Annotated in this window: 43 protein-coding genes and 7 pseudogenes; 14 read left to right on the plus strand and 36 right to left on the minus strand. The window is 62.0% G+C overall.

Annotation, left to right across the window (positions count from 1 at the left end; genetic code table 11):
* Nucleotides 1-17 precede the first annotated feature (17 nt).
* Nucleotides 18-278: pseudogene (locus K408_RS0136735) on the minus strand (transposase); the annotation flags it as partial.
* Nucleotides 279-635: 357 nt separating this feature from the next.
* Here K408_RS0136735 and K408_RS40050 point away from each other — a divergent pair.
* Complete coding sequence (locus K408_RS40050) at nt 636-992, plus strand: hypothetical protein (protein WP_024343250.1); 357 nt, start codon at nt 636-638, stop codon at nt 990-992.
* A gap of 247 nt (nt 993-1,239) precedes the next feature.
* Here the strand turns inward: K408_RS40050 and K408_RS0136745 are convergent, their stop codons facing one another.
* Entirely contained in the window at nt 1,240-1,524 is a 285-nt protein-coding gene (locus tag K408_RS0136745) for a phasin family protein (protein ID WP_024343249.1), read from the minus strand.
* A complete protein-coding gene (locus K408_RS0136750; protein WP_024343248.1) occupies nt 1,525-1,716 on the minus strand; it encodes a hypothetical protein in 192 nt (63 codons plus the stop codon).
* A 176-nt stretch (nt 1,717-1,892) separates the two neighbouring features.
* Between K408_RS0136750 and K408_RS44530 the strand changes: the two are divergent.
* A pseudogene (locus tag K408_RS44530) lies at nt 1,893-1,943 on the plus strand ((2Fe-2S)-binding protein); the annotation flags it as partial.
* A 56-nt stretch (nt 1,944-1,999) separates the two neighbouring features.
* Here the strand turns inward: K408_RS44530 and K408_RS0136755 are convergent.
* Genes K408_RS0136755 through K408_RS40055 form a run of 3 tightly spaced genes read right to left on the minus strand, consistent with a single transcriptional unit; the run spans nt 2,000 to nt 5,194 of the window.
* Nucleotides 2,000-2,773, minus strand: coding sequence for an SDR family NAD(P)-dependent oxidoreductase (locus tag K408_RS0136755; RefSeq protein ID WP_024343247.1), 774 nt, complete (start codon nt 2,771-2,773; stop codon nt 2,000-2,002).
* A gap of 28 nt (nt 2,774-2,801) precedes the next feature.
* Nucleotides 2,802-4,040: a thiolase family protein gene (locus K408_RS0136760; protein ID WP_024343246.1), complete on the minus strand. Its 1,239-nt coding sequence runs from the start codon at nt 4,038-4,040 to the stop codon at nt 2,802-2,804.
* 44 nt (nt 4,041-4,084) lie between these two features.
* Entirely contained in the window at nt 4,085-5,194 is a 1,110-nt protein-coding gene (locus tag K408_RS40055) for a CaiB/BaiF CoA transferase family protein (protein ID WP_024343245.1), read from the minus strand.
* A gap of 108 nt (nt 5,195-5,302) precedes the next feature.
* Here K408_RS40055 and K408_RS0136770 point away from each other — a divergent pair, with 108 nt between their 5' ends.
* Complete coding sequence (locus tag K408_RS0136770; protein WP_024343244.1) at nt 5,303-6,082, plus strand: enoyl-CoA hydratase/isomerase family protein; 780 nt, start codon at nt 5,303-5,305, stop codon at nt 6,080-6,082.
* A gap of 35 nt (nt 6,083-6,117) precedes the next feature.
* Nucleotides 6,118-7,338, plus strand: a complete 1,221-nt coding sequence (locus tag K408_RS0136775; protein WP_024343243.1) for a phenylacetate--CoA ligase family protein — start codon at nt 6,118-6,120, stop codon at nt 7,336-7,338.
* Between the two features lie 22 nt (nt 7,339-7,360).
* On the opposite strand, the gene K408_RS0136780 is transcribed toward K408_RS0136775, so the two are convergent.
* The 6 genes from K408_RS0136780 to K408_RS40060 are packed head-to-tail and all read right to left on the minus strand — an operon-like array spanning nt 7,361 to nt 14,213.
* The gene (locus K408_RS0136780; RefSeq protein WP_024343242.1) at nt 7,361-8,152 is read right to left on the minus strand and encodes an ABC transporter ATP-binding protein; all 792 of its coding nucleotides are present in this window, start codon (nt 8,150-8,152) and stop codon (nt 7,361-7,363) included.
* A gap of 60 nt (nt 8,153-8,212) precedes the next feature.
* Nucleotides 8,213-9,442 carry an ABC transporter substrate-binding protein gene (locus K408_RS0136785; protein WP_024343241.1) on the minus strand — a complete coding sequence of 410 codons (1,230 nt, stop codon included), beginning with the start codon at nt 9,440-9,442 and terminating at the stop codon, nt 8,213-8,215.
* Between the two features lie 48 nt (nt 9,443-9,490).
* Nucleotides 9,491-10,543 carry a branched-chain amino acid ABC transporter permease gene (locus tag K408_RS0136790; RefSeq protein ID WP_024343240.1) on the minus strand — a complete coding sequence of 351 codons (1,053 nt, stop codon included), beginning with the start codon at nt 10,541-10,543 and terminating at the stop codon, nt 9,491-9,493.
* 3 nt (nt 10,544-10,546) lie between these two features.
* Nucleotides 10,547-11,431, minus strand: coding sequence for a branched-chain amino acid ABC transporter permease (locus K408_RS0136795; protein ID WP_024343239.1), 885 nt, complete (start codon nt 11,429-11,431; stop codon nt 10,547-10,549).
* Complete coding sequence (locus K408_RS0136800) at nt 11,428-13,392, minus strand: AMP-dependent synthetase/ligase (protein ID WP_024343238.1); 1,965 nt, start codon at nt 13,390-13,392, stop codon at nt 11,428-11,430. The genes K408_RS0136795 and K408_RS0136800 overlap by 4 nt, the downstream gene beginning before the upstream one ends.
* Nucleotides 13,392-14,213 (minus strand): ABC transporter ATP-binding protein, encoded by an 822-nt coding sequence (locus K408_RS40060; protein WP_024343237.1) that lies wholly within the window; start codon nt 14,211-14,213, stop codon nt 13,392-13,394. Before K408_RS40060 ends, K408_RS0136800 begins: the two co-directional genes overlap by 1 nt.
* Nucleotides 14,214-14,752: 539 nt before the next feature.
* On the opposite strand from K408_RS40060, the gene K408_RS0136810 reads away from it, so the two are divergent.
* Together K408_RS0136810 and K408_RS0136815 are read left to right on the plus strand one after the other, a co-directional pair.
* Nucleotides 14,753-15,910: an acyl-CoA dehydrogenase family protein gene (locus K408_RS0136810; RefSeq protein ID WP_024343236.1), complete on the plus strand. Its 1,158-nt coding sequence runs from the start codon at nt 14,753-14,755 to the stop codon at nt 15,908-15,910.
* Nucleotides 15,911-15,990: 80 nt separating this feature from the next.
* Nucleotides 15,991-16,635: a TetR/AcrR family transcriptional regulator gene (locus tag K408_RS0136815; RefSeq protein WP_049820487.1), complete on the plus strand. Its 645-nt coding sequence runs from the start codon at nt 15,991-15,993 to the stop codon at nt 16,633-16,635.
* 96 nt (nt 16,636-16,731) lie between these two features.
* Here K408_RS0136815 and K408_RS0136820 read toward each other — a convergent pair whose 3' ends face one another.
* From K408_RS0136820 to K408_RS0136870, 11 genes and pseudogenes are all read right to left on the minus strand, one after another.
* A complete protein-coding gene (locus K408_RS0136820) occupies nt 16,732-17,613 on the minus strand; it encodes an enoyl-CoA hydratase (protein WP_245269095.1) in 882 nt (293 codons plus the stop codon).
* A pseudogene (locus tag K408_RS40065) lies at nt 17,546-18,339 on the minus strand (SDR family NAD(P)-dependent oxidoreductase). Before K408_RS40065 ends, K408_RS0136820 begins: the two are co-directional and overlap by 68 nt.
* 24 nt (nt 18,340-18,363) lie before the next feature.
* Complete coding sequence (locus tag K408_RS0136830; protein WP_024343233.1) at nt 18,364-19,542, minus strand: lipid-transfer protein; 1,179 nt, start codon at nt 19,540-19,542, stop codon at nt 18,364-18,366.
* A gap of 23 nt (nt 19,543-19,565) precedes the next feature.
* Nucleotides 19,566-21,074, minus strand: a complete 1,509-nt coding sequence (locus K408_RS0136835) for an AMP-binding protein (protein WP_024343232.1) — start codon at nt 21,072-21,074, stop codon at nt 19,566-19,568.
* A gap of 15 nt (nt 21,075-21,089) precedes the next feature.
* Nucleotides 21,090-22,640 (minus strand): AMP-binding protein, encoded by a 1,551-nt coding sequence (locus K408_RS0136840; protein WP_024343231.1) that lies wholly within the window; start codon nt 22,638-22,640, stop codon nt 21,090-21,092.
* Nucleotides 22,641-22,649: 9 nt separating this feature from the next.
* Nucleotides 22,650-23,885, minus strand: a complete 1,236-nt coding sequence (locus tag K408_RS0136845; RefSeq protein ID WP_024343230.1) for a thiolase family protein — start codon at nt 23,883-23,885, stop codon at nt 22,650-22,652.
* A gap of 9 nt (nt 23,886-23,894) precedes the next feature.
* Nucleotides 23,895-24,596 (minus strand): ABC transporter ATP-binding protein, encoded by a 702-nt coding sequence (locus K408_RS0136850; protein ID WP_024343229.1) that lies wholly within the window; start codon nt 24,594-24,596, stop codon nt 23,895-23,897.
* A complete protein-coding gene (locus K408_RS0136855; protein ID WP_024343228.1) occupies nt 24,593-25,348 on the minus strand; it encodes an ABC transporter ATP-binding protein in 756 nt (251 codons plus the stop codon). The genes K408_RS0136850 and K408_RS0136855 overlap by 4 nt, the downstream gene beginning before the upstream one ends.
* Nucleotides 25,345-26,295 carry a branched-chain amino acid ABC transporter permease gene (locus K408_RS0136860; RefSeq protein ID WP_024343227.1) on the minus strand — a complete coding sequence of 317 codons (951 nt, stop codon included), beginning with the start codon at nt 26,293-26,295 and terminating at the stop codon, nt 25,345-25,347. Before K408_RS0136860 ends, K408_RS0136855 begins: the two co-directional genes overlap by 4 nt.
* Nucleotides 26,292-27,149 (minus strand): branched-chain amino acid ABC transporter permease, encoded by an 858-nt coding sequence (locus K408_RS0136865; RefSeq protein WP_024343226.1) that lies wholly within the window; start codon nt 27,147-27,149, stop codon nt 26,292-26,294. Before K408_RS0136865 ends, K408_RS0136860 begins: the two co-directional genes overlap by 4 nt.
* Before the next feature lie 66 nt (nt 27,150-27,215).
* Complete coding sequence (locus tag K408_RS0136870) at nt 27,216-28,403, minus strand: ABC transporter substrate-binding protein (RefSeq protein ID WP_024343225.1); 1,188 nt, start codon at nt 28,401-28,403, stop codon at nt 27,216-27,218.
* 193 nt (nt 28,404-28,596) lie between these two features.
* Between K408_RS0136870 and K408_RS40070 the strand changes: the two genes are divergently transcribed.
* Entirely contained in the window at nt 28,597-29,229 is a 633-nt protein-coding gene (locus K408_RS40070) for a TetR/AcrR family transcriptional regulator (RefSeq protein ID WP_024343224.1), read from the plus strand.
* Nucleotides 29,230-29,356: 127 nt separating this feature from the next.
* On the plus strand, nt 29,357-30,145 hold the full coding sequence (locus K408_RS44055; protein WP_283805303.1) for an ABC transporter substrate-binding protein: 789 nt from the start codon (nt 29,357-29,359) through the stop codon (nt 30,143-30,145).
* Between the two features lie 7 nt (nt 30,146-30,152).
* Here K408_RS44055 and K408_RS0136885 read toward each other — a convergent pair whose 3' ends face one another.
* The 3 genes from K408_RS0136885 to K408_RS0136895 all read right to left on the minus strand — a co-directional run bounded on the left by K408_RS0136885 (nt 30,153) and on the right by K408_RS0136895 (nt 33,500).
* On the minus strand, nt 30,153-31,349 hold the full coding sequence (locus K408_RS0136885) for an iron-containing alcohol dehydrogenase (protein ID WP_024343222.1): 1,197 nt from the start codon (nt 31,347-31,349) through the stop codon (nt 30,153-30,155).
* A 56-nt stretch (nt 31,350-31,405) separates the two neighbouring features.
* On the minus strand, nt 31,406-32,215 hold the full coding sequence (locus K408_RS0136890; RefSeq protein WP_024343221.1) for an alpha/beta fold hydrolase: 810 nt from the start codon (nt 32,213-32,215) through the stop codon (nt 31,406-31,408).
* Nucleotides 32,216-32,288: 73 nt separating this feature from the next.
* Nucleotides 32,289-33,500 (minus strand): ABC transporter substrate-binding protein, encoded by a 1,212-nt coding sequence (locus tag K408_RS0136895; RefSeq protein WP_029674752.1) that lies wholly within the window; start codon nt 33,498-33,500, stop codon nt 32,289-32,291.
* Nucleotides 33,501-33,682: 182 nt separating this feature from the next.
* On the opposite strand from K408_RS0136895, the gene K408_RS40080 reads away from it, so the two are divergent.
* On the plus strand, nt 33,683-34,726 hold the full coding sequence (locus K408_RS40080) for an acyl-CoA dehydrogenase family protein (protein ID WP_024343219.1): 1,044 nt from the start codon (nt 33,683-33,685) through the stop codon (nt 34,724-34,726).
* 38 nt (nt 34,727-34,764) lie between these two features.
* Here K408_RS40080 and K408_RS0136905 read toward each other — a convergent pair whose 3' ends face one another.
* From K408_RS0136905 to K408_RS0136920, 4 genes are read right to left on the minus strand one after another with little or no spacing between them, the layout of a single operon-like run.
* Nucleotides 34,765-35,901: an acyl-CoA dehydrogenase family protein gene (locus tag K408_RS0136905; protein ID WP_024343218.1), complete on the minus strand. Its 1,137-nt coding sequence runs from the start codon at nt 35,899-35,901 to the stop codon at nt 34,765-34,767.
* Between the two features lie 25 nt (nt 35,902-35,926).
* Complete coding sequence (locus tag K408_RS0136910) at nt 35,927-36,838, minus strand: SMP-30/gluconolactonase/LRE family protein (RefSeq protein WP_024343217.1); 912 nt, start codon at nt 36,836-36,838, stop codon at nt 35,927-35,929.
* A gap of 30 nt (nt 36,839-36,868) precedes the next feature.
* The gene (locus K408_RS0136915) at nt 36,869-37,666 is read right to left on the minus strand and encodes a crotonase/enoyl-CoA hydratase family protein (RefSeq protein ID WP_024343216.1); all 798 of its coding nucleotides are present in this window, start codon (nt 37,664-37,666) and stop codon (nt 36,869-36,871) included.
* Nucleotides 37,663-38,835: a CaiB/BaiF CoA transferase family protein gene (locus K408_RS0136920; protein WP_024343215.1), complete on the minus strand. Its 1,173-nt coding sequence runs from the start codon at nt 38,833-38,835 to the stop codon at nt 37,663-37,665. Before K408_RS0136920 ends, K408_RS0136915 begins: the two co-directional genes overlap by 4 nt.
* A gap of 318 nt (nt 38,836-39,153) precedes the next feature.
* Here K408_RS0136920 and K408_RS40085 point away from each other — a divergent pair, with 318 nt between their 5' ends.
* Genes K408_RS40085 through K408_RS0136940 form a run of 4 tightly spaced genes read left to right on the plus strand, consistent with a single transcriptional unit; the run spans nt 39,154 to nt 44,743 of the window.
* The gene (locus tag K408_RS40085; protein ID WP_024343214.1) at nt 39,154-40,785 is read left to right on the plus strand and encodes an AMP-binding protein; all 1,632 of its coding nucleotides are present in this window, start codon (nt 39,154-39,156) and stop codon (nt 40,783-40,785) included.
* The gene (locus K408_RS0136930; RefSeq protein WP_024343213.1) at nt 40,782-41,858 is read left to right on the plus strand and encodes a phosphotransferase family protein; all 1,077 of its coding nucleotides are present in this window, start codon (nt 40,782-40,784) and stop codon (nt 41,856-41,858) included. Before K408_RS40085 ends, K408_RS0136930 begins: the two co-directional genes overlap by 4 nt.
* On the plus strand, nt 41,855-43,054 hold the full coding sequence (locus tag K408_RS0136935; RefSeq protein WP_245265987.1) for an acyl-CoA dehydrogenase family protein: 1,200 nt from the start codon (nt 41,855-41,857) through the stop codon (nt 43,052-43,054). Before K408_RS0136930 ends, K408_RS0136935 begins: the two co-directional genes overlap by 4 nt.
* A 45-nt stretch (nt 43,055-43,099) precedes the next feature.
* On the plus strand, nt 43,100-44,743 hold the full coding sequence (locus K408_RS0136940; protein WP_024343211.1) for an acetate--CoA ligase: 1,644 nt from the start codon (nt 43,100-43,102) through the stop codon (nt 44,741-44,743).
* Nucleotides 44,744-44,784: 41 nt separating this feature from the next.
* On the opposite strand, the pseudogene K408_RS40090 reads toward K408_RS0136940, so the two are convergent.
* Nucleotides 44,785-45,520: pseudogene (locus K408_RS40090) on the minus strand (SDR family NAD(P)-dependent oxidoreductase).
* A gap of 173 nt (nt 45,521-45,693) precedes the next feature.
* Here K408_RS40090 and K408_RS0136950 point away from each other — a divergent pair.
* Nucleotides 45,694-46,461 (plus strand): FadR/GntR family transcriptional regulator, encoded by a 768-nt coding sequence (locus tag K408_RS0136950; protein ID WP_024343210.1) that lies wholly within the window; start codon nt 45,694-45,696, stop codon nt 46,459-46,461.
* Nucleotides 46,462-46,558: 97 nt separating this feature from the next.
* Here K408_RS0136950 and K408_RS40095 read toward each other — a convergent pair.
* The 5 genes and pseudogenes from K408_RS40095 to K408_RS40105 all read right to left on the minus strand — a co-directional run.
* Nucleotides 46,559-47,905 (minus strand): annotated as a pseudogene (locus K408_RS40095) (IS5 family transposase).
* Between the two features lie 974 nt (nt 47,906-48,879).
* Entirely contained in the window at nt 48,880-50,424 is a 1,545-nt protein-coding gene (locus K408_RS0136960) for a DHA2 family efflux MFS transporter permease subunit (protein WP_024343493.1), read from the minus strand.
* Nucleotides 50,417-51,627: pseudogene (locus K408_RS40100) on the minus strand (HlyD family secretion protein). Before K408_RS40100 ends, K408_RS0136960 begins: the two are co-directional and overlap by 8 nt.
* Before the next feature lie 53 nt (nt 51,628-51,680).
* A pseudogene (locus tag K408_RS0136970) lies at nt 51,681-51,974 on the minus strand (IS110 family transposase); the annotation flags it as partial.
* Between the two features lie 73 nt (nt 51,975-52,047).
* The coding region (locus K408_RS40105) for an IS110 family RNA-guided transposase (RefSeq protein WP_029674850.1) at nt 52,048-52,992 on the minus strand (945 nt) is incomplete at its 5' end.

Genomic DNA, 52,992 nt, shown 5'->3' on the forward strand with positions numbered 1-52,992 from the left:
GGCGGCGGGCCCTACCATTTTTTTGAAAGAAGCTCGCGTAGCGCGGCCGCATCGAGCATCTGCTCGGCCAACAGCTTCTTCAGCTTCGCGTTCTCCTCCTCGAGCGCTTTCAACCGCCTGGCCTCGGAGACATCCATGCCGCCGAATTTGGCCTTCCAGTTGTAGATCGTCGCCTCGGAAATCCCGTGCTTGCGAGCCAGGTCGGCCGTCTTCGCCCCGGCCTCATGCTCCTTCAACACGGCGATAATCTGCTCTTCCGTGAACCTTGCTCGCTTCATCTGTCCGTCCTTTTCAGGCCGGACTCTAACTCCATCTGGAGGAAATACTCAGGGGCAGGTCAATTACCACATTTTCCCCTTCGGGCGAGGAACTTGTATCGGGGAGATTTATTGAATCGGCCGCCGATGAGGAGTGTTGCGTGATGACAGATGTTGAATCTGTTTGGATGCAGTGCGACAAGCACGCGTCGAGCTTAGCCGATACATCAATCCGCTCGATCTTCTTGGCGCCGTCGAAGCTCTTGATAGGCTGATCGATTTGCTCGATAGCGACAACGTGGATGCAGCGTTATCGCGCATCGACATTCGCAAGCATTTTAGGGTTATGGAATTCAGGTGCCCCGAAGAAGCTCCGCAATGACCGGGTCAGTTTGGCTCTATGTCAGCGTCGCTACGGAAACCGTCAAGGTGTTCGCCTCTTACGACACAGCGATAGAATGGCTGAATCGCAACGATCCTGAAGGCGCCGCCGTCGAATATCCCATTGAAGAGGAGCAGGCGCCGTCCATCGTGCCGAACCGTACCGATGTGCAAAAGCTTGTTGACGCATTCCTAGAGGCACGCGGTATCTTGAGTGATTACCTAGTGCCAGGACCGCGCAACTCGACCACCACAGTCGAAAAACTAATGGACGCGCTGACTAATGACGACGTGATCGCTGCACTTTCGCGGATCGAAGGGCGACAAAGGTTCGGGTTGGTTCACATCGAGTGATACAATCTTTGTGTGGTTTTATAGGTAGCAGCGGCGGCTAAGATGATCGACATTGCTTCGATCATTGCCAAGCCCTGCCGATGCATCAACATTCAGAACAGCGCTGTACGGCTTGCGATAAGCCGCGAGAGTTCATCAGTCGCGAACCGGTACAAGACCGTTACGAGGTACGTTCGTACAAGTGCCCCGCTTGCAAGAGTATTTTGAAGATGGTCGAGCGCACCGAACCCACTATGTTTCCAAGACGCTAAGACTTCGGCGAGAACTCGCGCATGAACTGGCTTGCGTGTTCGATCTGCGCCCTAAGATATTCGGCCTGAAGTGACACGACTTCTTGAAAATTCTGGGCGGCGGCAAGCTTGCGCGCATATTCCAAAGACGTAGCGACGTTCTGTTGCGCGAAATTGAAGGCTAGGTCACCAGGCAATTTTGCTTGCTGAAAGAAAATGGAAAATGCCTTCTCAGTTTGATCTATGGTTTTTTGGACAAGCTCCCGCACCTCGCGTGGCACGTCAACCAATTGGTTTCGCATTCAGTGCCACCTGATAAGCGTGTACCGAAGCTTGCGGGCTTCAAGCTCGGATTCAAGCTGCGCCGCATAGGCACGCACGGTCGGCCCCACGAATCTGTATCGGCCACCATTGGCTTCGTCGGCCGCCACTTGCCGATGGATGCTCTGCCACATGGCGAGCAAGCTTTGGTCAGTAGAGTTTTTGAAGTTCATGTTCGCCCCGTCATCGCTTCCTGCCAGATCGTAGCAAAGGGATGCGCAAGACCGAAGAGCGAACAAAAGCATGGCTAACCCACTCGTCCGGTTAGCCAGACGCGACTGCCAAGCCTTTGCGAATTCTGGATTTCGCTTGACTAATGGCGCACCACTCGGAATAAAACTGCGAACTCTTACGTTATCGAAATCGCGGCTTTGAATTCTGCACATCCTGCCCAAAGTAATCGGCGGCGGTCATTGAACCCCTGTTGAAATTTCGGAGGGCCAGAAGCGGCATCATCTAGCGCGGCTGCATTCGCGCGCCTGCGTCAATGCTGATAGTTGTGGCGTTAAGATAGGCATTCTCGGCGATGTGCTTGACCAAACTGGCGAACTCGTGGGGTTGCCCCATCCTGTTCGGATAAAGGATCATACGGTCGACGATCGACTGCGAAACCTTCGGCGGTATGCCGGCGACCATCCCGGTGTCGAACAACCCCGGTGCAATGGAGACGACGCGAATGCCATGTTCAGCGAGGTCACGCGCGACAGGCAAGGTGAGGCCGACCACGCCGGCCTTGCTGGCGCTGTAGGCCGCCTGGCCCACCTGCCCTTGCGAGGCTGCGCCGGATGCGGTGTTGATGATGACGCCACGTTCGCCGCTCGGGCCCTCCGGTTGGTTGCAGGTCATAGCGAGCGCCGCAAAGCGGATGATGTTGAAGGTGCCGGTGAGATTGATGCCGATGACCTTGTTCCAGGTCGCCAGCGGAAACGGCTGCCCCTTCGATACGGTCTTGGCCGCATCGGCGACGCCCGCACAATTGACGGCGATATGAACCGCCTGGAATGCTTCGAGCACAGCCTCGATCGCGGAGCTAACGCTGGTCTCGTCGGCAACGTCGACAACACGCCCGAATGCCGCGCTCCCCAGTTCCCGGCAAAGATCGGCGAGCCGCGACTCGTCACGATCGAAGGCGGCGACACGCACGCCCGCCTTCGCCAGTGTGACGCACGATGCCCGCCCGAGCCCCGACGCCGCGCCGGTCACGATTGCAACTTTTCCATTCAACTGCATGAGAGCCCCTCTTGCTCGATCTTCTGTATCAGCGGCCAAGGATGGTGATGCAGGCTACCGCCTCTTCGATGCCCTGAAGGCCGCCGCCGTTTTCGGCGAGCGCGATGCGCGCCCCCTCGACCTGCCGCGGTCCCGCCTCGCCGCGCAGTTGCGCCACCAGTTCATGTACCTGCCCGATGCCGGTGGCGCCGACGGGATGTCCCTTGGATTCAAGTCCGCCGGACGGATTGACCGGTATAAGTCCGCCGAGCGCGGTGTCACCGCGCTCCGAAATGATGCCGCCTTCACCGAAATCGCAGAATCCGAGGTTCTCGATCTGGATGATCTCGCCCATGGCCGTCGCGTCATGCACCTCGGCGACAGCGACGTCGTCCGGGCCGATACCGGCCTTGTTGTAGGCCTTTTTCGCCGCGAGCGCGGTACAGTGCCGCTCCACTTCGGACGGGTCACGATCGCTACCGGTCTGGATGACCGATGCCAGCACGCGGATGGCCCGCGACTTGTCGAGACCAAGCCGCTTCAAGCCCGCCTCGGTCGCGAGGATCGCAGCCGCCGCACCGTCCGATATCGGCGAGCACATCGGAAGCGTCAGCGGATAGGTGATCGGCGGGGCATTCAGCACTTCGTCGACCGAATAGGCATTACGAAACTGCGCCAGCGGATTTTCCACGGAATGCCGATGGTTCTTCGCCGCCACCGCAGCAAGCTGGCGCTGCGTGGTGCCGAAGCGCTTCATGTGCTGACGTGAGAACGCGGCGTAGACATCCATGAACACGCTGTAGGGCTTGTCCGAGGTCGTGCCTTCCGGCACCTCGACACCCTCGCCGAGCGCTAGCAGCCTGTCGCGAATTTCGCCGTCGCGGCTGACGTCCCAGGCACTATCGAATGCCTCGAACATCAGCTTGCGATCTGTCGAGAACATCTTCTCGGCGCCGAGCGCGAGCGCAAAGTCCCCCTCACCCGCCTTAAGGAAAGTCACGGCAAGGTTGAACGCCGTGCTGCCGCTGGCACAGGCGTTCTCGACATTGACAACGGGAACGCCGCCGATTCCCATTTCGCGTAGCAGGATCTCGCCGCGGATCATGTGCTGGCGCTCCATATGGCCTTGCGACGCGTTGGCGAAGAAGGCCGCTTCGATGTCAGACTTCTGCAATCCCGCATCGCCGAGCGCGGCATCCACCGCGCTGCGCGACAGAGTCTTCATATCGATATCGAGCATGCGCCCAAACGGGGTCATGCCAACACCGACCACATAGATGTCGCTCATCGCGCCCTCCCTTGAGGATTGGAATCTTCTCTGGTCTCTACCTGCTAGTCCTTGAGCTCCGGCAGTGCACGCAGCACCTGCTCCGTATGCTCGCCAAGGCCGGGCACGCCGGAGCGCGGACCGGGATGCTCGCCGGAAAAAATCAACGGCTGCGCCACATGGTGGCTCCGCCCGCCGTTCCCATCCGCCACCTCGCGGAACAGCCCGCGCGCCCGGAAATGCGGATCGGCGGTCACCTCGCTCAACGAGTTCACCGGCCCCCATGGAATCCCGGCGGCATCCAGCTTCTGCGCCCAATCGGTGCGATCGCGCGTCGCCAGCACGGCAGCGACCTTGCCTCGCAAGGCATCGCCGCGCGCGACCCGCTCGCTGCGATTGAAGCCGGCCGCATCAGGCATGCCGAGCAACTCGCACAGCGGCCGCCAGAACCAGTCTTCATGAGCAATCGACAACGTGAGGAGACGGCCATCGGCACACTTGAAGACGCCATAGGCCGGCTCGGCGCCGATGTCGGCGAGCGGCGCACCGTTCATCACCGGACCGAGCATCACCGACATCCAGGACACCAGGCCGTCCGTCATCGAGACGTCGACATATTTTCCTTCTCCCGTACGTGCGCGCTCGAACAGCGCCGCCAACGTGCCGACGGCAGCGAACATGCCGGAGGACAGGTCGCCGATCGCGATGCTTCCCGGATCCTCCACCGAGCCTTGCTCGGCGTGACGAAAGAGAAACCCGGCAAGTGCCTGATAGGAGATGTCGTGGGCGGGGCGATCGCGATACGGCCCGTCCTGCCCGAAGCCGGAGATCGAGACATAGACCAGCCTTGGGTTGAGCTCCGCCATCGCCTCATGGCCGAAGCCGAGACGCGCCATGGTGCCCGGACGAAATCCTTCCATCAGCACGTCGGCGGAAGCGACCAGCCTGCGCAGGTTCAGCTTGCCTTCAACGCTCTTGAGATCCAGCGCCACCGAGCGCTTGCCGCGATTGAGCGCGCCGTGGAAGGCCGGAAACTGCCGTGCAGGATCTCCCGCGCCCGGACGTTCCACCAGGATCACGTCGGCGCCAAGATCACTTAGTAACAAGGTTGCGTAGGGCCCGGGATACTGCTCAGCCAGACTGATCACCCGAATTCCAGCGAGGGGAAGACTCATCTCGATCGCTCTTTCCGGCAGCGGCTTGACTTGCATTAATCCCGACAGTCTGTAACATAACCTTACGAATAATCAACTAACTCAAAAGTCAATTCCGAGGAAAGTCCGGTGGAATCGGTTATCTCTGAAATTCGGGCCGGCGCGATGTGGATCACGCTGAACCGGCCGGATGCACTCAATGCCATTACTCCCGCAGTGGTTTCGGGCATCAACGCGGCGCTCGACAAGGCTCAGCTGTCGGACATCCACGCAGTGGTGCTGACCGGAACGGGGCGCGCCTTCTGCGCCGGCGCCGACCTCAAATTCATACGCGGCGAAGCCGGGAACGACGAAACGTCGCTGAGCCGCTTTCTCGATACCGTTCTCCTTGTCATGAACCGGCTCGAGACGTTTCCCATGCCGGTGATCGCGTCGCTGAACGGATTGACGTTGGCTGGCGGCTTGGAACTGATGCTGTGCTGCGATCTCGTCGTCGCGGCGCGCTCGGCCAAGCTGGGCGACGCCCATGCAAATTTTGGGCTCTTGCCCGGCGGCGGCAGCTCGGTGCGGCTGCCGCGTAAGATCGGCCCCACCCGCGCAAAATATCTGCTCTACACCGGCGAGTTCGTGCCAGCCGAACAGCTCGTTGCCGCCGGACTGGTCAACGAGGTCGTCGATGACGACATGCTGATCCCGGCGACCGAGGCGCTGGTCGCCAAGCTCGTCAACAAGAGCCCGCTCGTGCTTCGGCGCATGAAGGTGCTGGTCGATGATGGCCTCGAGCAACCTTGTGCGATAGCACTGCGACAAGAACTGCTCGCCAGCGAAGTCCACGCCCGCAGCAACGACCTGAAGGAGGGACTTGCCGCATTCGAGGAAAAACGCAAACCACGCTTCACCGGCAAATAGGAAAAGCAAGTCGGGAATGCCAAGAGGAGACGGTAATGAGCCAGGAGACGCGCTTCACGGTCCTGCAACAGATCCAGCGTGCGGCCCACCAGCTCGCACCCGCCATTCGGGAGATGTTCGATCGCGCAGGCCTCGCTCCAGCCGATCTCAAGACCGTGGACGACCTGTCGCGGCTGCCCGTATTCAAAAAGGAGTCGCTGGTCGAGTTACAACGCCAGCGGCCGCCATTCGGGGGTTTCCTTGCAGCAAAGGATGAAGAAATCGTCCGTATCTTCGTCTCTCCCGGCCCCATCAACGAACCTCAACTGAGGCACGACCGCGACGGATGCGGCTTCGGCACGGCCTTTGCCGCCGCCGGCCTCGGCCCCGGCGATCGCGTGCTCAACACCTGGTCCTATCATCTCGTGCCTGCCGGCCTTCTGCTCGACGAGGGCCTGCGCTCGGTCGGCGCGACGGTGATTCCAGCTGGCACCGGCGGCAGCGAGTTGCAGGCGAAGCTGGTGACCGACCTTGGCGTGACCTGCATCTGCGCCTCGACCGCCTTCTTCATCACGCTAGCGGAAGCCATCGAGGCGATGGGTCATTCGCTGCCCGGTGGCTGGAAGGTCAGAACTGCGTTGCTCGGCGGCGAACTCGGCGACTGGCTCGGCAAGCGCCGTCGCCTGGAAGCCAGGTACGGCGTTCGCACCTTCGCAGTCTATGCGACGGCGGACTTCGGCGTGATCGCCTTCGAAAATGGCGCGCAGGACGGCGGCTACGAGGTTCACCAGGACCGCATCGTGCAAATCTGTGACCCGACGACGGGGGCTCCGCTTCCGCACGGCGAGCCCGGCGAGATCGTGGTTACCACGCTGACGCCGGGCTGGCCGCTGATCCGGTTCGGTACCGGCGACGTCGCCGTCGCCACGGCTATGAACGCCGATGGCACGGTGCGCAGGATCGGCATGCTGCAGGGACGCGTCGGGCAGGCGGTGAAGGCGCGCGAGATATTCATCTATCCGCGCCAGCTCGAAGACCTCGCTATTGCCATTCCGGGAATCGGCCGCGCGCAGGCCATCGTCACCCGCCCGCAACAGCGGGAAGAGATCACGGTGCGGCTTTCGCTGCTTCCGGATGCGGACCGCGACGCCGTCCTGGCGGCGGCGCCGGCCCGCTTCAACGCGCTGTCTCGTCTGAAGGCCGACCGTATCGAGGTGGTAGGAACAGACGAACTGCCGGCCGACGCTCCATTCGTCGTCGACCGGAAGGACGCCTGACCCCGCACCGGCACGCAGCGCCTCAGCCGAGCCACCGCTTGCGGCGTCGATAATGCTTGATGTCGCGGTAGCTCTTGCGCTCGCCCTTAAGGTCAAGCCCGAGGTAGAACTCCCGCACGTCCTCGTTGTTTCGCAGCTCTTCCGCGGCGCCTTCGAGGACGATGCGTCCATTCTCCATGACGTAGCCGTAGTCGGCGATATCCAACGCGACGCGCGTGTTCTGTTCGACGATCAGAAGCGTGGTCCCGCTTGCCTTGAGGTCCTTCAGCAGCTCGAACACCTCGTCGATCATCAACGGCGCTAGGCCAAGCGACGGCTCGTCAATCATGATCAGCCTGGGATTGGCCATCATCGCGCGCCCGATCACGACCGTTTGCTGTTCGCCGCCGGACAGATAGCCGGTTATCCGATCCTTGAGCGCCGCAAGCCGGCGAATGCGATCGTAGACATGATCAAGGCGCTTGCGTACCTCACGCCCCGACGATTCCATGTGGCCGCCGACCAGCAGATTCTGCTCAACGGTCAGATGGCGCAACACGCGGCGGCCCTCCATCACGTGGATGATGCCGCTTCGAACGACTTCGGTCGGATCCGACTTGTCGATTCTCTTGCCGTCGAAACCGATATTGCCGGAGGTCACCCGGCCGTCCTCGACGCGTATGATGCCGGAAATCGCTTTCAGCGTCGTCGACTTGCCGGCCCCATTGCCGCCGAGCAACGCAACGCATTTGCCATCCGGCACGGCGAGCGAAATGCCCTTCACCGCCAGAATGACGTCGCTGTAGATGACTTCAACGTTGTTCAGCTCGAGCAAAACGCAAGCCTCCCGAGGGGATCCGACCGGGCCCGCGGGACCCGGCCGGATGGCGTTACTTCACCACTTGTTAATGGACGGCACCGGCACGTTGGCAGCAGCCTCCGTGTACTTGCCGTCCTTGATGGTGACGATACTCGCGACCAGCCCCTGCGTCGGGAATGGCCCGTCGTTCGAGAACTTGGTGTTGCCGAGAATCTTGTAGGTCTCATCCGCGGAGATCGTCGTCGACATCAGCGCCTCGCGGACAGCTTCGCCCGTGACCTTGTCAGCACCGACCTTCTTGGCCGCAGCTTCGATGGCCCGCATCGCAATCAGCGCCTGACCAAGACCTTGGACAGCCGAAACCGTCCATTTGGCCTTGAGGTTGTACTTGCTCTGAAGCATTTCGAAAAACTCACGCCCCGGCGTCTTTGCATCAGTGGGCGCGGCCATCGCATAGACCTCATAATCGCCCTCCATCTGCTTGATGTCGCCGATCGCGCGACCAGATTCCGCCAGTCCGTTGTGCGAGCTCACGACAATCGGCACATTCTTGCCGAGCGACTGAAGCGCACGCTTGGTGGCGACCACGGCAGCCGTGTTCGTCATGATCATGATTACCTCGGCACCCTTGCGGGTCACGCGGTTGACCTGGGTAGTGAGATCGGTGGGCTGTACTTCCGTGAACACGACCTCAACGACCTCGACCTTGCCGGGATTGTCGGCCGCGTAGCGCTGGACGCCCTTGTGCTGATCGACATAGGCGGGCGAGGCTTCCGACGAAATGATCGCGACCTTCAGCGGCCCGCTGCCGCCGCGCTTCTGACGTAGCCACTCGAAGAAGGCTGCGGCTTCGTGGCTGTAGGTCGGACGCTGATTGAAGATCCATGGATCGGGCTTCCAGGCAAAGCCATACGCTGCTGTCGACATCACCATCGGAATCTTGTCGGTTGGCAGCCGCCCCTGAAGCGCGGCCACGTCAGGTCCACCGACCCCAAGCGCGATGATCGGATTGAGCTCGGCCTTGATACCAGGCCACAGGCTTGCCACCTGCGCCGCGTCATAGCGATGATCGTAGTCCTTGATGCCGAGCTTGATCCCGATCTTCTTGCCGACTTCGGCATTCCACCAGTCGATGACCGGCCGGCGCGCCCCGATCAAGTCCTTCATCACGTCCGCATAGGGACCGGTGAAATCCGCCAGCGACGCGACGTTGTAGGTGGTCTCGGCACGGGCCGACGCCGTGATTGTCAGCAAGCCGAGTGCAGCCGCCACCCCGGCAATCTTGATGTTCTTCAAGATAGTCATTGTTCAGTTTTCTCCCATGTGTGTTTTCAATGTTCGGGCGCCCGGCCTTCAATAGGGAAACGGCCAAAGGCGATAGGATCGTTTCAGGATGTTCCAGCGATGCATCAGCCCGCGTGGTTCGAAAATCAGGAACGCTGCGATGATCCCGCCGAGAAAAACGTTCATCAGCGCAAACACCACATCCCCGCCGAGCGACGGAAATTGCGCAACGATGCCGGGACCAAGCGTAACGAAGCTCTCCTGGATCGCCTTGATGACGAATACGCCGATCAACGCCCCGGTGATCGAGCCGAGACCTCCGACAATGACCATGGCGATGAACCAGATCGAATGGAACAGCGTGAACTGGTCGACGGCGACAAAGCGCACGTAGTAGGCCCACAACGCTCCGGCGATCCCCGCGTAGAACGCGCCGATCAGAAAGGCGATCGCCTTGGTCCGCACAACATTGATCCCCATCAGGCCGGACGCGACGTCGTCGTCGCAGACTGCGACGAAGGCGCGTCCGTGCCGGCTGCGCACGATGCCGTAGGCACCGAACACCATCAGCGCCGTCACGCCCAGACAGAGATAGTAGATCGACGTCTCGCTGACGAAGCTGAAGCCGAAGATTTGCGCCGGTTCCAGCGTCAGACCGTTCGATCCGCCGAACCACGACTGCGGCAGATTGAGGATCAGGAAATGAAACAGGGTCTGCGCCGCGATGGTGGTGAGCGCCAGGTAAAAGCCCTTGATGCGAACCGCAGACAAGCCAAAGATGAAGCCAAATACTGCAGCGGCGCAGCCTCCGAGCGGAATGCTGAGCCAGAATGGCAGATTGAACTTGATGGCCAGCGCACCGGTGGCGTAGGCACCGACGCCCATGAAGGCGGCTTGGCCGAGATTGATCTGGCCCGCATATCCCATGTTGATCTGCAGGCCGATCACGACCACGGCCATGATCAGCATGTTGGTCGAGATCGCGACGAGGCGCGGTCCCAGAACATGAGGCAAAACGGCCAGCGCGACGAGAAACACAATGAGCGCGATCCATTGCCCGCGGGTGCGGATCAAGGCCTTATCGCGTTCGAAACTGGTGGCGAATACGCCTGCCGGATCCATCGGTCAGACCCTTTCGATGGTCTTCCAGCCGAACATCCCGGTCGGCCGAATAAAGAGGATGAGCAGCATGATGATGAATGGGAATACGGTGCCGATCGCGCCCCCAACGATCGGATCGAGATAGGCGGTCACGAGCCCCTGAATGATGCCGACGATAAGGCCGGCCAGCAGGACGCCGGCGATCGCCTCGAAACCCGCCAGCAGCGCCACCGGCAATGCTGCGAGGCCGATGTCGGAGGCAAGAAAGTTCAGCGACTTTCCGCTGAGGAAGATGACGGCGCCGAGTGTCGACAGCACAGCGCCGAGGATCCATGCGAACGCGATAGAGCGCTTTACCGAAATTCCCATCAACAATGCCACCTGGTGATCCTCGGCGACCGCCGTCATGCGCAGCCCGGCCCGCGTTCGGTTGAAAAACCACGACAGACCGAAGCCGACGATCACCGTTATCACGCCGCCGATGAGAAGCGAGCGAGGGATCAGAATCTCCCCGATGATCACCGGCTGAAGCGGGAATATGATTGGGAACGAACGCACCTGCGGCCCGAACAGCACGAGGATCAAACCGCGGATCAGGATGAGCAGCCCGATTGTAACCATGACCATGGCGAAGACCGACTCACCGGCAAGGCGGGAAAAGAAGACGCGCTCGACCAGGAGTCCGAACAGTGCCGCCGCGACGAATGCGAGCGGAAGACCGATCGAGAGCGGCAATCCGAGCGAGGCGACCATCCACCAGACGATGAAACCGCCGAACACGACGAGTTCACCCTGGGCGAAATTGAAGACCTTCGATGCCCGATAGATGACCACGAAGCCCATGGCGATGAGGGCATAGAGGAGCCCGACCAATGCGCCGTTGATGAAATAATTGACGAAATCGATCATGCGATGGCTCGCAACGGTGCAGCGGCGTTTCCGCGCTTGTCGCCTTTAACGACATCGTGGATGGTGACGTGAGCGGACAGCGTTCCCTTTCGCCCATCCTGATACGTTACCGCGATGTCGAGTTTCTGATCATCCCGGCCGCCGTACATCGCCTCGATCAGCACGGCATAGCGTTCGGCGAGGAATTCGCGCCGCAGCTTGCGCGTACGGGTCAGCTCGCCTTCATCCGGATCGAGCTCCTTGGGGAAGTTGGCGAATCGACGGACCCGCGCATGTTCGGGCAGGAACAGGTTAACGCGCGCAATCTCGCCGCGCACCAGTTCGGCCACTTCGGCCTTCTGCGAAAGATCGGTGAAGGTGGAGAAACTGATGTTGCGATCTTCCGCCCACCGCGACACCACGCTCATGTCGATATTGATCAGCGCGCCGATATAGTCGCGCGTATCGTCGCCAAGCATCATGACGTCCTTGATAAACGGACTGAAACGCAGCCGGGTCTCGATAAACTGAGGCGGAAACCGTTCGCCGGAGCGAAGCTGTCGAAGATCGTCGAGGCGCTCGAGGAATACGAGCTCGCCGCTGTCGGTGACCGACACGGCATCGCCCGTGCGATACCATCCGTCCTCAACGCGCTGGGCGACGCTGTCGGGCTTCTTGTGATAGCCTTGAAAGACACTGCCGCCACGAACGAGCAATTCACCCTGCTCCGACACCTTCCATTCCAGCGCCGCACCGGATTCGGGGTGCGAGCTCAGCCAGTGCCCGACCGTCTCGAGATTGTACCGATTCCCCTGATGCAGGGTCAGGAGTCCGATCTCGGTGGCGCCATAGATATTGCGTAACGGCACGCCGATGGCATGGAACAGGCGAAACACATCCGGCGCCATCGTGGAGCCGCCGCACAATGCGAGCTTGATGCGCGTGAGGCCGAGCTTGTCTCGCAGCGGCTTCAATACCAGCATCTCCGCAAGCGGCAGCGCAAGCCGCGCGCCGAGCGGGACGGGCCTGCCTTCAAGACGCGCGACATGGACCTTGTGGCCGATATCGACACCCCAGGCATAGATCGCCCTGCGCGTCCGGCCAGCATCGAGCATCCGGCCCTGGATGGTGGCGGCGAGGCTCTCCCACTGGCGGGGAGCGAATACCATCACCTCGACTGCGAGTTCGCGGATATTGTTGAGAACCTCCTCAGGCGATTCCGGGAAATTCACCACCAGCGGCAGCAGGAGGCCGATGGTGACGCCGAAGAACTGCTCCGTCGCCCAGGCCGGGGCGATATAGGTGAGATACTCCATGCCGGGCTTGATGCCGGTCGCCGCGATGACGCGATGCGCGTTGTCGACGAGGTAGCGGTGGGTCAGCACCACGCCCTTCGGCCGCCCGGTGGTGCCGGACGTATAAGACAGCACGGCCACGTCGTCGGGTCGGCCTGTCTCAACCAGGCGCCGGAACAGATCGGTATCCTCGGCGTGGCGTGCGCGTCCGACCTCAACCACCTTCTCGAACGGCGTCAGGCGCTCGTGACGATAGGACCACATCCCGGTATCGTCCCAGTAGATCATCTGGCGAAGGTGCCGAACGCGATCGAGAATCGCGAACCCCTTGTCCACCTGCTCCTGATCCTGCGCTACCAGACAGACCGCATCGCTATCGTTAAGGAGGTATTCGATTTCGTCCGCAGTGATGTCAGGATAAAGCGAGACGATCTTGCATCCGATCGAGAACGCCGCAAACTCGCTCCAGAAGTTCTCCGGCTCGTTCTCGCCGACAATGGCCACGGTCTCGCCGCGGCGAATACCTATCGCGTCAAGGCCAAGGGCGAAGGAACGCACCTTCTCGAGAACATCACCATAGGTGTATTCGCGCCAGATGCCGCGATACTTGTGCCGCTCAACGAGCCGGTCCGGCGCCGCGCTGGCGCGCTCGAGCAACAGTTGCGGAATGGTACGCATCGGCAGCATCAGCGATTTCCTTCGCCCAGATACGCCTTGAGCACCGCAGGATTTTTCTGAACCTCCAGCGGAGTCCCCTCTGCAATCTTGCGGCCAAAGTCGAGCACCACGATCCGGTCCGCTAGATCCATGACGACACCCATGTCGTGCTCGACGAGCACCACCGGGATCCGTCGCGCCTCGCGAACGTCGAGAATGAATCGCGCGAGGTCCTCCTTCTCCTCGGTATTCATCCCGGCCATCGGCTCATCCATCAGCAGGATGCTCGGCTCCTGCGCCAGTGCCCGACCGAGATCGACGCGTTTGCGCAAGCCGTAGCCGAGGCTGCCGACCGGCTGATGGCGGATGGATTCGATTTCGAGCAGCTCGATGATTTCCTCGACGACCTCGCGGTGCCGGATCTCCTCGCGTCTGCAAGGCCCGAAGTAAAAGAATGCCGACGGAATCGAGCTCTTCATGTGAATGTGACGGCCGACCATGATGTTTTCGATCACGGTCATGTTCGAAAAGATATGCGTCCCCTGGAAGGTCCGGGCCAGGCCGGCCTTCACGATATGGTGGACGCCCATGCCGGACAGCAGCGAGCCATTGAATCGTACCTCGCCCTGCTGCGGCCGATAGAAGCCGCTGAGGCAATTCATCAGGGAGGTCTTGCCGGCACCGTTCGGCCCGATCACCGCGAGCAACTCGTCCACCCCGACCGCGATGGACACATTGTCAAGCGCGACGACGCCACCGAAAGCCATCCGGATACCGTCGGCGACGAGAAGCGCGGCATTCTGCGCCGCACGGCTCTGCGATGCTGAATAGAGAGGCGAAACAGCGCTCAACACGCTCCCCCTTCACAACGCAGTCCTGCGACATTCATCCTCCCCACGGTATGCGGCATTTCGACCGAACAGCGCCCCACCCTCAAATCGCCCCATCCTCTGCGGATTTTTATGACCGATGAGCATTATTTTTAACTCGACAGTCAATTTAGGTCAAGCCCATTCGGGCGCCTGCAACACACCACGACGAAAAGGCAGATCGAACACTCCGGCGCGAACGCATCAAGAGGCACGGATTCCGGTTGCAGCAGGCAGCAGGCACTTCCCGCTTTGGAGGAAGCTCGTGATTGGGCGCATTCAGGCGCGCCTTTCGACGAAGCGGCCCTCGACCTTTCGACCTGCAATGGCACCAAACCGAAAAGGCAAAGCCTCGAACATGAATTGACCATAACGTCGAATATCCTAATATGTGGTCGAATACGGAAGATCTGCAGCTCTCCGTGAGCAACGTCTGTCACCGGTTTCGCGCGCTCGCGAAACCGCGTCGCTCCAGCAACGCTGCCAATCTCCGATAAGGACAGGCAGGAGGAGAATCCGGGATGGCAGGAGCCGAGAGCAAATCTTTTTCGTTCCTAACCGACCAGCAAACGATGGTTCGGGACGTCGCGCGCAAGGTTGCGACCGACGCGATCGCCCCCACGGCAGCGGAACGCGATCGCACCGCGACGTGGCCGCACGCCGAATTGAAGGCTCTCGCGAATCTTGGCTTCATGGGCATGCTGCCGCCGGAACAATATGGCGGCTCGAACGCGGGGTTCGTCGCCTATTGTCTGGCGCTGGAGCAGATCGCTGCGGCCGACGCGGGTGTCGGCACCATTTTCCACGTCCACAACGTCACCGCCTTCACCATCGCCTTGCGCGGCAGCGAGGAACAGAAGCAGAAGTATCTGCCGCCGATGCTGCGCGGCGAAAAGATCGGCGCGTTTCTTCTCACTGAGCCGCAGGCCGGATCGGATACCGCCGCATTTCGTGCCACCGCGCGCCGCGAAGGCGATCACTTCATTCTCAACGGCACCAAGCAGTTCATTTCCAACGGGAGCGAGGCTGGTACAACGATCGTGCTCGCTCGCACCGATCCGCAGGCCGGCAAACGTGGTTTCACAACGTTCATCGTCGACCCTACCTCACCTGGCTACAATGTCGCGCGCGTCGAGGACAAGCTCGGCCAGCGTACGGCCCATGTCGCCCAGATCCAGCTCGACAATCTTCGCGTGCCGGCGGAGAACGTGCTCGGCGAAGTTGGCGGTGGGTACCGGATTGTCATGGGCGGCCTGTCTGACGGACGGATTGCGATCGCCGCGCAGGCGGTCGGCGTTGCCCAGGCAGCGCTCGACGCTGCGATCCGCTACGCCAACGAGCGCGAGGCCTATGGCAAGCCGATCGTCGAACTGCAGGCGGTGAGCTTCCATCTCGCGGAGATGGCTGCGCAGGTCGACGTCGCGCGGCAATATTACATCCACGCCGCGCGGCTTCTCGAAGCCGGAGCCTCGTGTGCCAAGGAGGCGGCCATCGCCAAGCTCGTCGCTTCAGAGATGGCGGAGCAGGTCTGCTCGGACGCGCTACAGATCCATGGCGGCTATGGCTACCTAAAGGATTTTCCGGTCGAGCGCTACTACCGCGACGTTCGCGTCTGCAAAATCTACGAGGGGACCAGCGATATCCAGAAGCAAATCATCGCACGCAGCCTCTCGGCCTGAGGGCCCAAGAATTGACTTTACGGCAATAGTTTTGACTATGGAGCCTTGAGAATCGCTAATCCGGATACTCGGCACGCTTCATGAAGAAGACATCGACAGCAAGGCGCGGCCGCCACGCTTCCGCCTGGAAAAGCGTCGTCCTGGACCGGGAACAGCAATTCTTGCTGAAGCGGGGCGCGCTGCTTCGCGAGGCGGGCCGCGCATTCAGCCTTCGCGGCTATCACAACACCTCGCTCGAGGATGTGGCGAAGACCTTGGACGTCACCAAGGCCGCGCTTTACTACTACGTCACGAACAAGCAGGAAATTCTCTTCGAATGCCACATGATGTCGCTCGACTTCGGCGACGAGGCGATGAAGTACAGCGAAGAGCATGGCAAGACCGGGCTTGAAAAAATTCTCCTGCTTATCGACAAGTACGTCAAAACCATCACCAGCGAGATGGGCTCTTTCGCGGTGCTCGGCGAGTACGACGCACTGGAGTCGCAGAACAAGGCGATCATCGGCAAGCGTCGCGACAAGTTTGACCGCGGCTTCCGGAAATTGATCTCTGAAGGTATTGCCGACGGGACGGTGCGTGCCGTCGATCCCAAGCTGACGGTGTTCTTCTTCATGGGGTCGATCAACTGGATGACGCGATGGTTCACGACTGAAGGACCGCTCACCGGCGAGCAGGTCGCCCGGCAACTTGTCGATCTCGTAGAGGGAGCTCTGCGGAGCCGCTGATCGCGCCCCGCCGCCCCAGCGGAGCCGAAACGCTGCTCGCAAAAGACGCCTGGAACCCACGAAAACGATCCGCCGGACGGAGGCGCAAGAGCAATGTTACTTTCGTCCCTTCCAGAGCGGCTTGCGCTTTTGTACGAAGGCAGCAATGCCCTCGCGCGCATCAGCGTGGGCCATGTTCCTCACCACGAGTTCGCCGGAATATTCGTAGGCATCGGAGATGGGCATTTGCAGCTGGCGATAGAACGCCTGTTTGCCGAGCGCCAACGTGTAGGTCGATTTCGAGGCGATCTCCGCTGCCAGCGACTCGACCGTTTGCTCGAGTTGCTCGGGCGTGACCACATCGTTGATCAGCCCGATGCGTAGCGCAAACGCCGCGTCGTAGAGGCGCCCCGTGGTGAGCATCTGCATCGCGTGTTTCGGCATCACGGCGCGCGACAACGCCACCATGGGCGTGAGGCACCACAAGCCAATGTTCACGCCCGGTGTCGCAAACCGCGCCTCGCTGGAGGCGATCGCGAGATCGGCACTGGCGACCAACTGGCAACCGGCGGCCGAGGCCACGCCTGCGACGCTGGCAATGATGACCTGCGGTTGATCCCGCATCGTCTGCATCAGAGCCGAACAGCGCGTCGACACCGTCTTGAAGAATTCGGGATCCGTCTCCCCGTCAAATTCGGTAAGATCATGCCCCGCGCAGAAGATCTTCTTGCCGATCCCAGTCAGGACGATCACCGCGATCGACGGCTGCCCCCGGAGGTCCATCAGATGGCGGGTCAATTCATCGATTGTCGACAAGGAAAGGCTGTTGCCGCTACGCGGACGGTTCAAGGAAATGTACGATACCGCACCCCGATCATCGCGGATAACAAGTTCTTTTTCTTCGCTCATGACACGTTCCCAGAAAGTCTCGTTAGCCAGTTCGGCACGTGAGCGCACCATCGACAGGAAGAAGCACGCCGGAGACGTATTTCGCGTCATCCGACGCCAGGAACAGCGAGGCATGCGCCACGTCCCAGGCGGTGCCCATCTTGCCCATCGGCACCATCGCATCGCGCCGGGCAATCATGTCGTCGGGGAATCGTAAACGTGCTTGTATGGCTCGACGATCATCGGCGTGTTCATCAGGCCCGGCAACACCGCGTTGCAGCGGATGCCCTTCGGCGCATATTCGACCGCTACGGCGCGGGTGAAGTGGTTCACGCCGGCCTTCGAGGAATAATAGGAAATCATCGGCACGCTGATCGTGGTGATCGATGCGACCGATGACACGTTGACGATCGCGCCGCCGCCCTGCTTGACCATTTCCGGGAGGACGCGCTGGCAGGTGAGAAAGAACCCCTTCAGGTTCACCGCCATGACGCGGTCCCAGCTCGCCTCGTCGATATGCTCGGGACCGCCGGGCTCGGCGATGCCGACATTGTTCTGCAGGATGTCGATGCGGCCATGACGGCTGATGGCTGCACCGACGGCCGCATCGATGTCCGCGGCCGACGTGATGTCGGCGCGCAGGGCCTCGGCCCTGCCGCCTTCTTCCGTGATGATCGCGACGGCGCGCTCCGCCGATGCTAGATCGCGGTCGACGCAGATCACCGTCGCGCCTTCGCGCGCGAACAGGACGGCCGTGGCCTTGCCATTGCCCCAGCCTTCACCGACGCAGCCGGCTCCCATGACGAACGCGATCTTGTCCTTGAGCCGCTGCGACATCGGTGAATTACTCCCGCTTCTGGTTCAGTTCTTTTCGTAGAGCGTCACGACGGCCGCGCCGCCCAGGCCGAGGTTGTGCTGGAGCGCCAGCCGCGCACCGTCGACCTGGCGGGCCTCGGCGGTGCCGCGCAACTGATGGACAAGTTCGTAGCACTGCGCGAGGCCGGTCGCGCCGAGCGGGTGTCCCTTGGACAGCAGGCCGCCGGACGGGTTGGTGACGAAACGTCCGCCATAGGTATTGTCGCCATCGAGAACGAACTTCTCGGCCTCGCCCTCGCCGCAGAGGCCAAGCGCCTCGTAAGTGATGAGTTCGTTCTGCGCGAAGCAATCATGCAGTTCGACGACATCGACATCGTCGGGGGCGATGCCGGCCTTCTCGTAGACCTTTTCGGCCGCCGACTTCGACAGGTCGAAGCCGACGACGCGCATCATGTCGCGGGTCTCGAAGGTGCTGGGACGGTCCGTCGTCATGGCCTGCGCGCGGATGCGAACTGTGTCGTTCAGGTTATGGCGCCTGGCGAACGCCTCGGAGACGAGCACGGCGGCGGCGGCGCCGCAGGTCGGCGGACACGCCATCGAGCGCGTCATCACGCCCTCCCAGATCACCGGCGCCTGCATCACATCGCCTTCGGTCATTTCTTTCCGGAACAGCGCCAGCGGGTTGCGCGCGGCATGGCGGCTGGCCTTGGCGCGGATCTTCGCGAACGTCGAGAGCTGCGTGCCGTACTTGTCCATGTGCTGCTTGCCGGCGCCGCCGAAATAACGGAGCGCCAGCGGAATCTCGCCATGGCCGACAAGTTCATCGGTGACGCGGTCGAATTCCGAGAACGGCGACGGCCGGTCCTCGAAGATCGACCCCAGCGCACCCGGGCGCATCTGCTCGAAGCCGACGGCCAGCACGCAATCCGCCGCGCCGCTTTCGACCGCCTGCCGCGCCAGATAGAGCGCGGTCGAGCCGGTGGAGCAGTTGTTGTTGACGTTGACGATCGGGATGCCGGTCATGCCGACCCGGTAGAGCACCTTCTGGCCGGCCGTGGAGTCGCCGTAGACGAAACCGGCATAGGCCTGCTCGATGGCGTCGTAGCCGAGGCCGGCATCCGCAAGCGCCAGCTTGACCGCCTCCTCGCCCATCGCGTCATAGGGCGCTGATGCGCCCGGCTTTGCGAACGGGATCATGCCGACACCTGCAACGATCGCGGTCATTGTGCGCTCCTTGTGTTCGCCGATTACGCGGCCGTTTCGCTTTCGATGATTTTCCGGATTTCGGTCTTGAGTATCTTGCCGTAGTTGCTTTTCGGCAGGCTCGGCAGGAACCGGTAGGACTTCGGCCGCTTGAAGCGGGCGATATGTTCGATGCAGAAGGCATCCAGTTCCGCGGCCGTCACCGGCGCCGACGACGCCACGAAGGCGATGACCTCCTCGCCCCAGTCGGGATGGCGGCGACCGATCACGCTGACCTCCGCCACGGCGGGATGGCGCAGCAGCACCTCCTCAACTTCCCGCGGATAAATGTTGGAGCCGCCGGAGATGATGACGTCTTTCGAGCGATCCTTCAGATAGAGAAAACCGTGCGCGTCGAACGTGCCGACATCGCCGGTCCACAGCCAGCCGTCGCGCAGCGCCTGCGCCGTCGCCGACGGATTGTTCCAGTAACCGGCCATCACGACGTCGCCGGCCACGATGACCTCGCCGTTCTCGCCGGGCGGCATGTCGTTGCCGTCGGCATCGACGACGCGGACCGCGACGCCCGTGCGGGGGATGCCGACCGATGACAGCCGGTCGTCGAGACGGCCGTCGCCATTGTCGAGATGCATGTGGGGCGGCAGGTAGGTGATGGTGCACGGCGACTCGCCCTGGCCGTAGGCCTGCCACAGCCGCGGGCCGAGCGCGACCAGCGCGCGCTTGAGATCTTCGACATACATCGGCGCGCCGCCGTAGAAGATGTGATCGAGATTCTCCACCGTCAGATCCGCCATCGAGGGCGAAGTGACCAGCCGGTTCACCATCGTCGGCGCGGCGAAGAACGAACTCCCCGGATAGCGATTGATGAGATCGACGATCTCGCCCGGCTCGAAGCCGCCGCTCTCCGGCACGACATTGGCGGCGCCGCGTACCAGGTGCGCGAGCGCAAGCAGCCCGGCGCCGTGCGACAGCGGCGCCGGATAAAGCGACGCGTCGGTTTCGTCGACCGGGCCGATATCGGCGAGGAAGCTCATCGTCATGTTGTAAAGGTTGCGATGGGTCAGCATCGCGCCCTTTGGATAACCTGTGGTGCCGCTGGTGTAGAACAGCCACGCATTGTCGCCGGGCGCGGCCGGTGCCGGCCGAAGATCGGATGGCACCGTCGCAAGCATCGCGCGATACGCCTCGCCGTCGACATCGACGACGTTGCCCGGCTGCGACAGTCCGCCCTCGATGTCGGTGAACAGCACCGAGGCGGCGCAATTGTCGAGGATGTAGGCCAGTTCCTTCGGATGCAGCTTGGCATTGATCGGCGCCACCGCCAGCCCAGCGAACCAGGCGCCGAACAGGATCTCGAAATATTCAGGGCGATTGGACAGGAAGACGCCGACCCGCGAGCCCGGCGCAAAGCCCTTGTTGCGCAAGGCCTGGCCGAGCGCCGCGCTGCGCTGCAGAAGCTGCGCATAGCTATGGATCGTCGCGCTGCCGAGACAGACCGCCGGGCGATCCGCAAACGCTTTCGCCGCATTGGCGAGTACCATGGCGATATTCATGGGCTTCTTCCCCGTTCAGATGGCGCGCGTGCGTCCCTTCCAGAACGTCTCGCGAATATCCTTCTTACGGACCTTTCCGACCGCGCTGCGCGGCAGGCTGTCCCAGAAATCCACCGACTTCGGCGCCTTCACGCTGCCGAGCTTCGCCTTGCACAGCGCAATGATCTCATCGGAATTGGTGCTCGAACCCTGCTTGAGTTCGATGACGGCCTTGACCGCCTCGCCCCATTTCTCGTCGGGCACGCCGATCACGGCGCAATCCTGCACCGCGGGGTGGCCCCAGATGATCTGCTCGATCTCGCTCGGATAGACGTTGAAGCCGCCCGAGATGATCATGTCCTTCTTGCGGTCGACGATATAGACGTAACCATCCTCGTCCTTGAATCCGATGTCGCCGGTGTGGTGCCAGCCGAAGGTGGAAACCTCCGCGGTCGCCTCCGGATTCTTGTAGTAGCCGGGCATCACGAGATTGCCGCGCACGACGATCTCGCCGCGCTCGCCGGCCGGCATCAGATTGCCGTCATCGTCCATGATCTCGACCGGAGTCAGCAGCGTCGGCCGGCCGCAACTGGCCAGGCGCTTTTCCTTGTCGGGATCGCCGATCACCAGATGTTCCTGCGGCGACAGGAAGGTGCAGAGCATCGGCGCTTCGGCCTGGCCGAAGGTTTGCGTCATCACCGGCCCGAACACCTCAAGGCACTCCCTCAGCTTGTCCACCGACATCGGCGCGGCAGCGTAGATGAAATGCTCGAGCGAGGAAAAATCATGCTGCTTGATACCGGGATGAGCCAGCAGCATGTAGATCGCCGTCGGCGGCAGGAACATGTGGGTGACGCCTTCGGTCTCGATCGCGTTCACCACCTTGGCGGCGTCGAAGCCCGGAAGGATGATCTGCGTCGCGCCCGCCGCCATCAGCATGATGCCGACGCCGCCCGCCGCGTGAGTCATCGGCGCCACGACGAGATGAACCGGCGGCTTCTGCACCGGCATCGAAGTGAAGAAGTTCGAGATCATGGTCTCCCAGACCAGATTGGTCCACAGCACGCCCTTCGGCCGCCCGGTGGTGCCGCCCGACGAGAAAACCGAGATCGGCTTGCTCGGATCCTCGGGAACGTTGGGATCGGTCTCGGGCGCGTTCGCAATCCAGTCCAGCAGGAACGGGGCGTCCGCGCCGTCCTTGTCGATGCAGATATAGATGCGGATCTGCGGGCATTCCTTGCGGAACACCTGCACATTCGCCTCGAATTCACTATGGTAGAACAGCGCCTGCACGTCGCAGTTTTCGAGGATGTAGGCGTTGTCTTCGGTGGAATTGCGGGCGTTGATCGGCACCCAGATATTGGCGCCGCGGATGATGCCCAGGATGCACTCGAAAGCCGTCGCCCCGTTGGGGCTGTAGACCGCGGCCATCTCGCCGGTTTTCAATCCGGCGGATGCGAGTGCGTTTGCGATCCGGTAGCTGCGCAGCTGGACCTCGCGGAAGGTGCGCGAGACCGTCGCATCCTTCAGGCAGGTGCGCGACGGATTGATGCCGACGCCACGGTCGAAGAAATCGATCAGACGCATGGATAGCCCTCAGCGCTCCAGGATGGTGATGCAGGCGGTCGCTTCTTCATAATGATGGAAGCCGCCGCCGTTTTCGGCAATAGCGTGGTGCGCGCCCTCGACCTGACGAGCGCCCGCCTCGCCGCGGAGCTGCGTGACGAGTTCGTAGATCTGCGCCAAGCCCGTGGCCCCGATCGGGTGACCGCGCGACTCGAGGCCGCCGGAGACGTTGATCGGTATCCGGCCACCAAGCGCGGTATCGCCGTCGCGCACCAGGCGGCCGCCATCGCCGATCGGCGCGAAGCTCAGCAGTTCGGCCTGATGCAGTTCCGCAAACGCGCTGGCGTCATGAACCTCCGCGACCGACATGTCGGCGGGGCCGACTCCGGCGATCTCATAGGCACGATTGGACGCGAGCCGGCACAAATGGCGTTCGAGGTCATCGGCCTCACGGTCAGAACCCGATGCCAGCACCGAGGCGGCGATCCGGATCGCCCGCGTGGCGCCGAGCGCGCGCGCCTTCTCCGCGGAACAGACGATCGCGGCCGCCGCGCCGTCGCTGATCGGCGCGCACATCGGCAGCGTCAGCGGCCACGATACCTCGCGCGCCGCCAGCACATCGTCGGCAGTCATGGAGTCCTGATACTGCGCCTTCGGGTTCAGCGAGGAGTGCCGGTGGTTCTTCGCGGACACCTCGGCGATGTCCCGCTGGGTGGTCCCGAAGCGATGCATGTGATAGCGCGCGAGCGAGGCGTAGACGTCCATGAAGACGCTGCGCTTGCCGCTGTTCTGGCCGGCGCCGGGCGGCAGCGCGAGATCCTTGCCGAGCGCAGTCAGGCGGCGAACGCTGCCATCCACGTCGTGTACGTCCCAGGCGCCGCCGAAGATCGCAAAGGATTTTTCGCGGTCCTTCGAATTCATTTTTTCCGCGCCGACCGCCAGCGCGATATCGCCCTGCCCCGACGCGATGTAGGAGAAGGCGGCGTTGAGCGCCGTGGATGCGCTGGCGCAGGCATTCTCGACGTTCGTCACCGGAATGCTCTCGAATCCGAGCGCCCGCAGAACGAGCTGGCCGCGCACCAGGTGCTGGCCCTCCACGACGCCTTGCGCCGTGTTGGCGAAAAACGCGGCCCGGACATCGCCGCGCGCGATGCCGGCGTCCGACAGCGCCTCTTCCACCGCCCCACGGGCGATCGTCTCCAACCGGTCGTCGAGGTAGCGGCCGAACCGCGTCATGCCGACCCCGATGATGTAAACGTCGGCCATGACCTTCTCCTAGACGCTGATGAGGGATTCGATACGGGCGCGGTCGGCCTGCAGTTCTTCGGTGGTGCCCGACCAGACCACCCGGCCATTATCGATGACGAATTGCCGGCGCGCCAGCTTCAGTGGCACCTTCAAATTCTGTTCGACCAGCAACATGGCAATGCCTTCGGCATTGATGATGCGCATGGCCTCGATGAGTTGATCGACGATCAAAGGCGCCAACCCTTCGGTCGGCTCGTCGAGCAGCAGCACTTCCGGATTGGTCAGCAAGCCGCGGCCGATCGCCAGCATCTGCTGCTCGCCGCCGGACAGCGTATCGCCACCTTGCGAGGCACGCTCCTGAAGTCGCGGGAAAAGCTGGTAGATGCGCTGCAGCGACCACGGACCCTTGCGCCCCATCACGGTCGCGATCTTCAGGTTTTCCTCGACCGTCAGGTTCGGGAAGATCCGCCGGTTTTCCGGAACGAAGGCCAGCCCAAGGCGTCCGAGTTCATAAGGTTTCAGTGCCGTAACGTCGCGATCGCCCATCAGGCACCGGCCGCTGCGCACGGCATTGAGACCGATCGCAGCCTTGAGCAGCGTGCTCTTGCCGGCGCCATTGCGGCCGATCAGCGAAACGACCTCGCCCTCCGCCACGTCGAGCGAGACATGATGCAGCGCCTGCGCCTTGCCGTAGAAGACGTCGCAATCCTGCAGGGCCAGCGCGCTCATTCGTCGTTCCCGAGATAGGCGGCGCGCACCGCCGGGTTGGCCCTGATCTCCGCCGGTGTTCCGGACCCTAGCAATTGTCCCTGCACCATCACGACGATCTCGTCGGAGATCTGCATCACGACGTCCATGTTGTGCTCGATCAGCAGGACGGTACGGCCCGCCACGATCCGCCTGATCAGTTCGAGCGCCTGCTCGAGGCGCTCATGGCCGACGCCGGCCAGCGGCTCGTCGAGCAGCAGCACGCTGGGATCGCTGAGCAGCGCCAGGCCGACTTCGAGGGCGCGCTGGTCGCCGTGCGAGAGATTTTCAGCCGGCGCGTGGGCGAGACGCTCCAGCCCGATCTGCGCCAGCACCTTTTCAGCATCCTGACGGATCTCGGCGAAGCGGCCGGCCGGCATCCAGAACGGCTGTACGCGATAACGGTGTGCGAACGCCGCGAGCTTCAGGTTCTCCAGTACGGTCATGCCGGAGAATATCTTGGTAATCTGGAAGCTGCGACCAAGGCCGGCGCGGGTGCGCGCATGAACGGAGAGCTTCGTGATGTCCCGCCCGTTCAGGATCACCTGCCCGGCCGCCAGCGTCGCATGACCCGACAGCGCATTCATCAGCGTGGTCTTGCCGGCCCCGTTGGGCCCGATCAGCCCATAGATCCGCCCCGACTGGAAGCTGCGGCTGACGCCCGCGACCGCCTTGAGACCGCCGAACGCGACCTGGATGTTCTCGCACTGCAGGGAGACGTTGCCCGCACTCATTTCGACGCCCCCTTCCTGCCGCGTCCGAGGACGGCGAACAGGCCGGCGATGCCGTTCGGCAGAAAGATGGTGCAGAGAATGAAGACGATGCCGAGGACGCCGTACCAGTGTTCGGTAAACTGGCTGAGTTCTTCCTTCAGGACTTCAAATACGGCCACGCCGAGCACCGGTCCCAGCAACGTGCCCTTGCCACCGAGCAGCGTCATGATCAGTACGTCGCCCGACGTGCTCCAGTGCAGCATCTGCGGGCTGACATAGAACATCAGCGAAGCCAGCAGCGCGCCGCTGACGCCGGCATAGGCGCCGGAGATCATGAAGGCGCACTGGCGCAGCCGCTGTACATTGTAGCCGATCTGCTCGGCGCGGACATCATTGGCCTGCACCGCCTTCAACGCGCTGCCGAACGGCGAGATACGCAACAGCGCCATGATCGCGACGCCGATCACGAACACCACGACGAGGAAGTAGAAATAGTTGCGGTTGTTGTAGAAATCGACGCCGAAGAGGGCCGGCCGCAGCACGCCGGGAATACCGTCCAGACCGCCGGTGAAGGCCCGCAGCTTCGTGCTGGCTAGGATGTAGACGAGTTGCGCCAGCGACAGCGTCAGCAGCGAAAAGAACAGGCCCGACACACGCAATGCGAACACGCTGAGCAGGAAGGCCAGCGCCGCGCCGGCGACGGCCGCCACCAGCAGCGAGGGCAGGAAGCCGAACTGAGGCGCCAGCAGCGCCAGCGCATAGCCGCCAGCGCCGAACATGGCGGCATGTCCGAAGGACAGCATGCCGGCCATGCCGAAGATCAGGTCGAAGCCGATCGCAAGCAGGCCCCAGATCAGGATCAGGCTGATCAGGTTGAGGCTTTCCTCGCTGGTCGAAACCATCGCAAAGACGATCATGGCAGCGACGGCGGCGGCCATGAGGATCTGGTCGAGGCGGAGCATGCTCATGCCGCACGTCCCTTGCGGCTGAACAGGCCCGATGGCCGGGTCATCAGGGTGACGATAAGCAGAACAAAAGTGATCAGTTCCACCCATTCGGGCGCATAGGTGAAGCCGGCGGCGCGCGCCATGCCGAGCAGCAGCGCGGCGAAGATCGCTCCCTTGATGTTGCCGAGGCCGCCGATGATCACCACCACAAAGCAGTCGATGATCACGCTAAAGCCCATGCCGAGTTCGATCGGCACCAGCGGCGCCGCGACGACGCCGCCGAGCGCGGCCAGCCCCGAGCCGAGCGCGAACACCGCCGTGCGTACCTTCGCCACGTCGACGCCGAGCGTCTGCGCCATTTCGGAATCCGAGCTCGCGGCACGGATCACCATGCCGAGCTTGCTGCGGTCGAGCAGCAGGAACAGCAGGACGGAGACCAGCGCGCCGAAGCCGATGATGAAGAGGCGATAGGAGGGGATCTGGCTGCCGAACAGCGCAATCGGCTGCGAGAACAGATCGGGCGTCGGCACCTGCTTGTAATCCAGCCCCCAGATCAGGCGAACCGATTCCTCGATCACCAGGATGAAGCCGAAGGTCAGCAGCAACTGATAGATATGATCGCGATTGTAGACCGGCCGCAGCGTGACGACTTCCATCGCTGCGCCTAGCGCCGCGACGACCAGTGGGGCGAAAGCGAGCCCGATCCAGAACGAACCGGTCCAGTGCACAATCTGATAGCAGACATAGGCGCCCAGCATATAAAGGGCGCCGTGCGCGAAATTGATCACGCCCAGCATGCCGAAGATGAGCGTCAACCCTGCCGCCAGCAGGAACAGCAGGAAGCTCAAACTCAAGCCGATAACGATCGTCGACACGCCAGATTGGTCCGCGGTTTATAGAAGGGGGTGAGGCGTGTCCCGACGCCGGGACACGCCTCCGTTTTACGAGCAGACGTCGAACAGCTTCGAAGCGTCGAAGACGTCGGTGATCTTCATGGTCAGCGGCGGCAGCGGCGCCTGACCTTCGGTCACGACGCCCCACAGGCCGACCTGCGCGGCCTGATGATCGCAGCCGCGCATCACCTTCTTGCCCTCGAGCGAATTCTCGCGGGTGCTCTTGGCGAAGGCATCGACCCACGTCTCGCGGTCCCAGCTCTTGGTGGATTCGACGACATCGAGCCACCAGCTGATGCCGTCATAGGCCTCGCCGGCAAAGCTCGACGGCCACTCGTTGTACTTGGCGCGATAGGCCTCGACGAACTTCTTGTTGGCCGGGTTATCGACCGTGAAGTGATAGCGCACACCGGAATAGACGCCGACCGCAGCCGGACCGACGGCCGCCGCGAGGGTCTCGTCCTGCAGCACCGGGCCGAACTGGGTCTTGCTCTTGTTGAGACCGACTTGGCCGGACTGCTTGAGGAAGGTGACGGCGTCGTTGCCGGTGACGATGACGGCAATGCCGTCGGCATCGGACTTCGCCATCTTGTCCACGATGACGGAGTAGTCGCGGTTGCCGAGCGGCGCGTAGTCATTGCCGACGATCGCGATCCCGGCCTTCTTCGCCTCGGCGGCAAACAGTTCCCAGCCGTCGCGGGTCGCCTGGTAGTCGGCGGTCACACCGTAGATCTTCTTCAGCCCCTTCACCTTCGCGAACTCGATGCACATCCGGATTTCCATGCCGAGCGTGTTCGAGGTGCGGAACGTGTAGCGCGAACCGTTCGGCCGCGTGATCTTGTCGTCGGCGGAAATGGTCACCAGCAGCGGGATCTTGCGCTGGTCGGCCAGGCCCTGCAGCGCCAGCGTCGATGCCGAGCCGACTGCGCCGAACATCATCTGCGCACCGCCCGCAAGCAGGCGGGTCGCCTTCTGCACCGCGGGCTGCGGCTTGGTCTCGTCGTCTTCCCACGACACCCGGATCGGCTTGCCGAGCACCTTGCCGCCGCGATCGGCGATGGCGAGTTCGACGCCCTGCCGCATGTCCTTGCCGATGATGCCGTAAGCGCCGGAAAACGCCAGGATACCGGCGATATGAAAATCAGCCGGCTCATCCGCAGCGAGAACACCTGTCGCCGGAGCAAAAGCCGACAGCGCCGCACCGGCCGAGCTCAGCAAAAATGTACGACGATGCATAAAACCTCCCAAAAACCTGTCATTTAGATGTATCTTACTGAGGAGTAGGCTATCTCTGACCTCTAGGTAAATGTCAAGCCGCGGAGCGGCTTGCGACCTGCGGCTTGAACGCAGCCGGAGAAATGTGCATTGGAGACAGGGCGCGACGGTGTGTCGCTTCCTGCATCCTGCCGCAACTTGGGGAAGTACAGGGATGACGAAAAAACCAGTGGGGAGAAAGCGTCCCAATGTTTGGGAAAGCGTCGACCTGCGCCAGGAGCAGCACGAGGCCAAGCGTCGTCTAATCCTTAAACAGGCAGCACTTCTGTTCGCGGATCGCGGCTTTCACGAAACAACTATCGATCAGATCGCCGAAGCTCTCAATGTAACCAAGCCGACGATCTACTACTACATCGAGAGTAAGGAAGACCTGCTCTATCAGGTGGCGCATACGGCTCTCGTCGACCTCAATGAGGCCTTGTCTCGCGATCAAGACGCGAAGCTTCCCGCAATCGACCGCCTCGAACAGTTCTTCACGATGTATGGCAGACTCATACTGTCCGAGTTCGGGGTGTGCCTGGCTCTGGTCAGCGACCGCTCGCTTAACGCGCAGTCACGACGCAAGCTTCGCTCGCTCAAGAAGCAATTTGAGATCACCGTTCGGAAAATTCTCGAAGAAGGCAGCAAAGATGGCACGATCTGCGTGGACGATCCGAAAATGTTCATATTTGCCATCTTTGGTGCGTTCAATTGGGCTCCGCAGTGGTTCTCGAACACAGGCGCATCCGCTCCGGACGAAGTCACGGCTGCGATGTTCCATGTATTTCGCAGCGCTGCGGCTCGGTAAAGCAGGGCAATTGAAAAAGCGCTGGCTGGACTGACCAACACGGAAAGCAATACTGGCATACAGTTGCCATGGGTATCCGCAACACGTCGTCACCACGCTGGCGCGGATGACTGAAGCCGAAAAACCGATGCTGGGGCCATCCAATAGGTTGGCCGAGTACGCGCCCGAGCCGAACCTCGAGACCAAGAAAAAGGACGTCGTCTGGTTCGCGATCGATGATAATCGGCCGCTCACGTGCTTTGCTGTGCTGAGTTCAAGGGCGATCGTGACGCAAAATCGAAGCCTCCGGTCGACGCGCTCAAGCAGAAGCCGTGCGCGCGGTGATCGCCGCCGGTGCCATTATCGCAGCCCACAATCGCAGCGTCCAGCGCAACCGAGTTGCCCCCGAAGTCGCCCAGCCCGAGGTAAGTGTCTCGCTAAGGCCGGCAAGGAGTTCGGCGTTTCGGCCAAGCAGCAGATGATCGGTCTATTGACCCTGCTGCCGGACGTTCACGGTCTGGGCCTGGATGCCTCGCAGGGACTGCTGGTCAGCGAATCCTTCTACTGGGACATGAACGACGAAACCCGCGCCTGGTCGAAGCGCTTCTTCGAGCGCAACAAGGTGATGCCGCACATGGTGCCAGCGGGAGTCTATGGCAGCGTTCTGCATTACATGAAGGCGATCAAGGCCGCCGGAACGACCGATTCGGCTGCCGTGATGAAGGCCATGAAGTCGCTGCCGATCAACGATTTCATGACGAAGAATGGCAGGATCCGCGAGGACGGGCGTGTGCTCCGCGACTTCTACGTGTTCCGTGTCAAGGATCCGAAGGCATCCAAGGGACCATGGGACTATTACGAACAGGTCGCCACGATTCCCGCCGAGGACGCCGCGCGGCCACTGTCGGAGAGCGAGTGTCCCCTGCTGAAGAAGTAAGGTGCGGCTAACGCGCTGCGCGCAGGATCATCATGATGTCTTCGGCCGATTGGATCGGCCGAAGATTGGCTTTGACGAACGCATTGCCGAGGCCGGTTTCGGCCACCCGCGGCAGCGCGCTGTCGTCGACCGCGAGCTCCGACAGTTGGGTCGGTAGTCCCAGCGAGGCAATGAAGTGACGAACGGCATCGGTGGCTGATTTGCCGGCGGCGCCGAAAGCCGCGGCGATTTCGGCTTGCCGTTCATGTGACACCGGTTCGTTGAACGCGAGCACGGCGGGCAGCAGGACACAGGATGTCATGCCATGCGGCACGCCGGCAATCGCTCCGAGCTGGTGACCGAGTCCGTGGCTGGCGCCATATCGCACACGGCCGATGCCCGATCCCGCCAGCCAGACGCCAAGCTGGCAGCGGTGCCGCGCCTCGATGTTGGCTGGATCGGCATGGGCCGCGCTCAGGCCTTCACGCAGCAGTGCCAGACCACGTAGCGCCAACGCGTCGGTGAACGGGTTGGCGTCGCGCGAGAGAACGGTTTCAACACCGTGGTCGACCGAGCGGATGCCGGTGGAAAGCCAGAGATCCAAAGGCGTGCCTGCGCCGAGCCAGGGGTCGTAGACGATGATGTCGGGCGCAAGCGTGTCCGATTTGAACAGGTGCTTGATCCCGCTCCTTGTATCCGTTGCTCCGCCGATGATGCCGAATTCCGCCGCCGACAGCGTGGTCGGCACCGCGATGATCGGGATGCTGCGTTTGGCCGGCGAGGCCTGCGACACGCCGAGCGCGTCGGGTATCGAGCGCAGGCCGAGCAGGGCCTCGTGATCTCGCACGCCCGTGGCGACGGACAAGCCGGCGATCTTCGCCGCATCGATCGCGCTGCCGCCGCCGAACACGACAAGGAGGTCGGGCGCATGACGTTCGATGGCGGCGGTCAACGCCAGCACGACATCGAACGGCGTATGGGGCTTCAGGTCCCGAAACATCGGAAGCGCCGCCGCTCCAAGTCGATCGATCGACGCTCTGACGATCGGGTTCTCCGCCAGCGAGGAGGTGACGATCGGCAGCACACGTTGGACGCCGCGGAGCTGCGCCAGTTCGGCGACCTTGTCCTCGGCATGTGCGCCATAGTGAACAGAAGGCTGCGCCAGCATCGCCAACGCTCCGGCCTCGACGGTCCCGACAGGATGAGCGGCGTTGGAGTTGGTCATGGCGTGCTTCCTGCTGCGATCGGTGAGCGGTATGCGCGATCGATGTTGCTCGCGGGCTACAGCCGGCGCTTGATGAAGTCCACACAAGCGGAGGCGCATTCGCCCGCGCGGCTCAGCAGCAGCGAGTGGCGTTGCCCGGGGAACCACTGGATTTCAGATGTCTTCAGGCGCGCATGCAGGTCGGCGGCGAGCGATCGATCGACGAAGGGGCTGCCGTCCGGAGCCAGGATCAGAACGGGAGCGCGAATCTGGTCGAGCTGCGATGACAGGTCCTGGGTCTTGATGAACTCCGCCTGCTCGTACACGGCGCTCGGCGCGCATTCCGCCTGCAGCCGATGGACCCAAGCATAGAGGCGCGGATCGACATCGCCGTCGGCAAAGCGCATCGGCATCAGCGCGTCCGACCATGCGGCCATGCCGCCTTTGTCGATCGTCGCGCGCCAGGTATCGACCGCCTTGATACGCTTGCCGTCAAATGGAGTGGAAAGCAGAGCGCAGGAACGAATCCGCTCCGGATAGCGTGCGGCATAGCCGAGCCCGATCAGCCCGCCGAGCGATTCCCCGACGTAGTGGAACGTGTCGACATTCTCCGCGGCCAGCACGACATCGATATCGGCGAAGAAATTCGGCAATGACCAGCCATACCCTTCCGGCGTCGGCTCGGATCGACCGAAACCGCGCATGTCGAGCCGGATCACCCGGAATCCGGCCGCCAGCAGCGCCGGCTGCCAATCACACCAGGCATCGCCGGTCAGCGCGACGCCATGATGCATGAGCACGACCCCGGCGGGTTCGCGCCACGGCGCAACCAGCGAACTCGCCTGATAGAATATCTTGCCGCCGTCGGTCGAAATCGCGATGGACATCTGAGCCACTCCAATTCAGTGCGCCGCAGATCGGCAAGCCGGCGCCTGCCGATCTGCAGCCGTCATCTGCACGTCAGTTCGTCTTGCCGGAGACGAACGAACAGCCACCCTCGGACAACGGGCGGAAGGCTTCGTTGGCGGGCACGGTCGCGAGGATCTTGTAGTAGTCCCAGGGCTCCTTGGATTCCTGGGGCGTCTTGACCTGTACGAGGTAGATGTCGCGCATGACGCGGCCGTCCTCGCGGATCTGGACGTTATGGCCCATGAAATCATTGACCGGGGTCGCCTTCATCTTCTTCACGATCGCCCGGCCGGAGGTTTCGTCGGTGGTCGCAAGAGTCTTGAGATAGTGCTGCACGGCGCCGTAGACGCCGGCCTGGGCCATCGTTGGTGCGCGGCCGAACTTGGCCATGAAACGGCGGCTCCAGGCACGCGTTTCGTCGTTGGCGTCCCAGTAGAACGGGGTCGAAATCAAGAGGCCCTGCGCCGTCTGCAGTCCCATCGCATGCACGTCGGAAATGAACATCAGCAACGAGGCGAGCTTCTGCCCGGCATGAGTGATGCCGAATTCGCCGGCCTGCTTGATCGAATTGACGGTGTCGGAGCCCGCATTGGCCAGGCCGATCACCTTGGCTTTCGAGGCCTGGGCCTGGAGCAGGAAGGATGAGAAGTCGGACGTATTGAGCGGATGGCGAACCGAGCCCACGACCGTGCCGCCGTTCGACTTGACGAACTTCATCGCGTCCTGCTCTTGCGCAATGCTGCCGGAGTTGTCGCCGGTCAGGAAGAACCAGCTGTCGCTGCCCTGCTTGATGAGCGCCTTGGTGGTCACGTTCGCAAGCGCGTAGCTGTCGAATGTCCAGTGGATCAGGTTGGGCGAGCAGTATTTTCCGGTCAGGTCCGAACTCGCTCCCGCCGACGGAATGAGGATCTTGTCGCGGCTTTCGGCGAGCTCGCGCACCGCGAGAGCGACTGCCGTCGTGGTCAGGTCCACGACAAGGCCGACATTCTGATTGTCGAACCATTGTCGAACGATGTTGGCGGCGATGTCGGGCTTGTTTTGATGGTCGGCCGAGATCATTTCGACCGGCTTGCCGCGAACCTTGCCGCCGAAATCGTCGATCGCCATTTGCGCCGCGATCACCGAGCCCTTACCGCCAAGGTCGGCGTAGGGACCCGACTGGTCGTTGATGACCCCGATCCGGATCACCGAATTATCCTGAGCCATCGCCGGCGCCAACAGCAAGACGCTTCCAAGAAGCATGGCGGCCGTTCTGAGCACCATCATTCCCTCCCAAATGTCGTTTTAATTGTCGGACAATAATTGTCCGACGATGGGTGGCTTTGTCAAGCAATCAGCCGCCCTTGCAGAGCAATTTGCCAGCTTAGGCGAAGTTTGTGGCGTGCGGCGGCTTTACCGGCTGGCTATTTTGTCCGACAATGATGCGACTTTTGTGGAGAGATCAGATGTCGTCCCCAAGTGCGATAATCGAAACAACCGTCGAACGCCTGCTCGAGCGCGCCGATCTGGCATCGAGCCACGCGGCGCTTCGCGAGGGCATCTTTCCGGTAGCGCTCTGGGAAAGCGTGTTGGCGGCCGGACTGCCCCTGACCCTTGCTCCGGAGAGTGCGGGAGGGATCGGCCTCGGCTTCGACAGCGCAACGCAGTTGGCGCGGCTGTGCGGCGCAGGAGCATTGCCGCTCCCGATCATCGAGCCGATGCTGGGCAATTGGCTGCTCGGCCTCGCCGGCATCGAGCCGCGGGATAATCCGGTCAGCCTGGCATTCGGCGTGGACTCGCCGCTTCCTCTATGCGGTCGGTTTGGCAGCCAGGTTCGTTCGCATCGCGTGCCGTGGGCGCGCTGCTCCGATCTGGTGGTCCTTGCAACAGACGGGCCCGCGCTTCGGATCGCGCTGTTGCCGCTGGGCGAGAACATCGTGGTGGCCCACGACATCAACATGGCCGGCGAACCCCGCGACCGCGTCGATCTCTCGATCTGCGATGCCGAGACGACGGTCTGGCACGATCTCCCGCCCGACCTCACGGCATCGACGATCCTGGCCAGGATGGCCCTGCTGCGCGCGGCCTCGATGGTGGGCGCGATGGAGCGCGTGCTCCAGCTGAGCGTGACCTACACTTCGGAGCGCCACCAGTTCGGCCGCTCGCTGGCAAGTTTCCAGGTCATCCAGCAAACGCTGGCGGTGATGGCAACGCAGGTCGCCGCGGCGCGGTCGGCGGTCGATATCGCCGCAGTCGAATCCGATCTCGCGCGCATTGCGTTCATGGCGGCGGTTGCCAAGGCGCGCGCAAGCGATGCCGCCACGCTCGTTGCCGCATCGGCGCATCAGGTCCACGGCGCCATGGGCTTCACCCAGGAATATGGCCTCGGGCCGATGACCAAGCGGCTTTGGTCCTGGCGCAGCGAGGACGGCAGCGAAAGTCACTGGCACGGATGGTTGGGCGCGCGAGCGCGCGAGAACGGCGACCTCTGGGCCGTGGTCGCTGCCTGAGATAACCGGAATCGATGCGTGGCCCGAACGCGCTGCGCTCAGGGCGTCAGGGCCTTGCCGATGATGCCGCGCAGGATTTCGCGGGTGCCGCCACGCAGGCTGAAGGAGGGGGCCTCGAGCGTCGTACGGGTGAAATGGCGGATGAGCCTATCGTCCACCGCTGATGCCTTCTCCTCGATGAGGTCGCGGGCGATCTCGACGATCTCCTGCTCGAGGACCGCACCGAGATCCTTCACCACCGCCGCCTGCAGATTGGGCGACTGTCCTTCGCCGATCATGCCGCTGACGGACATCGACATGCCGCGCAAGGTGACGAGATGGGCGATGGCCCGCCCGATGGTCCGCTGCACTTCGGCTTCGCCGGACACCGGGAGCGCGCTCGCTTCACGTAGCAACGGCACCGTCGACATGAAACGATCGGGCCCGCTGCGTTCGAGCGCCAACTCGCTGGTGACGATCTTCCAGCCTTCGCCGGGCTCGCCGAGCACCATATCGTCGGGCACGAAGCAGCCGTCAAAGGCGACTTCGTTGAATTCGCGCTCATCCGCCAGATTGAGGATTGGAGAAATCGAAGCCGCGGGGTCCGGCAACGCGACGATCATCTGCGACAGCCCGGCATGCCGTTGCGCGCCGGCCTCGGTGCGGCACAGCACCGTCATGTACTGGGCATTGTGAGCATTCGTGGTCCAGATCTTGCGGCCCTCGATACGCCAGCCGCCTTGCTCGCGCGTTGCCCGGGTGCGGACGCTTGCGAGATCGGAGCCGGAATTGGGTTCGCTCATCCCGATGGCAAAGCAGCAGCGCCCCGCGACGATCTCCGGAAGGATGTCCCGCTTGGCCCGCTCGCTGCCGAAGCGGATGATCTGGGGCCCGCTCTGCCGGTCCGCGAGCCAGTGGCCGCCGACCGGCGCGCCGGCCGCCAGCATCTCCTCGATGATGACGAACTGCTCCACGGGCGATAGATCCTGGCCGCCATGTTTCTTCGGCCAGGTCGCCCCGATATAGCCGCGGCTACCGCACTGTTCGCTGAAGGCGCGATCGACCCGCGTCCAGGAATTCGAGCGAAACTCAGTCCCGGATGCCTGCTGCTGCATCAGGAATTCGCGAACCTCGGCCCGCTTGTGGCGGGAGGTCTCCGGCAACTCATGTGGGGTGAAGGGTGGGATTCCGCTCATCGGGCTCTCTGTCTGACGGTTCGGCCTAGACGTGGGAAAACATCTTGCGTCCCGCCGTCGGCATCTCTGCGCGCAGAATCGCGCCGGAATGAGACTCGACGATAAAGAGGGACTTGCGATCGGGGCCGCCATACGCGCAGTTGGTCGGGAAATTATCCGTGCACGATCGAATGCGGTACAGCGGTTCGCCGGCCGCAGAGAACAGCCAGGTCGCGCCCATTCCCGGATGGCAGACCGCAAGGTTGCCATCGTCATCCATCGCCATTCCGTCCGGCCCGACACCGCCGCTCATCTGGATGAAGATGCCGACCTTCGAAACCGAGCCGTCGAGCAGCATCGGCGCGCGCCAGATGCAATTGCCACGCGTGACCGCCACGAAGACGGTGGTCTCCTTTGCGTCGAGTACGATCCCGTTCGGGCTCGGTATTCCCTCGAGAAGCTTTTCGAGTTTTCCGGCGGCGCTCAGCCTGAAAACCCGCCCGCTCGGATCCTGCAGTCCGGTTTGGCCCTGGTCGGTGAAGTAGAGGTCGCCATTGCCGGCAAACACCAGGTCGTTGGGGCCTTTGAAACCGTCGATCTGATCGCGATGGACGATCGGCGAGACGGCGCCGCGCGCAGGGTCGAGCAGCAGGATGCCCTGCTTGTGATCGGCAATGAAGATGCGGCCGTCGCGGTGAATCTTCAGACCGTTGGGCTCGCCGTCATATTCGGCGACCAGATCGAACGTGCCGGTCGGAGAAATGCGAAAGATGCGGCCGAACGGGACATCGACGACGTAGAGGTTTCCGTCGCGATCGAAACTCGGGCCCTCCAGGAACGAATGCAGATTCTCGCCGCGACGTTGCAGTTTCAGCCACGGCGTCTGGCGGCCGGTCAGATGATATTTTTCCGGAAGCCTGGCAAAAACCGTTGTCTGGATCGTAGGTGCTGAAAACATCGTGGCGGCCTCTGGCTTGAAAACGCCGGCTCAATTGCCGGTGAAGTTGGGCTTTCGCTTCTCCTTGAAGGCGGTGAACGCTTCGCGGTGATCGGACGTTTCGAGCGAGATCGCCTGCATCGCGGCTGCCAGTTCCAGGCTGTCCGGCAATGTCATGTCGAGCGATCGACGCAACAGCTGTTTGGTCATTCGCAGCGCTTGCGGCGGCTGCGCTGCGATCTGCGTCGCCAGCGCGCGTGCGCGCTCCATCAGCTGTTCGTGCGGTACGACCTCCTCGACGAGGCCCCATTGAAGGGCCGTGTCGGGCTTGACGAACTCTCCGGTGTAAGTCATGCGGCAAGCCTTCGCCAATCCGACCCGCCGCGGCAGGAACCAGGCGCCGCCGTCGCCCGAGATCAGGCCGACGCGGAGAAAGCTCTCGGCAAAAGACGCTTTCTCGGACGCGATGCGCAGATCGCACATCAAGGCGAGATCGCAGCCTGCACCGACGGCTGAACCGTTCACCGCGGCAATCGTCGGCACCTGGCAATGATAGAGCGCGAGCGGGATTTGCTGGATGCCGTGAAGATAGACGCGCCGTGCATGGAACGGCGGCCCGGCGAAATGGCCCGTGCGCGTCACCATGTCTTTAAGGTCGCCGCCCGAGCAAAACCCGTCGCCGGCGCCCGTGATCACCATGCACCCCACGCTCATGTCGCGGTTGATCCGGTCGCATGTCGCGACGATGGTCTCGATCATCTCGTCCGATATCGCGTTGCGGAGATCGGGACGGTTGAGCTCGAGCGTCAGCACCCCGTCCTGTTCGGTGATCTTGATGTGTTCGGTCATTGCGTCACTTCATCATTGGGGCGAGAAAGCGCGCCCGTGGTGTAGAGGTCGTCGAGTTCACGCGGCGAAAAGCCCCAGTCGCGCAGAACCTCCTGTGCATTCGCGCCGATGACGGGAGGCGGGTGCGGAACGGCCGGCGCTGTCCGGCTGAAGCGGGGCGCGGGTCCGGGCTGGGTGACGCCGGCGATCTCGACGAAAGTGCCGCGCATCCGGTTGTGCGGGTGTTGCGGCGCCTCGTTGAACGTCAGGACCGGAGCGAAGCACGCATCACTGCCTTCCATGAACTCGCACCATTCATCGCGGGTCCTGGCGCGAAATATCTCGGCGAAGCGCTGACGCATCTCGGGCCAGCGCAAGCGGTCGAACTGTTCCGGAAACGTCGCCGGATCGATCTTCAAACGCGCGAGCAATTCCTGAAAAAAGCGGTGTTCGACCGGGCCGATCGAGACGAACTTGTCGTCCGAGGTCGCGTAGGTGTCATACCAAGGCGCGCCGGAATCCAGGATGTTGGTGCCGCGTTCCTGCTGCCATAACCCCAGCGCGGCCATACCGTGAATGGCGGTCGCCAGATACGCCGATCCATCCACCATCGCCGCGTCGACCACCTGGCCCTTGCCCGAGCGTCCGCGCTCGTAGAGGGCCGCGAGTACGCCGAAGGCCAGAAACATGGCGCCGCCGCCGAAATCGCCGACCAGGTTCAGAGGCGGAACGGGCGCGGAGCCCTGTCGTCCGATTGCGCTCAGCACGCCGGACAACGCGATGTAGTTGATGTCGTGACCGGCCCGCGACGCTTCGGGGCCCTCCTGACCGAAACCGGTCATGCGGCCATAGACGAGTTTGGGGTTGGCGGCGAGGCATGGCTCAGGACCGAGGCCCAACCTTTCCATCGTGCCGGGCCTGAACCCTTCGATCACGACATCCGCCTGCGCGATCAGGCGCATCGTCGCGGCAACGGCTTCGGGCTTCTTGAGATCGAGCGCGATCGATTTGCGGCCGCGACGAAGCACGTCGAAGCGCGGCTCCTTGCCGAGATCGAGGCCGAGATCGGCGCGCGCGACGCGATCGACCCGCACGACCTCGGCACCCATGTCGGCGAGCAGCATGGCGCAGAACGGCGCGGGTCCGATGCCCGCCATCTCCACGACGCGTAAGCCCGTCAACGGCCCCATGGACGTCCTCCGAAGGATGCGGTCGCGGACACTCAAGGCCTGTCGACCGGCTTATGATTTTATTGCCCGACAGAAAAGCGCTGCATTCGGTTCGCGTCAATAGGCTTCGAGGGCAGCGCGTTGAACCGGTGGAAGTCCACATTGTGTCTTTGGATCAAATAGTTAATGTATAGTTGTGAGTTATTTCCTGGAACACTGAAATGTGAAAACATACGAGCCTGCCGGTTGCCAAACTCGATATTGTGGCGCTAGTTTCAGTCCGACAATAATGATCTCCGCCACGTTGAACTCACGGCGAGGCGCGGTTTGGGAGGCACAATGCTCATCACGCGTTCGGACAGTTATGATGAGACATACCGGTCGTTTCGCTGGAATATCCCCAAAGCCTACAACATCGCGTCCGATGTGTGCGACCGCCACGCTGGCGGCGATGCGGTGGCTCTGATCCACGACCGCGGCACCGGCGACGTCAGACATTACACCTTCCGCGATATCCAACGCTCCGCCAACCGGCTCGCCAATGTTTTTTCGCATTACGGATTAGCGCGCGGCAGTTTCGTCGCGATTCTGCTCGGGCAGGATCCTGAAGCCGGAATTACCCATGTCGCTTGCTGGAAGGCCGGCCTGGTCTCGGTGACCATCTCCCGATTGTTCGGGGTCGAGGCCGTTGAGCACCGGCTCGGCATTAGCGATGCGCGCGTGCTCGTCACCGACAAGGCAGGATGGTCCGTCGTCGCGCCGATCCGGGACCGGCTGCCGCATCTCCAGCACGTTCTGATCGTCGACGGCGTCAGCGACGGCGCCTCCGATTTTTACGCCGCCATTGCGCGCGCCAGCGATCACTTCTTAAATATCGGCACATCGTCGGCGGATCCGGCGTTCATGAACTTCACGTCAGGGACGACCGGGCCGGCCAAGGGCGTGCTCAAGGCGCACCGCGCGATGATCGGCGTCATGCCGAGCATCGAGTTCTGCCATGATTTCTTTCCGCAGCCAGGCGACTTGTTCTGGTCGCCGGCGGATTGGTCCTGGCTGGCAGGCTTCATGAACATCCTGATGCCGGCGTGGTTTCACGGCAAGCCGGTGCTGGCATTTCGGGCGTCCAGCTTCGATCCCGAGCAGGCCGTGGCCATGATGGTGAAGCATCGGGTGCGCAATTCGCTGCTGACGCCGACAATGCTGAAGATGCTGCGTCAGGTCGGGCGATTGCCCGAGGCCCTGGATCTGAGGTCGGTCGTGAGCGGAAGCGAGGCGGTCGGCGCCGAACTGGTGAGGTGGGCACAGGATGCATTGAAGGTGAACGTCAACGTCGTGTTCGGTCAGACCGAGTGCAACTCGACGATCGGCAATAACGGGCGCGTCATGCCGTTCAAGGCCGGCGCGCTGGGGCGGGCGATGCCCGGGCACGTCTGCGCGGTCGTGGATGATTCCGGCCAGGAGGTTGCGCCGGGCACGATTGGCAATATCGCGTTTCGCAGGCCGGACCCCCTGATGCTGCTCGAATATTGGCGTGACGCCAAGGCGACGGCAGCCAAGTTCATCAGCGACTGGATGATCACCGGTGACCTCGGGACGTGCGACGAGGAAGGCTATTTCTGGTTCCATGCCCGAGCCGACGATATCATTTCCAGTTCGGGGTACCGGATCGGTCCGGGAGAGATCGAAGACGTATTGATCAAGCATCCCGATGTCGCGATGGCCGCGGTGATCGGCGTGCCCGATCCGGTCCGAAACGAGTCGATCAAGGCCTTCATCGTGCTGTCGCGCAGCGTCGTGCCATCCGACGACATCAAGGAGAGCATACGGACGCTGGTCAAGACGCGGCTCGCCAAACACGAGGCGCCGCGTGACATCGAGATCGTCGATGCCCTACCTCTCAGCGCCAACGGCAAAATCTTGCGGCGCGAGCTGCGCGAGCGCGAAATTCGCAAAATGGGTGGTTCGAGTTGAGCGCGGAACCGGGAGACGCTTCGAAGTTTCTGCCGCTCGAGGAAACCGTGCCCTGCGACTGGGGCAGGCTGTCCGGCTATTTGAAGACCAACGGCATGCGCGTCGATCTCGAGCGACCGATCCGGCAGTTTGCCGGCGGCCTCGCCAATCGCAACTATCTGATGGTCGTGAACGGCAAGCCCGCGGTGTTGCGCCGGCCGCCCGACGGCGATCTGCCGCCCGGCGCCCACGACATGGCGCGCGAGCACCGCATCCTGTCGCGGCTTGCGGACGCGCTTCCATTCGTGGCGCGCGCGCTGCACTATTGCGACGACTGCAGCGTCATCGGCGTTTCATTTCAATTGATCGAATACCGGCCGGGCCTGGTCATCCGTGGTGCCGACCTGTCGCCCTTGAATGATCGCACCGATGCACCCGGCAAACTTTCCGCGATGATGGTCGAGACGCTGGCGGCCCTGTATCGGGTGGATTGCCGCAAGATCGGTCTCGACGACCTCGGCCGTCCCGACGGATTCATCGGACGTGCCATCGCGGGATGGTCCAGACGCGGCGCGCTGGTCACCGACAACGCGGCGCTGAAGGCGCTGCTGCAGGACGTGTCGCATTGGCTCTCCCGGCAGTTATTCCGCGAACGGTCTCCGACCCTGCTGCATTGCGACTTCAAGCTCGACAATCTGATCCTCGATCCGCAAGCTCTGGTACCGGTCGCGCTTGTCGACTGGGACATGGGCACGCGGGGCGATCCCTTGTTCGACCTGGCAACCCTGTTGAGCTACTGGGCCCAGCCCGACGATCCGCCGGCGTTGCAGCGGCTCGGGCAGATGCCCACGGCCCATCCGGGCTTCTGGCGGCGCAGCGAGGTCGCGCGGCGCTACGCGGCGCTCACCGGCGAGGATATCGACGATCTGCCAGCGCTGCGTGTGCTGGCACTGTTCAAGCTTGGCGTCGTGTTCCTACAATTGCATCGGCAATGGATCAACGGTGCGGTGAAGGACGATCGCTACGTCGAATTCGCTCGCCTGGGCGAAGACATTCTTCTCGTTGCGCGTGACGCGACGGGCGGCTCTGAATGAGGAAACCGATGGTCAACCAGCTCGACATGAACTTCTCCCTGCCTGCGCACGTCACCGAACTCGCCGATCGCGTGAAAGCCTTCGTCGTCGATCAGGTGATTCCGTTCGAGAAGGACAAGCGCTGGACGTCGCATGGGCCGACCGACGAGCTGCGGCGTGAGCTCAACGCGCTCGCGCGCAAGGCCGGCGTCTTGGCGTTGCATGCGCCGGCCGAGTATGGCGGCCAGAAGCTGTCGCATATCGGTCGTTCGGCGGTGTTCACGGCCGCCGGCTATTCGATGCTGGGGCCGGTGGCGCTGCATTGCGCGGCGCCCGATGAGGGCAATATCCATCTGCTCGACGTGGTCGCACGGCCGGATCAACGCGAACGCTATCTGAAGCCGCTCGCGACGGGAGAGGTGCGCTCCTGCTTCTGCATGACGGAGCCGGCTCCCGGCGCAGGCTCCGATCCGGCCCAGATGCAGACCACCGCGCGGCGTGAAGGCAACAGCTGGATCATCGACGGCGAGAAATGGCTGATCACGGGCGCCGAGGGGGCCGCCTTCGCGATCATCATGGCGCGTGCGACCGGTGAGGGGCTGGACGGCGCGGCGACCATGTTTCTCGCCGACATGTCGGATCCCGCCATCACGATCGAGCGGACGCTCGACACCATCGATTCCAGCTTCGTCGGCGGCCACGCCGTGGTTCGCTTCAACGGACTCCGCGTGCCGGCCGATGCCGTGCTGGGCGAGATTGGGCAAGGCTTCCGCCATGCCCAGGTAAGGCTTGCGCCGGCGCGGCTGACGCATTGCATGCGCTGGCTCGGCTCGGCGATCCGGGCCCATGAGATCGCAACCGAATTCGCGCGTCGCCGCACGGCTTTCGGTCATCCGATCGGCCAGCATGAAGGCGTATCGTTCATGCTTGCCGACAATGCGATGGACATCCACCAGGTTCAGTTGACGATCTGGCATACGGCATGGCTTCTCGACAAGGGCGAGCGCGCCTCGACGGAGAGCTCGATGGCCAAGGTGATATGCTCCGAGGCGATCGCCCGCGTCGCCGACCGCTCGCTGCAGATCCTCGGCGGCCTCGGCACGACGCGCGATACGGTGGTCGAGCGGTTCTATCGCGACGTGCGCGCGTTCCGCATCTATGACGGCCCCTCCGAGGTGCATCGCTGGGCAATCGGACGCCGGATCGTGGGGAAGTGATCCGGATGGCAAGCTCGAACAAGCCGTGCATGACGGGAGGATGAGATGCGGGACGTCTGGTCGTTCAACGAGGTGAGCGGGGAAACAGCCGAGAACTACGATGCGCTCCGCGCCGGGTTCGATTGGCGGGTACCGGAGACGTTCAACTTCGGCGCGGACGTGATCGATCGTCGCGCTCGGGAGCAGGACGGTCCGGCGCTGATCTGGCAGGACGCGGCAGGCAGCACGCAACGATACAGCTATTCCGACCTGTCGCGACTCTCAAACAAACTGGCCGACGTGCTGCGATCCCGGGGCATCAAGAAGGGCGATCGCGTCATCGTCATGCTGCCGCGCCTGCCTGAATGGTTCATCGCCCTGATCGGGATCATGAAGATCGGTGCCGTCCCGATCCCCTGCATCGAGATGCTGACCGCGCGCGACATCGAGTACCGGGTTTCCAACGCCGAGGCGAGCGCAGCGATCTGCCGCGCCGAACACACCGCCAAGTTTGCATCGGTTCAAGATGCCATTCCCGTTCGCATCGCTCTCGGCGAAGCTGAAAGCTGGCTGGATTGGAACGGTGAGCTGGCGAAAGCGTCGGAACAGCTCAGCCCTGCGGTGGTCCGTGCCGACGATCCGGCCATCATGTACTACACCTCGGGTTCGACGGGGCATCCGAAGGCCGTGGTGCACGCGTCCCGCGCCATCTATGCGTGGCGCGTTTCGGCGATCTACTGGCTGGATCTGCGTCCGGGCGAAGTGATCTGGTGCACCGCCGATACCGGATGGAGCAAAGCCGGAACGAGCATCATTTTCGGGCCGCTGAGCTGCGGCGCCTGCGCGTTCTTTTACGATGGGCCGTTCGTTCCGAGCGAACGGCTTGGCTTGTTGCGTCGGCACGGCGTCACCGTGTACTGCGCCGCCAGCACGGAATTGTCGCGCGTCGTTGCCGAGGTCGGCACCAGAGCGGACATGGGAAGGCTGCGCCGCGTCGTCACCGCAGGCGAAGCCATGAACCCCGTGGTTGCCGAACGATGGCAGGAGGTGACCGGCATCCGGATCGATGAGGCCTATGGGCAGACCGAAGCCCTGATGGTGGCGTTGAACTACCCCGGAGAGGATGTGCGATACGGCTCGATGGGCCGTCCTTCACCCGGAAGCGATCTGGACGTGATCGACGCCGGTGGAAACCGTCTGCCGCCCGGCCAGGAAGGCGACCTCGCGCTCAAGGTGCCCAATCCGCAGCTCATGCTCGGCTACTGGAAGGAGCCGGACAAGACGGCCGCGTGTTTCGTCGACGGTCCTGACGGGCGCTGGTATCTCACCAGCGACCGGGCGGAGAAGGACGCCGAAGGCTATCTCTGGTATCGCGGGCGGTCCGACGACGTCATCAATTCGGCAGGCTATCGCATCGGTCCGATCGAGGTCGAAAATGCCCTGGCGGAACATCCACTGGTGCAGTCGTGCGCCGTCGTCGCCAGCCCCGATCCCGAGCGCGGCGAAATCGTGAAGGCATTCGTCGTGCTACGCCAGGGAGGTGAGCCATCGCCCGATCTGACGAGAGCGCTGCAAGATCATGTCAAGTCGGTGACCGCACCATACAAGTATCCGCGCGCGATCGAGTATGTGAGCGAACTTCCCATGACAATCACGGGCAAGATCCGGCGCCGCGAGTTGCGCGACCGCGAGTTCGCGCGACGCACCTGAAGCGTGACACTTTGCGAATCATGCTCCGGCTGGACGGCGGTTCAGGCCAGCGTGATGCCGCCGTCCACGATGAGCGTCTGTCCGACCATGTAGCTCGACAACGGAGATGCCAGGAACAGGGCGGTGCCGACCATATCCTCCGGCTGTCCGAGCCGTTTCAACGGGACGCGGTGCTCGGTCGCCTCTCGTCGCTTTGGACGATCGGTCGTCACCTTGGTGAGCTTGGTGGCGACTAAGCCGGGTGCGATGCCGTTGACCCTGATCCCGTCCTCCGCCCAAGCCTCTCCCAACGTACGCGTGAGGCCAACGGCGCCCGCTTTCGAGGCGTTGTAGGCCGGGTTGCCTTTGGTCGAGCGAAACCCTGCCATCGAACTGAGAATGATGATCGACCCTCGGCTGGCTCTCAGCATCTCGTGGAATTTGAGGCTGCACGCCATCAGGCTGTTGAGGTTCACATCGATGATTTGACGAAACCCCTGCATTTCGAACTCGCGCCGACCGTACAGCACGATTCCCTGTGACAGGACGAGCACGTCAAGATTCGGGAAGGCTGGCTGCAACGATTCGATGGCATCGAAATCGCTGACATTCACCTGGGAATAGTGCACCGGTGAGGTCGCAACCTTGCTCCGCGGCATAGTCGGACGCCGATTGCCGGGTTCCCCAGACGTGGACATCGGCGCCGCGCAAACGAAATCCCTGCGCAATCGCATTGCCGATACCGCTCGATCCACCGACCACCAGCACCGATTTTCGCGCGAAATCAATATCGTCCAAGGTTCCAACCTCCGCGGTAGGGTCATCTAAAACGGCGATTATTGTCGGACAATAATGTGGGTTATCGTCGCAAGTTGTCAAATCGATCGCACAATCAACCAGAAGATTCTGTCTATTGTTGATATTTTTCTGCACCGCGGTACTGTGTAGCATACCAATTTGTCGGACTAAAAATGGCGCTAGTTGACGATCTGAATGCTTCATCGCGCGAGCGAAACGAACCGGCATACCGATTGGTGGTACGCACCATTGAGGCCAGGGTCATGTCCGGCCAATGGGCAGTCGGCTACCGCGTGCCTTCTGAGACGGCATTGGCCGAGGCGTTCGATGTTCACCGTTCGACCATTCGAGAAGCGATACGGGTATTGGAGCAGAATGGCCTGGTTCGTCGTCACGACGGCGGCAAGCTTCTTTACGTCACCGCGCCGCGCGAGGCCGATATCTCGCAGAGGGTCACGGCGGCGATCGTCCTGCATGAGATCAGCTTCTTCGAGTTGTGGGAAAGCATGCGCTGTCTCGAGCCCGTGCTGGCCGAATGCGCCGCGACACGAATCGACAACGATATGCTTGAGGCGCTCCGGACCAATGTCGAGAACACCAAGGCGGCGCTTGAAGACAAGCAGGGCCTGGTCGACCTTGATATCGAATTTCATCAGATCATTGCCCGGGCCTCGCGAAATCGCGCGCTCCAGCTCAGCCGCCAGCCCATGAGTCAGCTGTTCTACCCGGCCTTCCTTCGGGTTTTCTCCCGCCTGAATGCCGGCGAGCGTCTGGTGTTTGCGCATGAGAAGATACTCAATGCGCTGACTGAGCGTGACGGGAAGGAGGCGCGCTCCTGGATGGACAAGCATATCGTCGATTTCAGGCGCGGTTACGAACTCGCCAATTTCGATATTGAGTCACCGGTTGTCTGGCCGATGCCGATTGGGCCGACCGCCTGAAATGTGCGGAAGACCGCAGGTGACGTAATCCGCTTAGCGTCCACCCACTTCGCAGCGCCGATCAGCGAAGCGCATTCCGCCATTCTCCTGTCGTCCGTTAAGAAGCCGATTGCAGCGATGAGCGGTCGCTGATTGCAGCGATGAGGGCGCGCAGGATTAGGCACCAAAGAGCCCTGAGCCAGGCGAGGATGCGGCGGAAGTTGTGGCCGACGGCGGAGAGGATGACGTTGGCGGCATCGCCGGCGCGGCCTTTGAGGTAGCAGCGGCCGAGGTGACCATCGGTCTTCAGGTGTCCGATGATGGGTTCGATAGCGGAGCGGCGGCGCAGCTCGCGCTTGATGATACCGAAGACGCCGCGTTTTTGACCCGAAATGAAGACGCGACGGGGATTTTGCGCGTCGTGGCCGCGGTATCCCTTGTCGACATAGGCCCGCTCGATCGCGCAGCCGGTGAGCGTCTCGGTGCGGTCGATGACGTCGCGCAAGGTGTGACCGTCGTACGGGTTATCGGGCAGAGCCCTGGCGTGCAGCACGAAGAGGCCACCGGGAGCACGGCGGTTGTTGGTGACGATGGAGGCTTTGACACCGAACTCGTAAGGCGCGGCTGCTTTGCCCTTGCCGATGCACTCCACCTCCGGGGCGTGAAAGGAATAGAGCTTCCAGCCACGCTGGCGCTGCTGCTGCGAGCGGATCTGCGAAGCCCGGCTGAGCGGGAGGGCGAGCGCGTTCTCGAGCGCAGCCTGACCTTCGATTTTGCGGCGGATATCGCGGATGATCCGGCCCAGCCGGCTGCGCAGAATGCGCAACTGCCGGTAATGCCGCTTGAATTGCTTGGCATGGGCGTAGCGCCCCGCCATCATGGCCGCGGTCCTGGCAATGCGAAGATAGGACTGCCGCAGCCTGACCCCGTGCTTCCTCGCCAGGCGGTTGAGCCCCTTGATCGCTGCGTGCAGCAGCTTGGCGTCGGTCGGGAAGGTGATCGCCTTCGGCTGCACGGTGGTATCGACCGTGACACGCTTGAGGTCCTGGCTGCGTAACGCGCCGGCCTCGTGCGCCACCCGCAAGCTCTCGGCCAGCAACAGCTCCAGCTTGTCGCCGAGCCGCTTGCGCCAATGGCTCAGGTCCGAGCGCTCGTGCGGGAACGCGTGCTGGAAGAATTCTTCGCCGGTGAAGTACTGGAAATACGTGTCGTGGACCCAACGCTCGCACACCCCCTAATCGGACAGGCCGTAAATGTGCTTGGGTAGCAGCAGCCCGATCACGAAGCGGGTCGCGATGCCCGGCCGACCGTTCTCGCTGTAGAGCGGCGCGATCTCGCCGTCGAGCCAGTCCCAATCGATCTTGCCGGCGAGCTGAACCAGCTCGTGCTTCATGTTGATGATCTGGTCCAGCCTGGCCCGGAACAGATCGCCCGATCCCGTCGTCCTGTGCTTCTTCGGTCGCATCGCCACCTCCGATACGACGAAGGAATCATGACTGGCGATTCGACGGAATCCTGAAAATGAAATTGCAAGGTTCCGATGCCCGACCCATCAAAACCCTGCAATCCCAAAACCATCCACAAAGACAAATGCGATTCTGGCTCAGTCGCTTAGCCGAACTTCACGGACGACGAGATAGGTTCGATACCTGCCATCATGTTCTCGTCTTTATCGAGCGAAACCGTTCCAGCGGATACTACTCGTTCTCACTTCTCTTGGAATAGCCTCTTTGCGACTTCTCACCAAAAGCGACGTCAAAAGACGCCTGTCGATCACCCGCAGGTGCTCGCCAAATCGGTGCCCGCGGTTGGCCGGCATCGCTACCCATCCAGCCAATGCTCGCGCGTTACGGGACATACGTGGCGTTACAGCCACAGTCTGCGGAGGGAAGCATATTGAACATCCCTTCCCGGCAGAAAGCCCCAACCATAATGAAGCAGAGCGCGCAAAGGCACACGGCAGGAGCCCGACGACAAAGCGTGCACCCCCGGCAATCGCAAGCTTGTATCTTGAAGCGGCGGGGGTATGTGCTGCGTGAGGGTGGGATATGCCCTACTTATCGCTGTCCTCGCTACCAGAGGCCGGCGGCAGGTCACCGCGCCGTGCATTCCTAAGTTCGGCTCGGGAGGGATAAAATACGGCGTGGCATTCCGGGCTGAGACGAGGCCCGGAATGACGCAAACAGGTGGCAATGGCGTTCGCATCCGGAATGTATTGTCCACACAAACGTAGCGCGTCTGGTGTGCAAGCCTCGCGTTGCGCAGCACTCCCCTCTTGTCCAAGCGCGGCGGAAGCGAACATAGCCCATGTCATTCAAATCTCCTCTGCACCACATGATGAACACTTGCTTTCGAAGTAAGTTCCGGGAGAGGCCCCATGTTGAGGAAGGAGGCTGCCTCCGCTGTTTCACCTCCTTTGAGGCGACTGTGGCTTCTAAACTATTCCATGACCATCGCATGATCACTCGGCGAAGAGCTGCCACCTCGCCGCAAAAGCAGAACCAACGGAATCGCCGCCAAGGATAGGACCATCATCAGTTTGAAATCATCAATATAGCTGATGATCGAAGCCTGCATTTGAACAAGCTGATCGAGTGCGGCTCGCCCCGTCGGGCTCCATGGGCTCAATGCATGCAAGACAGCGGAGTTATCGAATGCGCGATTGGTCGCCGTGACGTGAGCCGAAATGGTGGCATGATTGATCTGTCCGTTTCGGATCAAAAGATAGCATACGATCGATATTCCAACGCTCGAGCCCACGTTGCGCGACAAGTTGTACAGCCCCGTCGCATCTCCGCGCTTCTTTTCAGGAAGGGTTGAGAAGGTCACCGTCGTCAGAGGTACAAAGAGAAATCCCAGACCTGCACCTTGGATGAATCCGGTCAGCGCAATAGTTGCTTCCGAGACGTTTTGATTCCAGCCGGTCATGTCGTACATTGCCCAGGCAGTCAGCAACAGACCGATCATCAGCAGCCATCGGGTATCGACACGCCCGATCAGGCGACCGACCAGAAACATGCAAACCATCGTTCCCATACCGCGCGGCCCCATGACGATTCCGGCCGTCACGACCGGATACCCCATCAAGGTTTGCAGAAACGGCGTCAGCAACGCGAGCGAGGCAAGATATGTGATGCCAACGATAAAGATGAAAAGCATGCCTACCGCAAAATTGCGGTCGAGGAAGAGCCGCGGATCGACGAACGAATTGCCTGCTGCCGCCGTGAAGGTGTGGACGAGAAAAACGTAGAAGGCCGAAACTGCTACGGTCGCTTCGATCAGGATCTCCAGCGAGGAAAACCAGTCAAGTTGCGCGCCCCGATCGAGGAAGACCTGCATTGCAGCGATTGCAACGCTTAAGCTCCCGAAGCCGAGCCAGTCGAGCTTGGTGTTGCCCAGTTCCTTCTTCTCCCGCAAAAACGCAGAGATTCCGCCAAATGCCAGCGCCCCAATGGGAATATTGATGTAGAAGACCCAGCGCCAGCTAAAATGATCGGTGAGATAGCCTCCGATGATGGGTCCCAAAACGGGCCCTACCATGACGGAGACCCCGAACAGCGCCATTGCGGAACCCCGCTCCTTCGCCGTGTAAACATCGAGGAGAATGGACTGCGCGATCGGCACCAGCGCGGCACCGAAGAATCCCTGAAGCAGACGAAAGGCAACGATCTGAGACAGGGATTGCGCGATGCCGCACAGGACCGAAGCGACGACGAAGCCGGCGATCGCCACCAGCAGCACGCGTTGGCGCCCGAACTTGCTGGCGAGGAAACCCGAGGGAGGCGTCATGATCGCCGCTGCGACGATGTAAGAGGTGAGAACCCAATTTATCTGGTCCGCGCTGGCTGACACACTGCCCTGGATGTACGGAAGCGCCACGTTCGCAATGGTGGTATCCAATGCCTGCATGATGACCGAGAGAATGACGCAGGCAGTAATCGCTGGGCGATTGACAGGACGTGCACCCGACTGTGGGCTAGCCATTCGATGTCCTCGATGATCCAAACAAGTCGACCAGGAAGCTCGGAAATCCGCGCGGATGGCCTGTATCAATGCTAAGCACGACGCTCATCCCCACCCGGAGCGCCGGCTTTGCGGGATCGTTTTTAACCCAGACGCGCATCGGAATGCGTTGCACGACCTTCACCCAGTTGCCGCTGGTGTTTTCTGCCGGCAAAAGCGAAAAACTCGAAGCCGACGCGGGGCTAATACTGTCGACCGTACCGACCATTTGACCCCAGGATATGTGTCGACCTCGATAACCGCGTGTTGGCCCGGCTTGACGTACGTAAGCTCGGTCTCTTTCGGGTCTGATTGAATCCAGACATCATCGGTTGAGACGATGTTGAAACCAGTTGCAGCAGCCGCGAGATATTGTCCCGGCTGCAGCGATGGCACATTGGTGACAATGCCGTTGAAAGGCGCCCTTACAACCGCATGCGCCAGCTCGCGGGCGGCTTCGTTGCGAGCGGCTATCGCATCTTTGTACCGCGGATGGTCTTCGATTGGCGCATCGGGATTCCCATTCAGGTTGGCGGCAAGTCCAGCCAATTGCGCCTGCAATGAAGCCAGCTTTTGCTGTGCCCCTTCCAATGTATTGCGCGCCGCGTCGAAGGTCGCTTGTGGCGTGAAGTGACTGGCGAGGAGCTGTTGCTGGCGTTGGAAATTGACCGTGTTGAATTCGACATCCTTTTTGGCCTGCTCGACTTGAGCCTGCATATTCCGGTAACTCGCCTGCAACGCGAGTAAATCGTTTCTCGTGTTGCCAATTTGGGCTTCTGCCCGATCAAGAGCAAACTGGAATTGCTGGGGATCGAGCTTGAACAGAATGGCGCCCTTGGCGACTGTCTGGTTGTCATGCACCAGAATTTCACTGACGATTCCGCCGACATCGGTCGACAATCCCACCTTGTCGGCCTGCACATACGCGTTCTCGGTCGACATGGTCGCTCCGCCGGTCACGTAGTAATACGTCCCGATCACAAGCGCGAGCGGGAGCAAAGCAAACATCAGGGAGCGAAGTCGTGATTTTTGGGCAGGGGGACGCTTCGTCTCCTGGGAAGGTGGTTTTTCGGGAAGAGATTCTTCGGCCGATTTGCGAACTTGGGGACTGATGGACGGAGACTCTGACTGCGCCATCCATTCTTCTTTTTTTAACGAAGAACGCCCCGCTGCATGTCGCTCCATCGCATTACATCTCCGCACTGATCTTTAACTGGTCATACGATCGTTCAGTCCATTGGTCGAGCGACCGCTTCGCAGATCGCCTCCGCGTCGACTGCGTCGTTCTTGCCCCGCTTGATGTAGGGTTTGACATATCCTGCCGGCATCAGCCGAACGTCGTGGCCGAGCGCGGTCAGCTCCCGGCCCCAATGATGAGCGCTACCGCAGGCCTCCATGCCGATCAAGCAGGGCGACAACGCCTCGAAGAACTCGATCACCTCGGAGCGGCGAAGCTTTTTACGGGCGACGACCCTGCCGGTCTCGTCGACCGCATGAACCTGAGGGCCGTGTAACGGCTTCACCGGATCCACCGTCCCGGCGACGGGACTTCGGGCATCGGGCTTCAGTTCAGCCCGGTCGCGTTCTTGATCTCCTCGACGTGTTCTATGCTGTGATCGGGCCCGCTTCGGTCCATCGGTAAGTCGTGCCATCGACCCAGATCCGATGCAGGATCACTGCGAGCTTGCGCGCCAGGGCGACTTTTGCGCGCTTCGAGCCTCTTCGCTTGGCGACATCCATCCCCCAGCGCTTGAGTTTTGAGAACCGCGTGATGCGCGATAGCAGAACGTTCGCGGCTTCATACAACACCGTCCGCACCGTCTCATCGCCAGCAAGCGTGATTCCGCCCGTGACGTCCTTTTCTCCCGATTGATACTTCTTTGGCGTGAGCCCGAACAGCGCGCCTGCTGCCTTTGATTTTACGATACGATGAGGATCATCAATCGCCGATTTGTAGGTGATGGCAACTAGGGGACCAACGCCTGGGACTGTCATAAGCCGGCGGCAGACCGCATCGTCGCGCACAATTGCCAGCACAGCCTTGTGTAGCCTTCCGTATTCTGCCTTCAGGGCTGACCGCGCCGAAAGCATCGCACCGGCAATGCGCTCCAATGTCGCCTGACCCGCAACCAACTCTCGAATCCGCGCTTCGAAATTCCTTCTCGTCACCGGGCCAGTCTTCAGACCGAAGCCGCGCAAAATCCCTCGGATACTTAATTCTACATCGATCAGCCGCCCGAGAAGCTGTTTGCGTGCGATCAGGAGTGCCCGGATTTCTTGCGCATCGACCGACTTTGCGTGCACCGGCCGAAACCATCCCATCCGGATCAACTGGGCGATCCCGCGCGCATCCTTGCGGTCCGTCTTGACCGTCATTGCAGACAATGCGGCCTTCACGTGCCGCGTTTCCAGCAGAACCGTCTCAAATCCTGCGCCTTTCAGGCCCGCATGCAGCCATTGAACCGCCCCGGGTTTGCCGGAGGCTCCAACTCCTGAGAGGATGGAGCCATGACAAGCAAGACGACGAACAAATTTTCGCCTGAGGTCCGG

This window comes from Bradyrhizobium sp. in8p8, assembly GCF_000426845.1.
Lineage (GTDB): Bacteria > Pseudomonadota > Alphaproteobacteria > Rhizobiales > Xanthobacteraceae > Bradyrhizobium > Bradyrhizobium japonicum_C.

What these genes read in the sequence shown, in the direction of transcription:
- K408_RS0136890 (WP_024343221.1), bottom strand. Translation starts at nt 32,215, where the DNA reads ATGTCCATCGCGATTTCGACCGACGGCGGCAAGATATTCTATCAGGCG.
- K408_RS0136960 (WP_024343493.1), bottom strand. Translation starts at nt 50,424, where the DNA reads ATGGCTAGCCCACAGTCGGGTGCACGTCCTGTCAATCGCCCAGCGATT.
- K408_RS0136755 (WP_024343247.1), bottom strand. Translation starts at nt 2,773, where the DNA reads ATGCAGTTGAATGGAAAAGTTGCAATCGTGACCGGCGCGGCGTCGGGG.
- K408_RS0136860 (WP_024343227.1), bottom strand. Translation starts at nt 26,295, where the DNA reads ATGAGCATGCTCCGCCTCGACCAGATCCTCATGGCCGCCGCCGTCGCT.
- K408_RS40070 (WP_024343224.1), top strand. Translation starts at nt 28,597, where the DNA reads ATGACGAAAAAACCAGTGGGGAGAAAGCGTCCCAATGTTTGGGAAAGC.
- K408_RS0136745 (WP_024343249.1), bottom strand. Translation starts at nt 1,524, where the DNA reads ATGCGAAACCAATTGGTTGACGTGCCACGCGAGGTGCGGGAGCTTGTC.
- K408_RS0136775 (WP_024343243.1), top strand. Translation starts at nt 6,118, where the DNA reads ATGAGCCAGGAGACGCGCTTCACGGTCCTGCAACAGATCCAGCGTGCG.
- K408_RS0136790 (WP_024343240.1), bottom strand. Translation starts at nt 10,543, where the DNA reads ATGGATCCGGCAGGCGTATTCGCCACCAGTTTCGAACGCGATAAGGCC.
- K408_RS40080 (WP_024343219.1), top strand. Translation starts at nt 33,683, where the DNA reads ATGTCGTCCCCAAGTGCGATAATCGAAACAACCGTCGAACGCCTGCTC.
- K408_RS0136815 (WP_049820487.1), top strand. Translation starts at nt 15,991, where the DNA reads ATGAAGAAGACATCGACAGCAAGGCGCGGCCGCCACGCTTCCGCCTGG.
- K408_RS44055 (WP_283805303.1), top strand. Translation starts at nt 29,357, where the DNA reads ATGCTGGGGCCATCCAATAGGTTGGCCGAGTACGCGCCCGAGCCGAAC.
- K408_RS0136785 (WP_024343241.1), bottom strand. Translation starts at nt 9,442, where the DNA reads ATGACTATCTTGAAGAACATCAAGATTGCCGGGGTGGCGGCTGCACTC.
- K408_RS0136910 (WP_024343217.1), bottom strand. Translation starts at nt 36,838, where the DNA reads ATGTTTTCAGCACCTACGATCCAGACAACGGTTTTTGCCAGGCTTCCG.
- K408_RS0136800 (WP_024343238.1), bottom strand. Translation starts at nt 13,392, where the DNA reads ATGCTGCCGATGCGTACCATTCCGCAACTGTTGCTCGAGCGCGCCAGC.
- K408_RS0136760 (WP_024343246.1), bottom strand. Translation starts at nt 4,040, where the DNA reads ATGAGCGACATCTATGTGGTCGGTGTTGGCATGACCCCGTTTGGGCGC.
- K408_RS0136845 (WP_024343230.1), bottom strand. Translation starts at nt 23,885, where the DNA reads ATGGCCGACGTTTACATCATCGGGGTCGGCATGACGCGGTTCGGCCGC.
- K408_RS0136840 (WP_024343231.1), bottom strand. Translation starts at nt 22,640, where the DNA reads ATGCGTCTGATCGATTTCTTCGACCGTGGCGTCGGCATCAATCCGTCG.
- K408_RS0136855 (WP_024343228.1), bottom strand. Translation starts at nt 25,348, where the DNA reads ATGAGTGCGGGCAACGTCTCCCTGCAGTGCGAGAACATCCAGGTCGCG.
- K408_RS0136905 (WP_024343218.1), bottom strand. Translation starts at nt 35,901, where the DNA reads ATGAGCGGAATCCCACCCTTCACCCCACATGAGTTGCCGGAGACCTCC.
- K408_RS0136835 (WP_024343232.1), bottom strand. Translation starts at nt 21,074, where the DNA reads ATGAATATCGCCATGGTACTCGCCAATGCGGCGAAAGCGTTTGCGGAT.
- K408_RS0136915 (WP_024343216.1), bottom strand. Translation starts at nt 37,666, where the DNA reads ATGACCGAACACATCAAGATCACCGAACAGGACGGGGTGCTGACGCTC.
- K408_RS0136850 (WP_024343229.1), bottom strand. Translation starts at nt 24,596, where the DNA reads ATGAGCGCGCTGGCCCTGCAGGATTGCGACGTCTTCTACGGCAAGGCG.
- K408_RS0136750 (WP_024343248.1), bottom strand. Translation starts at nt 1,716, where the DNA reads ATGAACTTCAAAAACTCTACTGACCAAAGCTTGCTCGCCATGTGGCAG.
- K408_RS0136795 (WP_024343239.1), bottom strand. Translation starts at nt 11,431, where the DNA reads ATGATCGATTTCGTCAATTATTTCATCAACGGCGCATTGGTCGGGCTC.
- K408_RS0136810 (WP_024343236.1), top strand. Translation starts at nt 14,753, where the DNA reads ATGGCAGGAGCCGAGAGCAAATCTTTTTCGTTCCTAACCGACCAGCAA.
- K408_RS0136830 (WP_024343233.1), bottom strand. Translation starts at nt 19,542, where the DNA reads ATGACCGCGATCGTTGCAGGTGTCGGCATGATCCCGTTCGCAAAGCCG.
- K408_RS0136950 (WP_024343210.1), top strand. Translation starts at nt 45,694, where the DNA reads ATGGCGCTAGTTGACGATCTGAATGCTTCATCGCGCGAGCGAAACGAA.
- K408_RS0136885 (WP_024343222.1), bottom strand. Translation starts at nt 31,349, where the DNA reads ATGACCAACTCCAACGCCGCTCATCCTGTCGGGACCGTCGAGGCCGGA.
- K408_RS0136920 (WP_024343215.1), bottom strand. Translation starts at nt 38,835, where the DNA reads ATGGGGCCGTTGACGGGCTTACGCGTCGTGGAGATGGCGGGCATCGGA.
- K408_RS0136895 (WP_029674752.1), bottom strand. Translation starts at nt 33,500, where the DNA reads ATGGTGCTCAGAACGGCCGCCATGCTTCTTGGAAGCGTCTTGCTGTTG.
- K408_RS0136940 (WP_024343211.1), top strand. Translation starts at nt 43,100, where the DNA reads ATGCGGGACGTCTGGTCGTTCAACGAGGTGAGCGGGGAAACAGCCGAG.
- K408_RS0136935 (WP_245265987.1), top strand. Translation starts at nt 41,855, where the DNA reads ATGAGGAAACCGATGGTCAACCAGCTCGACATGAACTTCTCCCTGCCT.
- K408_RS0136820 (WP_245269095.1), bottom strand. Translation starts at nt 17,613, where the DNA reads ATGACGCGAAATACGTCTCCGGCGTGCTTCTTCCTGTCGATGGTGCGC.
- K408_RS0136870 (WP_024343225.1), bottom strand. Translation starts at nt 28,403, where the DNA reads ATGCATCGTCGTACATTTTTGCTGAGCTCGGCCGGTGCGGCGCTGTCG.
- K408_RS40050 (WP_024343250.1), top strand. Translation starts at nt 636, where the DNA reads ATGACCGGGTCAGTTTGGCTCTATGTCAGCGTCGCTACGGAAACCGTC.
- K408_RS40085 (WP_024343214.1), top strand. Translation starts at nt 39,154, where the DNA reads ATGCTCATCACGCGTTCGGACAGTTATGATGAGACATACCGGTCGTTT.
- K408_RS40055 (WP_024343245.1), bottom strand. Translation starts at nt 5,194, where the DNA reads ATGAGTCTTCCCCTCGCTGGAATTCGGGTGATCAGTCTGGCTGAGCAG.